Here is a 57,671-nt window from a genome sequence, read left to right as displayed (position 1 = left end):
CGCGATCGCGGCGCCGACCATAAAGAATGCCGCCGAGGATATGTCCGCCGGGATCTCGATGCGGGTCGGATTGAGTCTACCTCCCCCTTTCACACAGACCGTGTTGTGGTGGCGCGTGACCAGATAGCCGAAGGCGGTGAGCATGCGTTCGGTATGGTCGCGCGTCGGCGCGGGCTCGGTCACGCAGGTCTCCCCTTCGGCATAGAGTCCGGCAAGCAGCAGCGCTGACTTGACCTGGGCGCTCGCCACCGGCATGTCATAACGCACTCCGTGCAGCCTGGATCCGCCACGGATCCGCAGCGGTGGCGTACCCGAATCCCCGGTCTCGATGCGCGCCCCCATCGATGCCAGCGGCTGCGTCACACGGCGCATCGGCCGGCGTGACAGCGAGGCGTCGCCGGTCAGTTCCGTGTCGAAAGCTTGCGCGATGAGCAGGCCAGACATGAGACGCATCGATGTGCCGGAGTTGCCTAGATCGAGCGGGCCATCGGGCGCCCGCAGGCCGCGCAGGCCGACGCCGTGAATGGTGACCCTGCCCCGTTCGGGCCCGTCGATGACGACCCCCATGCGGCGAAACGCCGCCAGGGTCGCCAGGCTGTCCTCGCCCTCGAGGAATCCTTCCACTTCGGTCACGCCCTCCGCCAGCGAACCGAACATGATGGAGCGGTGCGAGATGGATTTGTCGCCGGGGACGCGGATGTCGCCGGTTAGACGGCCGCCGGGGCTGATATCGAAGATGTGTTCTTTCGTGGTCATCGCAGCATTGGTGAGGCGTTAGGCGTGAGGAGTGAGGCGACACAGGAAATATGCTCAATATCACTCACCATATTATGCGCCTCACACTTCACTCCTCACTCCTCACTGTTCCTTTCTTGGAAAACCGGTCCCGCACTTCCTTCGCGTGCGCGAACACCTTCATCAGTTGATCGCCGTCGGCGCGGCGCACGGCCTCGGCTATGCCGGCAAGGTCTGCGCTGAAGCGCTGGAGTATGCCGAGCATCGCCTCACGATTGGCCAGGCAGATGTCGCGCCACAGCACCGGGTCCGACGAGGCGATCCGCGTGAAGTCGCGGAAGCCGCCGGCGGCATAATCGAAGATCTCCTCGCTGTCGTCCATGCGCGCCAGGGTGTCGACCAGCGTATAGGCCAGCAGGTGCGGCAGATGGCTGGTGGCGGCCAGGACCTCGTCGTGATGCCGCACGTCCATCTCGGTCACGCGCGCACCGGCGCATTCCCATACGGCGCGCACGCGTTCGACCGCCGCGCGGCGCGTCTCGGAGAGCGGCGTCAGGATCACCCGGCAGCCGTGAAACAGCTCGGCGAACGAGGCCTCGACGCCGCTGCGCTCCGTGCCCGCGATCGGGTGCCCGGGAACGAAGTCGGCCAGGTGATCGCCGAGCCGTCGCCGCGCAGAGCTGACCACATTGCCTTTCGTACTGCCGACATCGGTGATGACCGCGTCCGCCGCGAGATGCCCGTCGATCGCGGCGAATACGGATTCGATCGCCCCGACCGGTACGGCAATCACGACCAGATCCGCTCCTTCTACCGCGCGCGCCGGATCGGTCTCGTGGCGGTCGATGACGCCGAGCTCCAGCGCACGCCGCAGGTTGGGCAACTGGCGCCCGGAGCCGATGATCTCGGTGCCGGGGAATGCGCGCCTGAGCGCCCGCGCCAGCGATCCGCCGATCAGGCCGACGCCGATGATGGTCAGCCGTCTGGTTGGCGCGTCAGGGGACATGTTCGGGGCGCAATGGTCGGTCGGCCTGGCAAGGCGCGTCAGAGCTCGCGTCCGAGCACACTTGCGATGCCGCGCAGCTCACCCATCAGGGCGGCGAGTTCCTGGGGATTGAGCGCCTGGTCGGCGTCCGACCACGCCGCGGGCGGATTGGGATGCATCTCCACCAGCAGGCCGTCCGCGCCGGCGGCGATCGCCGCGCGCGACAGCGCCGGCACCATCCAGGCCTTGCCGCCGGCGTGGCTGGGATCGATCAGCACCGGCAGGTGGGTCTCGCGCTTCAGCATCGGCACGGCGGTGACGTCGAGCATGTTGCGATAGGCGTCCTCGAAGGTGCGCACGCCGCGTTCGCAGAAGATGATGTTGTGGTTGCCGCCGGCGGCGATGTACTCGGCCGCCATCAGCCATTCGGAAATCGTCGCCGACAGGCCGCGCTTGAGGATCACCGGGGTGTGGGTGCTGCGTCCGACCTCCTTCAGCAGGTCGAAGTTCTGCATGTTGCGCGTGCCGATCTGGATCACGTCGACCTTGTGCTCCAGGAATACATCCAGCATGCGCACGTCCATCAGTTCGGTGACGATGGGCAGCCCGTGGCGCCCCGCGGCCTCCTTGAACATGCTCAACCCTTCGACGCCCTTGCCCTGGAAGGCATACGGGCTGGTGCGCGGCTTGAAGGCACCGCCGCGCATCAGGCGGCAGCCGGCCGCGGCAACGCCGGCGGCGGCGGCCTCCATCTGTTCCGGCGTCTCCACCGAGCAGGGTCCGCCGATGATCTGGATCGTCCTGCCGCCGATCGGGATGCCCTTCACGTCGATGACCGAATCGCGCTCGTGCGACTCGCGCGAGACGAACTTGTAGGGCTTCATCACGCGCACGACGCGCTCGACGCCGTCCAGCACCCCGACACGGTCAAGGTCGATCTCGCGTTCGTCGCCGATCGCTCCGACGACGGTGCGCTGCATGCCGCGCGAGGTGTGGGGCTGCAGTCCGAGCGAGCGCAGATGGCCCTCTACGGCTTCGATCTGCGCGTCGGTCGAATTGGCCTTCATGATGACGATCATTTGTTGCACCCGATTAATTAAGGTGTCTGGGACAGATTAAAATCTGTCCCAGACTCATTTATGGGGACGGATTTGAAATCCGTCCCCTACCGCACACGGATACGAACCGAGCACCTTGAGCATGGCGGCCTCATTTTCCAGGATCCCGATCACCGAGGCCACCTTCTCTTCCTGCGCGTGCCCCTCGATGTCGATGAAGAACACATATTCCCACATTTCCCGCCGCGACGGCCGTGATTCGATGCGCGTCATCGAAATACCATGCTCGGCCAGTGGTTTCAAAAGCCGGAAGAGCGCGCCGGGCCGGTTGGTGGTCGAGACGAGCAGTGACGTCTTGTCCCGTCCGCTCGGCGCGGGGATCTTGCGCCCGATCACCAGGAAGCGGGTGGTGTTGTCCGGTTTGTCCTCGATATTCGCCGCCAGGATATCCAGTCCGTAGATGGCGGCCGCATTGACGCCGGCGATGGCCGCGGCGCCCGGTTCGTCCTGCGCGCGCCGCGCGGCCCCGGCATTGCTGCTGACCGCCTCGCATTCGACGCCGGAGAGGTGCGCATTGAGCCACTCGCGGCATTGCGCCAGCGCCATCTGATGCGCGTAGACCCGGTTCACGGTACCCAGGTCCGCGGCCTTGCCCAGCAGGTTGTGGTGGATGCGCAGCTCGATCTCGCTGCAGATCTTGAGCGGCGAGCTCATGAACATGTCGAGCGTGTGGTCGACCGCCCCTTCAGAGGAATTCTCGATCGGGACCACGCCGTAGTCGACGGCGCCCGCCTCGACATCGCGGAAAACCTCGTCGATGGCGGCGAGAGGCCGTGCCGTCACCTCCTGGCCGAAATGCTTGAAGACCGAAGCCTCGGTGTACGTTCCTTCCGGCCCAAGGTAGGCGACGGCGATCGGACGCTGCAGCGCCAGGCAGGCCGACATGATCTCCCGGAACAGGCGCGCCACGACCTCGTCGTCGAGCGGACCCTGATTGCGACCGATCACGGTCTGCAGGACCTGTGCCTCGCGCTCCGGCCGATAGTAGTCGAGGTCGCCGGATGTCTGCTTCAGCCGCGCCACCTCGAGCGCGCAGCGGGCCCGCTCGCTGATCAGATCCTGCAGCTTCCCGTCGATCTGATCGATGCGCGCGCGGATGGACTTCAGTTTCGCGTCTTCGGACATTTCAGATCCAGTAAACGTGAGGCGTGAGGGGTGAGGTGCTAGGCGCGAAAAACCTGGAATCAGGGAAGCTCCCCTCGCCAGGATGATTACATCTTATTCTCTTACGCCTCACTCCTCACGCCTCTCTCCTCACTAATCAATCACCCGCACATTCAGCACGCCGTCGATCTTGCGTATGCCTTCCACAACCTCGGCCGGGATCTTGCGGTCCACATCGGCCAGGGTATAGGCGATCTCGCCGCGCGACTTGTTGAGCAGGTCGATGATGTTCAGCCCCGCCTTCGCCATTGCGGTCGAGATCTGGCCGACCATGTTGGGCACGTTGGCGTTGGCGATGGCGATGCGGAAGCCCTCGGTGCGCGGCATGTGCACCTCGGGGAAGTTGACCGCGTTGAAGATATTGCCGTTCTCGAGATAGTCACGCACCTGGTCCGCCACCATGACGGCACAGTTCTCCTCCGCCTCGTCGGTGGAGGCGCCGAGATGTGGCAGGGCGATCACGCGCTTGTGATTCTTGAGCTGTTTACCCGGAAAGTCGCACACATAGGCGTAGATCCTGCCGGCGTCGATCGCAGCACTCACCGCGGCGGTGTCGACAATGCCTTCGCGCGCGAAATTCAGGATTACCGCGCCGTTCTTCATGCGCTTGAGGCGGTCCGCATTGATCATGTTGCGGGTCTCGTCGGTGAGCGGCACATGGAAGGTGACGAAATCCACCTTGGACAGCATGTCGTCCAGGCTCACGGCCTGCTGCACCTCGGACGACAGGCGCCAGGCGCTCTGTACGGTAATCTTGGGGTCGTAGCCGATCACGCGCATGCCGAGGTCGATGGCGACGTTGGCAACCTTGATGCCGATCGCCCCCAGCCCGATCACGCCCAGGGTACGGCCCGGCAGTTCGAAGCCGACGAAATCCTTTTTGCCCGCCTCGGCCTGTTTTCCGATGGATTCGTCGTCGCCCTCAAGGTTGCGCGCGAAATCCCACGCCTGGCAGATGTTGCGGCAGGCGAGCAGCATGCCCGCGACCACCAGCTCTTTCACGGCGTTGGCGTTCGCACCCGGGGCGTTGAACACCGGGATGCCGAGCTTGCTCATGTCGGCCACCGGGATATTGTTCACCCCGGCGCCGGCGCGGCCGACCGCCTTCAGCGTGGGCGGGATCGCCATGCCGTGCATCTTGAACGAACGCAGCAGGATCGCGTCCGGATGCAGGATCTCGGACGCGATTTCATAGGTCTCGCGCGGGAAGCGCTCCAGGCCAACAACGGAGATGTTGTTCAGTGTCAGGATCTTGTACATGAATGTTCGCGCACCTTTTTAAATGGTGAGGTGTTTGGAGTTAGGAGTTAGGCGTGAGGCGGAAATTCAAAATCTTTTACTCCTGACACCTCACTCCTAACACCTCACCGATCCTATCCGCGCCGTTTGGCGAAATCCTTCATAAACGCGAGCAGCGCGTCGACGGCCGACTCGGGCACGGCATTGTAAATGCTGGCGCGCATGCCGCCGACGGAACGGTGTCCCTGCAGCGTGGTCAGGCCCTTCGCCTCGGCCTCCTTCAGGAAGGGTGCGTCGAGCGCCTCGTCCGTCAGCGTGAACGGCACGTTCATCCACGAACGGCAGGGTTTGTCGACCGGATTGCGGTAAAAGCCGGAGGCGTCAATGTAATCGTACAGCCTGGCGGCCTTGCGCTGGTTGATCTTCGCCATTCCGGCCAAGCCGCCGAGGCGCTTGAGCCAGTCGAATACCAGGCCCGCGATGTACCAGCTGTAGGTCGGCGGGGTGTTGTACATCGATTCGTTCTCGGCGTGGATCTTGTAATCGAGCATGACCGGCATGCCCGGCAGCGCCGCGCCGATGAGATCCTCGCGCACGATGACCAGGGTCAGTCCGGCGGGACCGATGTTCTTCTGCGCGCCGGCGTAGATCACGCCGAATTTCGTTACGTCGACCGGCCGCGACAGCAGCGTCGACGACATGTCGGCGACCAGCGGCACGGCGCCGGTGTCGGGGATGAACGGGAACTCCACGCCGCCGATGGTCTCGTTGGGCGTGTAGTGCACGTAGGCGGCGTCCGGGTTCAGCTTCCATTCTGCGCGCGGCGGCACGGTGGTGAATTTGCTGGCGGAGGAACTCGCCGCGACGTTCACCTCGCAGAAGCGCTGGGCCTCCTCGATCGCCTTCTTCGACCACGCGCCGGTGTTGATGTAATCCGCCGTGCGCTTTCCGCGCAGCAGGTTGACCGGCACCATGGAGAACTGCAGGCTCGCACCGCCCTGCAGGAACAGGACCTTGTAGCTGGACGGGATGGCGAGCAGTTCGCGCAGGTCGGCCTCGGCCTGGCGCGCGATCGACAGATAGGCCTTGCCGCGATGGCTCATCTCCATCACCGACATGCCGCTGCCATGCCAGTCGAGCATCTCCTCGCTGGCGCGTTTGAGTACTTCCTCCGGCAACATCGCCGGGCCTGCGCTGAAATTGTAGACGCGTGCCATTATCTGCCCCTTACTCGGAACCTTCTTCTTCCAGACTCTCGAACCGGTCGATACCGACCAGTCGCTCACCTTCATCCAGGCGCATCAGGCGCACGCCCTGGGTGTTGCGCCCCTGCACCGAGATCTCGTCCACGTGGGTGCGCACCAAGGTGCCGCCCGCAGTGATTACCATGACTTCATCGCCGTCGAACACCAGCTCCGCCCCCACCACCGGACCGTTGCGCTCCGTGGTCTGGATGGAGATGACGCCCTGGCCGCCGCGCCCGTGTACCGGGTATTCATCGATCCGGGTGCGCTTGCCGTAGCCGTGCTCGGTTGCGGTCAGCACATAACCTTTTTCATCCGCGATCAGCAGCGAGATGACCCGCTGGCCTTCCGCCAGCTTGATGCCGCGCACGCCGCGGGCGACCCGGCCCATCGGGCGTACGGTGTCCTCGCGGAAGCGCACCGCCTTGCCGCCGCTCGAGACCAGCAGAATATCCTTACTCCCGTCCGTGATATCCACCCCGATCAGGTGGTTCCCTTCCTCCAGTTCGATCGCGATGATGCCGTTCGAACGCGGCCGCGAATAATCGGTCAGCGGGGTCTTCTTCACGGTGCCGTTGCTGGTCGCCATGAAGACGAACTTGTCCTCCGCATACTCACGCACCGGCAGCACGGCATTGATGCGTTCATGCTCCCCCAGCGGCAGGATGTTCACGAACGGCTTGCCGCGTGCGTTACGGCTCGCCTGCGGCAGTTCGTAGACCTTGAGCCAATAGACCTTGCCGTGGCTGGAGAAGCACAGGATGGCGTCGTGCGTATTGGCAACGAAGAGTTTATCAATAAAGTCGGCCTCCTTCATCGAGGTGGCCGATTTGCCCCGCCCGCCGCGCCGCTGCGCCTGGTACATTTCGACGGGCTGGGATTTGACGTAACCGCCGTGGGACATCGTGACCACGACATCCTCCGGGGGGATCAGATCCTCCATCGACAGGTCGGTCTGGTCATGCTGGATCTCGGTGCGGCGCGCATCGCCGTACTGCTCGCGCACGGCGAGGAGCTCGTCCCGGATTACCTGCATGAGCCGCTCCGGATTCGACAATATCTCAATCAGTTCTTTAATTGTGTTTATTATTTCTTTGAATTCAGATCGGATTTTATCCTGCTCAAGTCCGGTCAGGCGGTGCAGGCGCAGATCCAGGATCGCCTGGGCCTGAGTCTCGGACAGGTGATAACCGGAGGGTTGCAGACCGAATACCTCGGCCAGTCCCTCGGGCCGCGCCAGACCGGCGCCGGCCCCCGCCAGCATCTCGGTCAGCACCCCCGGCGACCAGGCGCGCGCCATCAGGCCGGCCTTCGCCTCGGCCGGGCCGGGGGCCGCCTTGATCAGGGCGATCACCTCGTCGATGTTCGCCAGCGCGACGGTCAGACCCTCCAATATATGGGCCCGCTCGCGCGCCTTGCGCAGGTCGAAGATCGTGCGCCGCGTGACGACCTCGCGCCGGTGCTGCAGGAAGGCCTCCAGCGTCTGCTTGAGATTCAGCAGCCGCGGCTGTCCCTCCAGGAGCGCTACCATGTTGATGCCGAACACGTTCTGCATCTGGGTATGCAGATACAGGTTGTTGAGCACCACTTCGGCCATCTCGCCGCGCTTCAGCTCGACGACCATGCGCATGCCGTCCTTGTCGGATTCGTCGCGCAGTTCGGAGATACCCTCGAGGCGCTTTTCCCTCACCAGCTGCGCGATCTTCTCCAGCAGCAGCGCCTTGTTGACCTGATAGGGCAGCTCGGTGACGATGATGCGCTCGCGGCCGGAATCCTCGGTTTCAAAATGCGCACGGGCGCGCAGATAGATGCGCCCGCGACCGGTGCGATACGCCTCGTGAATGCCGCGCACCCCGTTGATGATCGCGCCGGTGGGGAAGTCGGGGCCGGGGACATGCTCCATCAGGCCCTGGATGTCGATCGCCGGGTCGTCGATCAGCGCAAGACAGGCGCCGACAATCTCGGTCAGGTTATGTGGCGGAACATTGGTGGCGAGCCCGACCGCAATACCGGCGGAACCGTTGATGAGAAGGTTCGGGATGCGCGCCGGCATGACCTTCGGCTCCCGTTCCGTCTCGTCGTAGTTGAGCCCGAAATCCACCGTCTCCTTGTCGAGATCGGCCAGCATCTCGTGGGCGATGCGCGACATGCGCACCTCGGTGTAACGCATCGCCGCCGGGGCGTCGCCGTCGACGGAACCGAAATTGCCCTGCCCGTCGACCAGCATGTAGCGCAGAGAGAAGGGCTGAGCCATGCGCACGATGGAGTCGTACACCGCGGTATCGCCGTGCGGGTGGTACTTACCGATCACGTCACCGACCACGCGGGCGGACTTCTTGTAAGGTTTGTTCCAGTCGTTGTTGAGGCCGTGCATCGCGAACAGCACGCGGCGATGCACCGGTTTGAGGCCGTCGCGCACGTCCGGCAGCGCACGCCCGACGATCACGCTCATGGCGTAGTCCATATAGGACTGCTTCATCTCCTCTTCGATGTTGGTGAGGAGAATCTCTTTGGCGGTATCTGTCATGAAACGGTTGAATGCGTCATGCGGCCGCGCCGGAGAGCGGGCGTGGCGGCAGACTCATGTTTTCCTGATTCCTTGTGGTTTATTTTTTTCCCTGTATCGGGGCGTATAAATTAAGAGAGGAATTCTAGCACAAGGCATACGGCCGCCGCATCTTCTCCTAACGGGCAAACCGCCATCCCGAGGCAGAGCTGCCGGGCCGCTCGGGCACCGCGCTCAGGACTTCATCAGCGCAGCCATCTTGGCGGCGTCCGGGGCCAACACCACGCCCTTTTCGGTGACGATCGCGTCGACCAGGGCCGCGGGCGTCACGTCGAACACCGGATTCCATGCCCGCGCGCCGGGGGCCGCCACGACATGGCCGCCAAGCGCGAGCAGTTCCTCCTCGCGGCGCATCTCGATCGGTATCGCCCCCCCGTCGGGCGTGCTCATGTCGATGGTCGAGGTCGGCGCGACGACCATGACCTTGACGCCGTGGTGGCGCGCGGCGATCGCGGCGCCGTAGGTGCCGATCTTGTTGGCGACGTCGCCATTGGCGGCGATGCGGTCCGAACCGACGATCAGCCAGCCGACCTCCCCCTGCTTCATCAGGTGGGCGCCGGCGCCCTCCGCCACCAGGGTCACCGGTATGCGATCCTCGAGGAGCTCCCAGGCGGTGAGCCGCGCACCCTGCAGCCAGGGACGGGTCTCATCGGCATAGACGCGCCGGATGCGGTCGCTTAAATAGCCCGCGCGGATCACGCCGAGCGCGGTGCCGAAGCCCCCCGTTGCGAGGGATCCTGCGTTGCAGTGCGTCAATACCGCGCAGGGGGTCTCGATCAGCGCCGCGCCGAGCTGTCCCATCCTGCGGTTGGCGGCGATATCCTCCTCGTGGATCGCGCGCGCCTCCTCCAGCAGGCGCACGCCGGGGCCGCCGGGGCAGTCCACGATCGCCGCGCGCATGCGTTCGATCGCCCAGAAAAGATTCACCGCGGTTGGACGCGTGCCGGCAAGCAGCTGCAGGTCTTCCCCGATATCCGCCTTCCATGTCGCCGGCGCGGCATCGAAGCGGTCGCGCGCCGCCAGCACCACGCCGTAGGCGGCCGCGATGCCGATGGCCGGCGCGCCGCGCACCGTCATGTTGCGGATCGATTCCGCCACTGTGCCCACGTCGCGGCAGGCGATCTGCTCGTTCCGCTGGGGCAGCAGGCGCTGATCGATCAGCCACAGGGCGCCGTCGCGCCAGAGTATGGGACGTACGCTGTCATGGGCATCGAGATTCATCGCTGGAGATTCCGTATCAGAATGGTCGTATGGGTGGATGGCCGGGGAGCGGAACCGTCCGTTCGCGCGGCTAAATCGACCCACATTCTACCATCACCGCCCCGTACGGCGCAGTTAAGACTCGACCGGCGCGGCCGATATTTTCCAGGATGAGATCCCGTTCGCATTCAATCCTGCACGCCGCCATCACAGCCGTCCTGCTGGCGCTGCCGCCGGCTGCGCAGATCCTGGCCGAAGACGCGGCCCCCGGGGAAGGCATGGCGGCGGAAACGTCACCGCGTGACACACCCGCCGCGTCCGGACCCGGTGCACAGTTCGAGTTCATCCCCTTGCGCCATGTCTTTTTCGAACACGACCGCGCGCAACTGGGCGACCAGGCACGCCGGATCCTCGATGACGCGGCACTCTACCTCAGGCACGCGACCGGGATCGACCGCGTGATCATCCAGGGACATGCCGATTACACGGCGGGTGAAATCTACAACGACAAGCTGTCCGACCAGCGGATGGGCGCCGTGCGCGATTACCTCGCCGGCCAGGGGGTGGAGGCGGATCTGCTCCGTGCCGGCGGACTGGGCGAACACGTCCCCATCGACGAAAACTGGACCCGTGATGGACGCGCGCGCAATCGCCGCGTCGAAATCTACATCGTGCGACACGCCGACCTACCCTGATCCCGCACCCGGGCGCGGGTGATTTCCGCAGCGCCTTCCCGCTATACTAGCGGGACCCGATTCCCGGCAGGCCTTCCCCATGACCACCGTCGACACCCTCATCCATGCGCGCTGGATCATCCCGGTCGAACCGGAAGGCCGGGTACACGAACATCACGCCCTCGCGATCCAGGGCGGACGCATCGCAGACATCCTGCCCTCCGCCGAGGCGGCGCGCCGCTACCGCACCGAACACGAACTGCGCCTGGACGAACACGCCCTGATACCCGGCCTGGTCAACGCGCACACCCACGCCGCGATGTGCCTGTTTCGCGGCCTGTCCGACGACCTCCCGCTGATGCAATGGCTGCGCGACCACATCTGGCCCGCGGAGGCGGCCTGGGTGGGGGCTGAATTCGTGTTTCAGGGTTCGCAGCACGCCATCGCCGAGATGCTGCGCGGCGGCACCACCTGTTTCAACGACATGTATTTCTTTCCGGACGAGACCGCGCGCGCAGCAAGTCACGCCGGCATGCGCGCGGCGATCGGCCTGATCATGATCGACTTCCCCACCGCCTGGGCGGCGGACGCGGATGAGTACCTGTCCAAGGGTCTGGAGCTGCACGACCGCTACCGCGGCGACCCGCTCATCAGCACCGTGTTCGCGCCGCACGCCCCGTACACCGTGTCGGATGAACCCCTGCAGCGGATCCGCACCCTGGCGGACGAGCTGGACATCCCCGTGCACATGCATGTGCACGAAACGGCTGACGAGATCAACGGCAGTCTCGAACACCACCGCCAGCGGCCCATCGCGCGCCTGGAGCAGCTCGGCCTGCTCTCGCCGCGCCTGCTCGCGGTACACATGACCCAGCTCGACGACGCCGAAATCGCCCGCCTTGCTCACACCGGCGCGCACGTGATCCACTGCCCGGAGTCCAATCTCAAGCTCGCAAGCGGTTTCTGTCCTGTGCACAGGCTGCTCCAGGCCGGTGTCAACGTCGCGCTCGGCACCGACGGCGCCGCCAGCAACAATGATCTCGACATGTTCGGCGAGATGCGCACGGCGGCGCTGCTCGCCAAGGCCGTAGCCGGCGATGCCAGCGCCCTGCCCGCCGCCGCCGCACTGCGGATGGCCACCCTGAACGGCGCGCGCGCCCTCGGCCTGGAGGAGGAGATCGGATCGCTGCGGCGCGGAAAATCCGCCGACGTCGTCGCCGTACACCTTGGCGACATCGAGTCGCGCCCCGTGTATCATCCGATCTCGCAGCTGGTCTACACCTGCGCCCGCCAGCAGGTAAGCGATGTATGGGTCGCCGGCCGCCACCTGCTCAAGGACCGCCGTCTCACCACCCTCGACGAAACCGCCATCCTCGCAAACGCGGAGGCGTGGCGGGACAAAATCGCCGAGAGTGATGAACATAGACGAGGGCGTGAGGCGTGAGGCGTGAGGCGTCAAAATCATATCCGCTGCATATTTCCTGTCATGCACTTTATTGATCCTGCGCCTGACTCCTCACGCCTAACGCCTCACCAGAATTAATTGCCAATCAACCAATACATGCGTATCAACATGGCCGCAACCACACTCAACGCAGACGCCGCCGAAGTCGCCAAGTTCGACGCCATGGCCGCGCGCTGGTGGGATCCGGAGGGGCCGTTCAAGACACTGCACGACATCAATCCGCTGCGGCTGGGATTCATCGACGCGCGCGCGCGGCTGGCGGGAAAGGACGTGATCGACGTCGGTTGCGGCGGCGGCCTGCTCGCCGAGGCGATGGCGGAACGCGGCGCGCGCGTTTCGGGCATCGACCTGGCCGAATCATCGCTGGCGGTCGCGCGCCTGCACCTGCTCGAAACCGGGCGGCAGGTCGATTACCGGCGCATCAGCGCCGAGGAGCTCGCCGCGGAATCCCCTGCGACGGCGGATGTCGTCACCTGCATGGAGCTGCTCGAGCATGTGCCCGATCCGGACACCCTGGTTACCGCCTGTGCCCGGCTGGTGCGGCCCGGCGGCAGCGTCTTCTTCTCCACGCTCAACCGCACTCCCAAGGCCTATCTGTTTGCGATCGTCGGCGCCGAATACCTGCTGCGCATGCTGCCGCAGGGCACGCATGACTACGCCCGCTTCATCCGTCCTTCCGAGCTCGGGCTCTGGCTGCGCACCGCCGGTCTCGAAGTACGCGAGCTCGTCGGGCTGGGCTACAACCCGCTCACGCGCCGTTATTCGCTGGGCCAGGATGTCGATGTCAATTACCTGGTGCATGCCGTAAAAACACAGGACTGAGGGCTTGGCTAAGGCCGGGACATATCAGGCGTATCTTCATTATCGAACTGGTTATGTTCAATTTAATTAGACCTTAGTCCTCGGCCTCCAGTCCTGCTCGATAATCTCATGCAAACGTCGCCCGTCCTACACCTTTATGACCAGTGGAACGTCCCCCGCGCTGCCTGCTGTTCGATCTCGACGGCACGCTGGTGGACACCGCCCCGGACCTGGCCGCGACGCTGAACGCGTTACGCGCCGAGCACGGACAGATGCCACTGCCGTTCGACACGATCCGTCCGCACGTCTCGCACGGCGCGCGCGCCATGGTGCGCGTCGGCTTCGCCATTGACGAGGGGGATGCGCGCTTCACCGCCCTGCGCGAGCGCTTCCTGGCGCTCTACCGCGAACGGCTCATGACGAATTCGCGCCTGTTCGACGGCATGGATACGGTCCTTGCCGCGCTGGAAAACCGCGGCGTAAAATGGGGCATCGTGACCAACAAACCGGCATGGCTGACCGAACCGCTGCTGGCGGGCCTCGGCCTCGCGTCGCGCGCGGCGTGCATCATTAGCGGCGACACCACGCGCAACCGCAAGCCCCATCCCGAACCCCTCCTGCACGCCAGCGCCCTGGTCGGCATTGCGCCCGAGCACTGCCTCTACATCGGTGACGCGCGGCGCGACATCGAGGCGGGCCGCGCCGCCGGCATGAAGACGCTGGTGGCGCTGTTCGGTTACCTGGGGGACGACGACAGCCCCCATGAATGGGATGCGGACGGGACGATTGACGATCCACTCGACATACTCGACTGGTTCAACGTCCATGCATGAACGCAGCGACCCATGACGGTGGACAGCCTGATCATCGCGGGCGTCGCGATCCTCGTCGCCTTCTTCGCCGGTTTCTCGCTGGCACGCCTGCATGCCCAGCGGCGCCATACTGTGCTGGAGCTTCGCCTTGTCGAACTGGGCACCACCCTGGAGATCGAACGCAGGTCCGCGCAGGAAAAGCTGCAGGCGCTGGAACAGGCGCGTACGCAACTGAGCGACACCTTCACGGCGCTCTCGAGCGAGGCGCTGAAGCACAACAACGCCGAATTCCTGCGCCTGGCGCAGGAAAAGCTCAAACAGTTCCACATCCAGGCCGAGGGCGAACTGTCGAAGAAGGAACAGGCGATCGAACACCTGGTCGCGCCCATCAAGGAGCTGCTGGAGAAGACGCGCAGCCAGATCCGCGAGATCGAGCACGAACGCAAGGAGGCCTACGGCTCGATCAGCAAGCATCTTGAGTCGCTCGCCCAGACCCAGCAGCTGCTGCACGGAGAGACGCGCAACCTGGTGCAGGCGCTGCGCCGCCCCGAGGTGCGCGGACAATGGGGCGAGCTGACGCTGCGCCGCCTGGTCGAGCTCGCCGGCATGGTGCAGCACTGTGATTTCTATGAGCAGGAGCACACCGCCACCGATACCGGCGCCATCCGACCCGACATGATCGTGCGCATGCCGGGCGGCCGCGAGATCGTGGTCGACGTGAAGACGCCGCTCGACGCCTACATCAGCGCGTTCGAGGCGCCGGACGACGCGACCCGCCGCCAGCACCTGGAGCGCCACAGCCGCAAGGTGCGCGAGCGTGTGCAGGAACTCGCCGGCAAGGCGTACTGGAGCCAGTTCAAGCGCAGCCCCGACTTTGTCGTGCTGTTCATCCCGGGCGAACAGTTCCTGGGCGCTGCGCTCGACCACGACCCCGGGCTGCTCGAGGAGGCGCTGAGCAAGAAGGTCATCCTTGCCACCCCGACCAGCCTGGTCGCGCTGCTGCGCGCGATCGCCTTCGGCTGGAACCAGCAGGCGATCACCGAGAACGCGGAACGCATCCGCGACCTCGGCGAGGACCTCTACAAACGGCTTGTCACCTTCGGCGAACACCTGGCGAAGCTCGGCCGCCACCTCGGCGGCGGTCTCGACGCCTACAACAAGGCAGTGGGCTCGTATGAGCGCCAGGTGCTGAGCGGCGCGCGCAAGTTCACCGAGCTCGGCATCAGCGCGACAAAGCCGCTCGACGTCCCGGAACAGATCGAACAGGGCGTACGGCGCATGGCCGAAGAGACCCCGGGCGAGTGATGTCCGCCTCTCCCGCCCCGGCGCGGGTGCGCGAAGCCTACAGCTATTGTCTCGACCTCGCCCGCCGCCATTATGAAAACTTCCCCGTCGCCTCGCGCATAGTACCTGCGCACCTGCGCGGTCCTGTCGCCGCCGTCTACGCCTTCGCGCGCACGGCGGATGACTTCGCGGACGAGGGCACGCGCACGCCGGAAGAACGTCTGGCCTTGCTGGAGGAATATGGCCGCCGGCTCGATGTCATGGCTGCCGGCGATCCGCAGGATGCACCCGGCGATGACCCTGTATTCATCGCGCTGGGCGCTGCCTGCCGGGAGTACCGGCTGCCTCTCACGCTGTTCCATGAGCTGCTCGATGCCTTCCGCCAGGACGTGACCAGGAAGCGCTACGCCGATTTCGCCGAGATGATGGATTACTGCCGCCGCTCGGCCAATCCCGTCGGACGACTGCTGCTGCACCTTTACGGCGAAGCCACCCCCGACCGGCTTGCCCGCTCCGATGCCGTGTGCAGCGCGCTGCAGCTGATCAACTTCCTGCAGGACATCGGACAGGACTACCATGAATGCGGCCGCATCTACCTGCCCCAGGACGACATGCGTGCCTGCGGCGTCGGCGAGGACGCCATCTCCGCGGGACGCACCGACGCCGCCATGCTGCGCCTCGTCGAACTTCAGGTCGTCCGTATCCGCGCCCTGTACGCCACTGGGGCGCCGCTCGGCCGGGAACTGCGCGGCCGCCTCGGCCTCGAGCTGCGCCTGATCCTGTCCGGTGCCCGGCGCGTGCTGGACAAGCTTGCCGAGGAACGGGTGGATGTGTTCAGCAGACCTCGTTTGACGCGAATGGACTGGGTGGGGGTGGTGTGTGACGCTCTGAAAAGACAGGACTGAGGACTAAGTAAATGATCAAATCGTAGCCCGGATGGAGCGCAGCGGAATCCGGGAGTCTTTATATTATCCCGGATTACGGCGCTCCACGCCTGCATCCGGGCTACAATACCAACACGTTTTATTGTTTTACTTAGTCCCAGGTCCACAGTCCTCAGTCCTGTGTTTTTTTGAAGTTTTCCTGTATCTTCCCCGCCATGACCCCGGACCAGTACTGCCAGCAGAAGGCCGCCCGCAGCGGCTCCAGTTTTTACTACGGTTTCCTGTTCCTGCCGCCGGACCAGCGGCGCGCGATCATCGCCCTGTATGCCTTCTGTCGCGAGGTCGATGACATCGTCGATTCACGCATCGATCCGCAGGTCGCGCGCGGCAAGCTGGCGTGGTGGCGCGAGGAGATCGGCCGCCTGTTCGCCGGTGGTCCCCAGCACCCCGTGACGCGCGCGCTCGCCGCTCCCATCCAGCGCTTCAACCTGCCGGCCGAGCACTTCCTCGAGATCATCGACGGCATGGAGATGGATCTCGATCACGACACCTACGAGAGCTTCAAGGACCTCTCGCTGTACTGCCACCGCGTGGCCAGCATGGTCGGCCTGATGTCGGCGGAGATCTTCGGCTATACCGACCGCGCGACGCTGAAATACGCCCACAATCTCGGCACCGCGTTCCAGCTCACCAACATCCTGCGCGACGTGCGCGAGGACAGCCAGCGCAGACGGCTCTACATCCCGCTCGACGAGCTGCGCCGCTTCGCCGTCGGCATCAACGAGATCATGGGCAGCCAGACCAACGAACGCATCCGCGCCCTGCTGCGTTTCCAGGCGGACCGCGCCAGGCTCTATTACCGCAAGGCCTTCGAGCTGCTTCCTGCGGCCGACCGTTTTTCCCAGCGCGGCGGCCTCGCCATGGCCGCGATCTACCTAGAAACCCTGAAGGAGATCGCCGCAGACGACTACAACGTGCTCGAGCACCGCGTCAGCCTGACGCCCGTACGCAAGCTGTGGCTGGCCTGGAAGACCGTGCAGCAGGAAAAGCGGCAGCACAGGAAGCGGATCACGGCGACGGCGGACTGACATGACGCACGTGATCATCGTGGGCGGCGGCTGGTCCGGCCTCGCCGCCGCCGTGGAGCTGTGCCGCAACGGCGCCGCGGTCACGCTGATCGAGGCCGCGGGACGCCTCGGTGGCCGCGCCGCCCGCGTCAGCTATCACGGACGCGAATATGACAGCGGGCAGCACCTGCTGATCGGCGCCTACCACGGCATCCTCGGCCTGCTTGCCGCGATGGGCGTGGCGGAGGATACCGTGTTCGAACGCCGCCCGTTCGAGCTCGTCTCGCTGTCCGTCCGCTCCTCCCCGCCGTTGCGACTCAGGCTCGCCGCGCTGCCCGCGCCGTTCCACCTGCTCGGCGGGCTGCTCGGCGCCGAGGGCATGAGCGGCGCCGACAAATGGAACGCGCTGAAATTCTGCCTCGCCGCGGCGCGATCCCGGAATCTGGACCTCGACTACTCGGTACAGGAACTGCTGTTTCGCCACCGCCAGTCACCTGAACTGATCGCTAGGTTGTGGGAGCCGGTCTGTCTTGCCGCGCTCAACACGCCGCTGCACGAGGCCTCGGCCGAGATCTTCCTGCGCGTGCTGCGCGACGCCTTTGCCTACGACCGCCGCGACAGCGACCTGCTGCTGCCGCGTGCCGGGCTGGCCGACGCGCTTCCCGAGCCGGCGCGGCGTTTCATCGAAGCGCGCGGAGGCCGCATCATGCTGGGTACGCGCGCCGCCGGTCTCGAGGTCGCGCGCGGCAGGATCGCGGCCGTCCTGCTCGCGGATGGCACCCGCCTGGCCGCCGACCACGTCATCCTCGCCCTGCCGCCGACGGCCTGCCTGCGCCTGATCGAGGATTGCGCCCCTCTCCACGCGCTGACGGATCGCCTGGCGCACTTCGAATTCTCGCCCGTCTGCACCCTGTACCTGCACTACCCACCCTCCGCCCGCCTCCCGCATCCGATGGTCGGGCTTCACGGCGCGCTCGCCCAGTGGGTGTTCGATCTCGGCAGCAGCCTTGAACCCGGGCTCATCGCCGCGGTCATCAGCGGGCCGGGCGAACATATGCAACTGGAGCGCGGGGAGCTGCAGCGGCGCGTCGCCGCCGAACTGGAGGTGTGTTTTCCGCACTGGCCGGCACCGGAACGGGTATTCACCCTGTGCGAGAAGCGCGCCACCTTCCTCAGCCGCTATGGCATCAACGCCCTGCGCCCGCAGGTGGAGACGCCCGTGGAGGCCTGCTGGCTGGCCGGGGACGCGGTCGCGACGGGTTACCCCTCGACACTCGAAGGCGCGGTGCGCAGCGGGCTGGAATGCGCGCGGGGGATTTTGGGGAATAATGCGGAGGGACGGACTGGGAGTCCGCCCCCTGCTGGTATGGGGACAGATTGAAAATCTGTCCCCTAGATCGCCGCCAGTATCGGGGCGGGATCCCGCGTGTTCGCCGGGGCGTCTTCCGCCGTCAGCAGCTTGCCCATGCGTATCGCGGTGCTGCCGTCGGGATAGAATCCCGGGATCTCCCTGATCACGCTATAGCCGTAGCGTGTATAGCGCTGGAACAGCTCCCTCTTGCCGCGGATCTCGAGGATCATGCAGGGACAATCGTTGGCAACGGCCTGTTGTTCCGCGCAGCGGAACAGGCGCGTACCGACGCCCATGCCGCGGAACTCCTCATCCACCGCATGTGAATAAAACCAGGACAGACGTTTCTGGCGAACGAAGAAGACGGCGGCATAACCGGCCAGCCTGCCGTCTATCTCGGCGACGATCAGGCTCGAGCGCGAACGCCCGACCATGCGCGTGAATTCAGCTTCACTCATCAGGAGATGGCCATAGACTGACGGATCGAAACAGCGCCGTTCGATCTGCGCCAGCGTGTGCGCATCCCGCGTCTCCGCCGGTCTGACCTCGATATGCGGACCCACACCGCGCCCGCCGTATGCCGCGACCATCTAGCCTCCCGTTCCTCCTGCAGCCATGGCAATCCCCGCTGCGAACCGCTAGTAAGAATGCTAGGGAAAGGAGAAGGGAGTCAAGGAGGCGGATAAAATATTCCCGCGCACCCCGCAGGACTGTGCGGCACCCGTCCTCCGCTGCCGGCGGCATCGTCGGGAATCCACGACAGCGTTGACCGTGGCCGGCGCTACAACCGGGGCACCGGAAATCCTCCAAGGAAACTCTGAATCATTACCTGGTTGTCACTCCCGCGAAAGCAGGAATCCAGTAATTCAAGGGCCTGGATGTCCGCCTGCGCGGGCATGACGAATTAATCGGAACTTCCCTAGTTGAGTCGGCAGCCGCTCCCGGTGATGGTGTTGCCCTGGGTATCGAATCCGTTCAACGTGCCGGCCGCCAGACCGACATCCGCCACGATGTCGAGCTGGTTCCCGGTTTCGGCGGTGATGCTCACATTCCCGTCCAGGGTGCCCGACAGGGTCGTCAGCACATCACCTTCCACGCTGTATGCCACACCGGTCACGTTACCGGCCGCGTTGATATCGAAAGTGTATATCCCGCTGTCCGCGCCTTCATAGGTCGCGGTGAAACGATAGACGGCGGCGTCGTCGCCGCCGATCCTTTCCCCCTGGAAGGTGCCGTCGATCTGCTGCGCCGCCGCAATCTGCCACGCGCCGGTCACGGAGTCCGCATCAAGCATGCGTCCCATGAAGGTGGTGTTCGGATTGGTATCACCGCTGATAAAAAAGGCCTGCTGATCCAGACTGACGGGCGAGGTCCCCTCCAGACCGATCAGGGTCTGGCTCAGGTTACGCGTGGCAAACCCCCGCAGTTCGCCCGTCGCCGCATCAATCATCACCCCGAAGTCGCCGCTATCATCGCCGACGAGCGTCCCGCGGAAGGCGCCCGAGCGCAGGCACTGCAATGTCGCGGTCATATGGTTCCTCGCCTCTGTCGCCGTAGGCAGGGAGCGCGGTCCTCGAAAAATGTTCATGTCGAAGAAGAGCAGGTCCAGTTCCGAATTGAAAACGCCCTCGCTGACATTGAAGCTGACCGGATTCCAGATCGACGGCGTCACTTCGGCGTGCTCGCGCAGTTCCTCGCTGATCTCAATCCCGTTCGCGGGAACGGCGTCCTCATCGAGCCACAGCAGGAATCTGACGATGTTGATGACCGCGGCCGAATTCACCCCGCCGGCCTGGACAAAATCGATGGGTGTGATCACGTCCTGTCCGGGGGCGGTGCCTACGATCAGCTCCCCGATGGAGAAGGTCACGTCCCGTCCCACCTCATAGGAAAAGCTGCCGTCAACGCCGGTCTCTCCCTCTTCCTCCCCGGAGCGATAACTCAGTCCGGAGACATTCGCATCCTTGAGCACTCCGGTGGCAGTGGCAGCTGAACCGCCACCGATGCCGCCTTCGCCGCTGCAGCCGGCACACAGCAATACAAGCGCCAGGATGAAAGGATGGCTGTAGATACTGGGATACCGCATGACGAAACTCCCGCTAGGAGGCCGGTCTGCCGCAACCGTCCGGGCATGATGGCACTCATTATATCCCTAACCCGGCAGTCCGGGCTGCGGGCGATCCGGGCATCCGGCATCTCATGCGCCGGCAACCGCCAGCGCCTCTTCGAGGGAGGTCCGACCCTCGCGGGCCAGCTGCAGCGCCTGCCCCAGCAGGGGCGTCATACCCTGTTCCCGCGCCAGCGCGGCCAGCGCCGCGGCCGGGGCGCCGGACCCGATGAGGGCGGCGATCTCCGGGGTGACGGGCAGCACCTCGCAGATGACGCAGCGCCCCGCATAGCCGGTGAAGTTGCAGGCGGCGCAGCCGGCGCCGCGCCGGAACTCACCACGTCCCCACCCCTGACCCCGCACCGGATGAGGCGGCAGGGCGCCCGCCTCCTCCGGGTGGCTGCACCGGGTGCAGTTCAGCCGGATCAGGCGCTGTGACATCACGCCAAGGAGGATCGACGCCAGAATGTACGGCTCCATCCCCATGTCGATCAGCCGGGTGACGGTGTCGGGCGCGCTGTTCGTGTGCAGCGTGCTCAACACCAGATGGCCGGTCAGCGCGGCCTGGCAGGCGATGGCGGCGGTCTTGCCGTCGCGGATCTCGCCGACCATGATCACATCCGGATCGTGGCGCAGGAACCGGCGCAGCACCTCGGCGAAACCCAGGCCGATCCTGTCCGCGATCTGCACCTGCTCGACGCCGTCCATGCCGTATTCGACCGGATCCTCCACGCTCAGGATATGGGCGCCCGTGGTGCGGATCTCGTTCAACAGTGCGTACAATGTGGTCGATTTTCCCGAGCCGGTCGGGCCGGCGACCAGCAGCAGGCCGTGCGGGCGCTGCAGGATGCGCAGCATATGGCCGGCCTCGCGCTCCGGCAGGCCGAGCTGCATGAACGGCTTGAGGCCGACCTCCTTGTCGAGGATGCGGATCACCACGCTCTCTCCGTTCACCGTGGGGATCACCGAGATGCGCAGGTCAATGTCGCGCCCGCCGCGATGCAGCCTCGCGTTACCCTCCTGCGGCAGGCGGCGTTCGGCAATGTTCATGTGGCCGATGATCTTGACCCGGCTCACCAGGGCCGGGAGCAGCGATTTGTGCAGAGCGCGCGCGTACTGCAGGCTGCCGTCGATCCGGTAATAGACGCCGACGCGATCGCGATCCGGGCGGATATTGATGTCGGAGGCGCGTCGCATGATGCCTTGCAGTATGACGGCGCTCAGCAGGCGGACGATGGGCTTGCGCGTCGCTTCGCGCGTGGACGGATCCGCGGACGCTTCGGCGTCCGCGTCGTCGGGCGGCGCATCCGGCCTGGCCACCTCCAGCGCCTCATCCTCGTCGGCCTGCGAATAATACCGGTTGTGGGCGAGCGCGATGTCCTCCGCCGCGGCCAGCACCGGGACCACGCTGGCGCCGGTGTTGAAGCGGATCAGCTCCAGCGTGGCGGCATCGAGCGGGTTCTCGAGCGCCACGATCAGCCGCTCGCCACTCTCGGCCAGCGGAAGCACCGAATGCTGCACGGCGAACTCGGCGGGCAACCGCGCCAGCACGGCGGCATCCAGTTGCAGGTATTCGAGCACGACACAGGGAATGCCGAATTTGCTGGCGAGCGCCTCGTTGATCTGCCCGACGCTGAGCTGCCCGCTTTCGATCAGTATGCGTCCGAGGTGTTTGCTGCGCTCCTGCCGCTGGCGGGCCAGGGCCTGGTCCAGCTGGGCCGGATTGATGAGTTTGGATTCGAGCAGGATGCTGCCGAGCGGCCGGTCGGGCGGCGGCCTGCGGCCGTCCACCAGTCGCAACAGCTCCTCCACCGAATGAAGCGGGATCCTTTGCATGTGCACCTTCCCTGGCGCCAATGGCGATGATGTTGTCCTGACCTGCCGCACTATCATGCGCAGGGGGGCGGCGGCGGGCAAGTCCGGTATACGGCCGGCTCTGTCTCAGCAGGGATGACCGGGAGAAAAGTCAGAATTCATTCAGTGGATTAATTGCATCTGCTGCATGAGGACGTCAGGAGAGGCTGCGCCCGCCGCCGGTTTGTTGGCGAGCCATGCCCGTCGCCGCCTATTTTCTTCATCGGAGGAGTGTGCTAAGAATATCAAACACATTCCCTAACTTTCTAAAATCCAAGAAAGATTCCGTTCCGATAGACGCTGGCACGGATGTTGCTATGTTACGCATTGGATACCTGCGATGAGAAGGGAGGGAGACTCATCGATGCCGCAACAAAGGAAAAAGGACAGCAGCGAACCGGTCTACGAGCTGGGTAACCTGGCCCTGATGTCCAGTGCCATCGAGACCGATGCGGGCCTGCCCGAAGGGACCGCCAAGGCGCTGCAGATCGCCGGCATGCTGCAGACGACGCTCGATATCGACCAGCTGATCGAAGTCTTTTCCCAGCAGATCCACGGTCTCGTTCCCCATAACAGCATCAGCTTCGAATACAAACCGCTGCAGATCGCGGTATCTCACGGCAAGTCCGAGAAGCATTCCTGTTCCTATCAGCTGGTGGTGGCGGCACAGTCGCTCGGCCAGCTGGTCCTGACGCGGCGCAAGAAGTTCACGGTCAACGAGACCCACCTGATCGAGCACCTGCTCTGCTGCCTGGTGTATCCCCTGCGCAACGCCATCATGTACCGGCACGCACTCACGGCGGCGCTCACAGATCCGCTCACCGGCGTCAACAACCGTGCCGCGATGAACAGCGCGCTCATCCGCGAGACCGAACTCGCGCGCCGGCACGGCAACTCGCTGTCGCTGATCGCGGCGGACATCGATCATTTCAAGCTGATCAACGACACCTACGGGCACCTCGCGGGTGATTACGTCCTCAAGGCCGTCGCCGAGACGCTCACCGACTGCACGCGCCGCACCGACGTCCTGTTCCGCTCCGGCGGCGAGGAATTCCTCATCCTGCTGAGCAATACCGGTAAACAGGGCGCGATGCTGCTCGCCGAACGCATCCGCGGCGCGATAGAGGCCAGTGAACTCCACTACTGTGACCACAGGATCGCCGTCACGATCAGCCTCGGCGTAGCCTGTTTCAGCAAGGGCGACAACAGCGAGGGCCTGTTCGAGAAGGCCGATACCGCGCTCTACGCCGCCAAGGCGGGTGGGCGCAACTGCGTGAAATTCTCGGATTCGCCCTGATCAGGGCGGGTTTTGTGACGGGCGTCTTTTCTCCGTCCCGTCGTCTTAAAGACTTTACTTCCGCCGCCGCTTCCCTACAGGCCCGTCACGAACCGGGAGTGTTGCGCATGAAATTATCACCCTATCTCACACGCCTGATCCCTGCCGCGGCACTGCTGCTCGCGACGGCTGCTGTACAGGGCGCACCGGCTGACACCACCGTCTCCGCGCTGCCCGACCGTGGCATGACCATGAGCGTGGTGGAACAGTCCTTTGGCAAGCCCGTCCAGATCCTGCCCGCGGTCGGCGACCCTCCGATCACGCGCTGGGTGTATCCGGCCGGCACCGTGTATTTCGAACGCCAGTACGTCATCCACAGCGTCGTCCCGCGTCCGCCCAAACCCTGAGTCCGCCCCACCCCCGCGCCCGCACTCCCCGGCTGGAGACAGGGCGGGCGTTTGATGGCATCATATGCGGCTTCTTCAGAAGCCGCGCCGCGGGCGTGACCCAGGATCATGACAATACCCTCCACCGCCAGTCCGCGCCGCCTGCCGGCCGAATGGGAACCGCAGGACGCGGTCATGCTGACCTGGCCGTACGCCGACAGTGACTGGCAATCGGAACTCACCGGCGTCGAGCCGGTGTTCGCCGCCATCGCCGCGTGCATCAGCCGCCACGAACAGGTGATCATCACCTGCCGCGACGATGCGCACCGCGACCATATCGCAACACAGCTCGAACATGTCCGCGCCCGCATGGAAGCGGTGCGCTTCTACACCGCCCCGTCGAACGACGTCTGGGTGCGCGACCACGGCCCGATCACCCTGCTCGAACACGCCCGGCCGGTGCTGTGCGACTTCACCTTCAACGGCTGGGGCGGCAAATACGAGGCGGCGGCGGACAACGAGATCACGCGCCGCCTGCACGCGCAGGGCGCCTTCGGCGCCACGCCGCTGCGCCGCTCGGACTTCGTGCTGGAGGGCGGCAGCCTCGAAAGTGACGGCAACGGCACACTGCTCACCACCACGCAATGCCTGCTCGCGCCGACGCGCAATCCCGGCTGGACACAGGAACGCATCGAAGGATTCATTAAAGAGGAGCTCGGCGTCACGCGACTGCTGTGGCTCAAACACGGCTGGCTCGCCGGCGACGACACCGACAGCCACATCGACCAGCTGGCGCGCTTCTGCGACGAGCGCACCATCGCCTATGCGGCCTGCGATAATCCGGCAGATGAACATTACCCGGAGCTGCGGGCGATGGCGGCGGAACTGGCCGCGCTGCGCGATGCCGCCGGCCAGCCTTATACGCTGGTACCGCTGCCGCTGCCACAGCCCAGGCGCGACCGCGACGGCCGGCGGCTGGCGGCGAGCTATGCCAACTTCCTCATCGTCAACGACGCGGTGCTCGTGCCGGTATACGGCGATCCCGCCGACCAGGTCGCCCTCGACCGCCTCGCCGACTGCTTTCCCGGCCGCGCGATCATCGACATCCCGTGCCTCCCCCTGATCTCGCAGAACGGCAGCCTGCACTGTGCTACGATGCAGATTCCCGCCGGCGTGCTCTCAGACGCGGCGGCAGGAATTCGATGATGAAGCCGCATCCATGACCTCTGCCTCGCTCAAACTCGGACTGGTCCAGCACGCCTGCGGCGCCGACCGCGCGGACAACCTCGCGCACAGCGCGGAGGGCATCCGTGCCGCCGCGGCGCGCGGCGCCGACCTCGTCCTGCTGCAGGAGCTCCATGCCGGCCCCTACTTCTGCCAGACCGAGGACCCCGCCGCCTTCGACCTGGCGGAGCCGATCCCGTCGGGGCCGAGCACGCGCGCCCTCGCCGCCCTCGCCGCCGAGCTCCGCGTGGTAATCGTCGGTTCGGTATTCGAGCGCCGCGCGAGCGGGCTCTATCACAACACCGCCGTCGTGCTCGAGCGCGACGGTACACTGGCCGGTACATACCGCAAGATGCACATCCCGGACGACCCGGGCTACTACGAAAAATTCTATTTCACGCCGGGCGACCTCGGCTTCATGCCGGTCAACACCTCGGTCGGGCGGCTGGGCGTGCTGGTATGCTGGGACCAGTGGTATCCGGAGGCGGCGCGCCTGATGGCGCTGGCTGGCGCCGATATCCTGCTCTACCCGACCGCCATCGGCTGGGACCCGCGCGACGGCGAGACAGAACGCTCGCGTCAGCGTGATGCGTGGCGCACCATACAGCGCGCGCATGCGATCGCCAACGGCCTTCCGGTCGCCGCCTGCAACCGCGTCGGCCGCGAGATGGATCCGTCCGGCCAGTCTGACGGCATTGAATTCTGGGGCGGCAGCTTCGTGTGCGGACCGCAGGGCGAGATCCTCGCCGAGGCGGCCGCCGCCGAACCGGCAGTGCTCGTCGTCGAGATCGACCGCGCACGCAGTGAGGCAGTGCGGAGGATGTGGCCCTACCTGCGCGACCGCCGCATCGATGCGTATGGAGATCTGACGCGGAGGTTCAGGGATTAGGCGTGAGGCGTGAGGCGTGAGGCGTGAGGCGTGAGGCGTGAGGCGTGAGGCGTGAGGCGTGAGGCGTAATGCTTCCCGGGCTTATTTTTCCCGTCAAGCACTTAGTAAATTAATAGTTTATATTCTTTCTCTTCACCTAACTCCTCACGCCTCACCGGAATGTACATTAAGCGTTATCCATAAGAAATTACCCAAACACATAATAGGTAACCACCACATGATCCTGATCCTTTCCTCCAACACCGACCGCAACGGCGCCGAGTTCCGCCAGCTGATGAACCACCTGGAGAACCTGCCGAACATCCAGTCGCGCATCCACCAGGAGGTCGGCACGAAGCAGACCCTGACCGAGATCTACCTGATCGGTGACACCCTCGCACTCAACGAGGCGGAGATGTCCGTGCTGCCGTGTGTCGAGCGCGTGGTGCGCGTGTCGGAGGAATACCGTGTGCTCGGCCGCCACAAGGGCGACAACCGCCCCACCTCGTTCGAATACAACGGTCTGCGCTTTGGCCAGGATACGCTGCACGTCTTCGCCGGGCTGTGCGCCGTCGATACGCCCGAGCATGTCGAGCGCATGCTGAAGGCACTGCAGGAGAACGGCCAGGTGTGCACGCGCATGGGCGCCTACAAGCCGCGCACCAATCCGTATTCCTTCCAGGGCCACGGCAAGAAGTGCCTGCCCTACGTGTTCGAGCTGGCGGGCAAGTACGGCATCAAGTGCATCGCGATGGAGGTGACGCACGAGGCCCATATCATGGAGATCAAGGCGGCACTCGAGCAGACTGGAAATCCGACCGGCATCATGCTGCAGATCGGCACGCGCAACACGCAGAACTTCGAGCTGCTCAAGTTCACCGGCCGTCAGCACGAGTTCCCGGTGCTGCTCAAGCGCGGTTTCGGCATCACGCTGGAGGAATCGCTCAACGCAGCGGAATACCTCGCCAGCGAGGGCAACCGCAAGGTGATCTTCGGCCTGCGCGGCATGAAGACCAACATGGGCGACCCGCACCGCAACTTCGTCGACTTCGCCCACGTGCCCGTGATCAAGCGCCTGACGCGCATGCCGGTGTGCATCGACCCGTCACACTCGGTCGGCGCGCGCACGCGCAACCCGGACGGCATCCTCGACCTCATGCACGTCACCGCCCAGGGGATCGTCGCCGGCGCCAACATGGTACTGGTCGACTTCCACCCCGAGCCGAGCAAGGCCCTGGTTGACGGCCCGCAGGCGCTGCTGATGAAGGAACTGCCCTATTTTCTCGAAGACATCCGCATCGCGCGCGAGGCGTATGAACAGCGGGTGAAGCTGGCGCAGGCCAACGCCTGAGATACCCCATCCGGGGATGGATTTCAAATCCGTCCCCTTCCGGTTCCGGAGTTGAGGGGACAGATTTTAAATCTGTCCCCGTTCTTCTCTTTCTTCCAATAAGACCACCGCATACGCCGCGACACCCTCCGCCCTTCCGGTAAACCCCATGCCCTCGGTCGTGGTGGCCTTGACGTTGACGCAGTCGATGGGAAGGCCGAGGTCGGCGGCGAGGATGGCGGTCATGGAGTCGATGTAGGGGGCGAACTTCGGTTTCTGCGCGATCAGCGTGGCATCGACGTTGACGATGCCGTAGCCGCGCTGGCGCAGCTGTTCCAGCACGCGCCGCAGCAGGATGCGGCTGTCGATGCCGGCGAATTCCGCCGAATTGTCCGGGAAGTGGCGGCCGATGTCGCCGAGTCCGGCGGCGCCGAGCAGCGCGTCACACAGGGCGTGGATCAGCACATCGCCGTCGGAATGCGCGAGCAGACCGAGCTCATACGGGATCTCGACCCCGCCGATGACGAGCGGCCGGTCCGGCACGAAGCGGTGCGCGTCGTAGCCGCAGCCGATGCGCGTCATTCTCCTTCTTCCTGTCTCCGGCGCAGGAATACCTCGGCGAGTGCGAGGTCTCCCGGCGCGGTGATCTTGATGTTGTCGGCGTGTCCTTCCACCATGCGCACGGCGTGGCCGGCATGCTCCATCGCGCCTGCCTCGTCGGTTACTGCGCGTCCGCCCGCGACGGCCGCCTCGAGTGCGGTCCGCAGCGCGCCGAGCCGGAACATCTGCGGCGTCAACGCGCGCCATACGCCCTCGCGCGCCAGCGTCTCGATCACGTCGCCGCGCGTGTCGACGCGCTTCAGGGTATCGGGTACCGGCACGCCGAGCAGGCCGCCGACCGGATGGTCCTGCAGCATGGCGATCAGGCGATCGAGATCGGCGCGGCGCAGGCACGGCCGCGCGGCGTCATGCACCAGCACCCAGTCGTTCGGCTGCCCCAGCACGCTCAGGCGGCGCAGGGCGTTGAGCACGGAGATATGGCGGTCCGCGCCGCCCGTCACCGTATCCAGCGGGCAGACTGTTGGCGGGGCCAGCCGCGTCCATTCCGTGTCGTTCGGCGGCAGCGCCACCACGATGCCGGCGACCAGCGGATGGCCGGAAAACAACGCGAGGGTATGTTCGATGACGGTGCGGCCGGCAAGTTCGAGGTATTGCTTGGGCACGCCGGCGCCCATGCGGTTGCCGCAACCCGCCGCGGGGATAACTACCCAGTAGGCCGGATCCTGGTCGGCGACGGTGGTGTTCTGTGCGTCCGTCATGCCGTTCCCTCAGGGTTCCACGGTCTGGAAGAAGGTTTCGTCCTTGCGGATCATGCCGAGCTCGGCGCGCGCGCGCTCTTCCACCGCCGCCTCACCCTGTTTCAGGTCAACCACCTCGGCCTCAAGCGCCTCGTTACGCTCGCGCAGGACCTCATTTTCCTGCTGCTGGCGCGCGATCTCGTAATTGAGGCGCCAGATGCCGGAGATGCCGTCAGCGTTCGACCACAGCCTCACCTGCAAAAGTACCAGCAGTAACAGCAGGACCGCCAGGGTGATGCGCGAGATCAGGCGACCGTGATCAGCCGCGAGCGGGCGCAGGTAAAACGGAATCCGGCGGCTGCCGCCTTTGTGCGCGGACCGGGGAGTCGCTCCGCCGCGTCTCCTGATCAGGGCTCCGCTCGCCAAGACGCGCGTCTCATGCCTTGCGGAACGCCCGCAGGGCGCCGCGCCCGGCGTAGGTCCCGCCGCCGGCGAGCGCCTCTTCGATGCGCACCAGCCGGTTGTACTTCGCCACGCGGTCGGAGCGCGACAGCGAGCCGGTCTTGATCTGGCCGGCGCTGGTCGCGACCGCGAGGTCGGCGATGAAGGTGTCCTCGGTCTCGCCGGAGCGGTGCGAAATCACCACGCTGTAGCCGGCGTCCTTGGCCATGCGGATCGCGGCCAGCGATTCGGTCAGCGTGCCGATCTGGTTGACCTTGATCAGGATCGAGTTCGCGATGCTGCGCTCGATGCCTTCCTTGAGGATCTGGGTGTTGGTGACGAACAGGTCGTCGCCGACGAGCTGGACACGGTCGCCGATCTTGCGCGTCAGCAGATCCCAGCCGTCCCAGTCGTTTTCCGCCATGCCGTCCTCGATCGAGACGATCGGGTAGCGGTTCGCCCAATCGGTCAGGTAGTCGGCGAACTGCGCCGAGCTGAGCTTCCGGCCTTCGGCCTCGAGCTGATAGGCGCCGTCCCTGTAGAACTCCGAGCTGGCCGGGTCGAGCGCGATGTAGACGTCCTTGCCGGCCTGGTAGCCGGCGCGGCCGACGGCCTCGAGGATCACCTCGATCGCCTGCTGGTTGGATTCGAGGTCGGGCGCGAAGCCGCCCTCGTCGCCCACGCCGGTATTGAGACCGCGCTCGTGCAGCACCTTCTTCAGGGTGTGGAACACCTCGGCGCCGATGCGCAGCGCCTCGCGGAAGTTCGGCGCGCCGACCGGCATGATCATGAACTCCTGCATGTCGAGCCGGTTGTCGGCGTGCACGCCGCCGTTGACGACGTTCATCATCGGCACCGGCAGCGTGAACGGGCCGTCACCGCCGAGATGGCGGTAGAGCGGCAGGCCGCGCGCCTCGGCCGCGGCGCGCGCCGCCGCCAGCGATACCGCCAGGATGGCATTGGCGCCGAGGCGCGATTTGTTCGGCGTGCCGTCGAGATTGATCATGACGCGGTCGAGCGCCGTCTGGTCCGCCGCGTCCTTGCCGAGCAGCGCGCCGCGGATCTCCTTATGGATGTGCGCGACCGCCCTGGTGACTCCCTTGCCGCCGTAGCGGCGCGCATCGCCGTCACGCAGCTCGATCGCCTCGCGAGACCCGGTGGATGCGCCGGAGGGCACCGCGGCGGTGCCGCGCGCGCCGGAATCCAGTATCACGTCCGCTTCGACCGTCGGATTGCCGCGCGAATCGAGGATCTCGCGCCCGACCACATCAACTATCTTCGCCATCGTATTCCTTAATCAAATCAAGTTGGATAAAAAATGGGGACAGATTTTATTTTTGCGGGATGATCTCCGTTAAATGAAGAGCAACCGGTCAAAAATTAAATCTGTCCCCATTTTTTGATTTTCAATCTGCCGGTTTCCCGGCGCACAGTTTACGCTCTTCGCGGGGAAATTCAAAAATCGGACTCGATGAAACCGTCGCGCTTGACCACCGCGTCCAGCGCACACAGGGTCCGCAGCAGCTCCTCCATCCGGCCCAGCGGCCAGGCGTTGGGACCGTCGCTGAGCGCGCGCTCGGGGTCCGGGTGGGTCTCCATGAACAGGCCGCTGACGCCGGCCGCCACCGCAGCGCGGGCCAGCACCGGCACGAACTCGCGCTGACCGCCCGAGGAGGCGCCGCGCCCGCCCGGCTGCTGTACCGAATGGGTGGCGTCGAACACCACCGGGCAGCCGGTCTCGCGCATGACGGCCAGTCCGCGCATGTCGGACACCAGGGTGTTGTAGCCGAAGGACACGCCGCGCTCGCATACCATGATGTGGTCGTTGCCGGTCTCGCGCGCCTTATCCACCACGTTCTTCATGTCCCAGGGGGAAAGGAACTGGCCTTTCTTGATGTTGACCGGCCGGCCCTGGCGGGCGACGTTCTGGATGAAATTGGTCTGGCGGCACAGGAAGGCCGGCGTCTGCAGCACGTCGACCACCGCCGCGACTTCCGCCAGCGGGGTATCCTCGTGCACGTCGGTCAGCACCGGCACGCCGATGCGGTTCTTCACCTCTTCCAGGATGTGCAGGCCCTCCTCCAGGCCGGGGCCGCGGTAGCTCTTGCTCGAGGTCCGGTTGGCCTTGTCGAAGGAGGATTTGTAGATGAACGGGACGCCGACCCGCCCGGCCAGTTCCTTCAGGGCCTGGGCGGTCTCCAGCGCCAGCGCACGGCTCTCGATCACGCAGGGTCCGGCGATGAGGAAGATCGGCCGGTCGATCCCGGCCTCGAAACCGCACAGTTTCATGGCGTCACGCACCCACCAGCGCGCGCTTCACTCCCTGTTCGGCCACGACGCGCGCCTGGCGTATGAATCCGCTGAACAACGGGTGGCCGTCGCGCGGATTGGAGGTGAACTCCGGATGGAACTGGCTGGCAACAAACCACGGGTGGTCGCGCAGCTCGATCATCTCCACCAGCTGGCCGTCGAGCGAGCGGCCGGACACGACCAGGCCGGCCTGCTGCAGCGCGTCGAGGAAACGGTTGTTGACCTCGTAGCGGTGGCGGTGGCGTTCGGAAATTACGTCCTGCCCGTACAGCTCGCGCGCCCGGGTGCCCGGCTCCAACCGGCACTGCTGCGCGCCGAGGCGCATGGTGCCGCCGAGGTCGGAATCCTGCGTACGGCGCTCGACCTGTCCCTCCGCCGTTGTCCACTCCGTCACCATGGCGATGACCGGGTATGGCGTGGCGGGATTGAATTCGGTGCTGTGCGCGCCGGCGAGCCCGGCCTTGCTGCGCGCGTATTCGATGACGGCGACCTGCATGCCGAGGCAGATGCCGAGATAGGGGATCTTCTGTTCGCGCGCGTGCCCGGCGGCCCTGATCTTGCCATCGATGCCACGCTCGCCGAAGCCGCCGGCGACGAGGATCGCGTCCATCCCGCGCAGGACGCCGACCCCGCTGCGCTGGATCTCCTCGGCGTCGATGTAGCGGATGCGCACCCGCGTGCGTGTGTGGATGCCGGCGTGGATCAGCGCCTCGGACAGCGACTTGTAGGCGTCGGTCAGGTCGGTGTACTTGCCGACCAGTGCGACGGTCACCTCGCCGGTCGGGTGCTCCAGCGCCTCGACGATGCGCTGCCAGGAGGACAGGTCGGCCTTGGGCACGTCGAGGCGGAATTTTTCCGCCACCAGGTCGTCCAGTCCCTGCTCGTGCAGCAGCACCGGAATCTTGTAGATGCAGTCGACATCGATCGCCGAAATCACGGCGCGTTCCTGCACGTTGGTGAACAGCGCGATCTTGCGCCGCTCGTCGCGCGGCAGCGGACGGTCACCGCGGCACATCAGGATGTCGGGCTGGATGCCGATCGACAGCAGTTCCTTCACCGAGTGCTGGGTCGGCTTGGTCTTGATCTCGCCCGCCGCCGGGATGTACGGCACCAGCGTCAGGTGCATGTAAAGCGCATTGTCGTGGCCGAGTTCGACGCCGAGCTGGCGGATCGCCTCCAGGAACGGCAGCGATTCGATGTCACCTACCGTGCCGCCGATCTCGACCAGCGCGATGTCGGCGTCGCCGGCGCCGTCGCGGATGCAGCGCTTGATCTCGTCGGTGATGTGCGGGATCACCTGCACGGTGGCGCCGAGGTAGTCGCCGCGGCGCTCCTTGGCGATCACGCTCGCGTAGATGCGCCCGGTGGTGTAGTTGTTGCGGCGCGACATGCGCGCGTGGACGAAGCGTTCATAGTGCCCGAGATCCAGGTCCGTCTCGGCACCGTCGTCGGTGACGAACACCTCGCCGTGCTGGAACGGGCTCATGGTGCCCGGATCGACGTTGATGTACGGATCGAGCTTGATCAGGGTGACTTTGAGGCCGCGCGCTTCGAGGATGGTGCCGAGGGAGGCCGACGCGATCCCCTTGCCCAGGGAAGACACCACGCCGCCGGTAACAAAGATGAATTTGGTCATGCAGGTCTGCTGAATTCCGCTCCGTTCAAGAATGGTGACACGTTACCAGAATGCCCCCGATTCCTCAATCGCAAGGCCGGGGACAATCGTACAGCCGGGGACAGATTTCAAATCTGTCCCCGCTCAAAGCCGCGGGTTGGGCGGATAGCCGCCACCGCTTGGACGGATAATGTGAAGCCCAGCCGCCGCAGATCGATCAGCGTGCACCAACACGTCCATCCCGCGCAGGCCGTGATCCTGGATTAGATCTTTGCACGCTTCTGATAACACCAGATCCCCGCCTGCGCGGGGAGGATGGACCAGAGCCAACGCGGGCCGCCGCAACGGGCGCGCCCCTGCCACAATCACGAGGTCGAGGTGATGCAATACTCAGAAGGTTTCGCGATTCCTCTCGCACCCCCATGTCCCTGCTCGTAATAATTAATGGGAACTTCGCATCTGGGCGCGTGCGGCGAACCAGCCGGCGAGCAGGATCAGCGCGCCGCCCGCCCATTCCTGCGGCTTGACGACCTCGTCGGTCAGCCACTGCGCGGAGGCGGCCCCCACCACGAGCTCGAACAGCAGCACCACCGCGGCGCGGTGCGCCGGCATGTGCGTCATGCCGTAGACCACCGCGATCGTCATCACCGCCATGCCGAACGCGCCGAGGGCGACCGCGCCGGTGATCACCCCCGCGCCGACCGGCGGGAACGCAAGGCCTTCCAGCGCGATCCAGGCGACGGCGACCAGCACCACGCCGGCCCAGGCCGCCACGGTCTTGCCCCACACCGACACATGCTGCATGCGGCGGATGGTCACATTGCTGAGTGCGAAGGCGAAGCCGGAGGTGAGGGCCAGCCAGTCGGCGGTGCCACGCGGCCAGGGCGCGCCGGTCGTCGTGTCCCACAGCATGATCAGGGCGCCCGCCATCGCCACCGCCATGGTGATGCGCGCGGCCAGCGACAGTTGCTCCTGCAGCAGCAGGCGCGCCAGTATCACCGTCCACAGCGGCGACAGGTAGAACAGCAGCAGCACGCGCACCACGTTGCCCTCGAGCACGGCGAGGATGAAGGCGACGTTGCACCAGCCGCTCGCGGCCAGCAGCAGAACCACCCATCCGTCCCAGCGCAGGCGCTCGCGGCGCAAGGCCAGGGCGGCGAGGCCGATGGCGAGCGCGGTGCCGTAGATGATCAGCGTGGACCACAGGCCGACGAGTCCGCGCGCCTCGAGCACGCGCAAGGGAAACCACGACACCCCCCAGAAGGCGGCGCCGAACAGCAGGGCGGCAAGCGGCAGGACAGTGGTGGCGGCGAGTTTGGATGGCATGACCGCTTGTCTTATACTGTGCGACTTCGAATCGGGGACAGGGGTATTTTCGTTTTCGGGACGGTTGCCCGATGACCCGGAAAACCGCCGGGCCATGATACAGGACGGCGAAGATCCCGACCCGATTTTCCCGCGCACCGCCGCCGGCCGGGGTTCAGATGAGATAGTTTAATAAATTATAGTTAGTTACACCGCTTTATTGATAATTCAGATGAATCCTGACCTGACCCGACTGCAGCCCTACCCGTTCGAACGCCTGGCCCGCCTCAAGCACGGCGTCCCGCCCCCGGCGGGCAGGTCCGCGCTCAGCCTGGCCATGGGTGAACCGAAACACCAGCCGCCCGGCTTCATCGCCGAGGAGATCATCACCCACCTGCACGGACTGGCGCAGTACCCGCTGACGCGCGGCAACCCGGAGCTGCGCGCGGCGATCTCGACCTGGCTGCAGCGGCGCTACAGACTGTCCGGTGCAAGCCTCGACCCCGAGCGCCACATCCTGCCGGTGAACGGCACGCGTGAGGCCCTGTTCGCGATCGCGCAGACGGTGATCGACCGCACGCGCCGCCCTCTCGTCATGATGCCGAATCCGTTCTACCAGATCTACGAAGGCGCCGCCCTGCTCGCCGGCGCCGAGCCCTGGTACATCAACACCACCGCCGGTACGCACTGGCTGCCGGATTTCGCCGCCGTCCCGGCCGAAGCCTGGCAGCGCTGCCAGTTGCTCTATCTGTGCTCGCCAGGCAATCCCACCGGCACGGTAATCGGCCTGGACACGATGCGCGAACTGCTGGAACTCGCCGAGCGTTTCGATTTCATCATCGCCGCCGACGAATGCTACTCGGAACTCTACGACGACGAGGAGTCGCCGCCGCCCGGTCTGCTCCAGGCAGCGCATGCGCTCGGCAACACCGAATATAAACACTGCATCATCTTCCAGAGCCTGTCGAAACGTTCGAACGTCCCCGGCCTGCGCTCCGGCTTCGTCGCCGGCGACGCCGCGATCATCGAGCAGTTCCACCGTTACCGTACGTACCACGGCAGTGCGATGCCGCCGCACACCCAGGCCGCCAGCCGGCTGGCCTGGGGCGACGAGGAGCACGTGATCCGGAACCGCGCGCTGTACCGCGAGAAATTCACCGCCGTGCTGGACATACTCAAGCCCGTGCTCGCGGTCGACCGTCCCGCGGCGAGCTTCTATCTGTGGCCGCAGACTCCGGGTGACGACGCCGGGTTTGCGCGCGGCCTGTTCGCGGCGGAGAATGTCACCGTGCTGCCGGGCAGCTACCTGTCGCGCCCCGCCCATGGCCTCGACCCGGGCCGCGGCCGCGTGCGCATGGCCCTGGTGCCGCCGCTGGAGGAGTGCGTGGAGGCGGCGTGGCGGATACGAAACTTCATCGAGCGAAACTAACTGCCGGGGACGGATTTGAGTGGAAAGGCGGGGACAGATTTATAAATCTGTCCCCTCTTGATAGGAAGCTGGGGACAGATTTATAAATCTGTCCCCTATTTGAAATGGAGAACTGCATGAACGACCTGCAACGCATCATCGATGAAGCCTTCGAGCGCCGCGCCGACATCACCCCGCGCACCGTGGAGACCCACGTCAAGGAGGCGGTCAACACGGTGATCGACCAGCTCGACCAGGGCAAGCTGCGCGTCGCCGAGAAGAAGGGCGGCGAATGGGTCGTCAACCAGTGGCTGAAGAAGGCGGTGCTGCTGTCGTTCCGCATCGAGGACAATACTTTCATGAAGGGCGGCTTCACCAACTACTATGACAAGGTGCAGCCCAAGTACGCGGCCTACAACCCGCGCGAATTCCGCGACGCCGGCGTGCGCGTGGTGCCGCCGGCCAGCGCGCGCAAGGGCGCCTACATCGCCTCCGGCGTGGTGCTGATGCCCTCCTACGTCAATATCGGCGCCTACGTCGACAGCGGCACCATGGTCGATACCTGGGCGACCGTCGGCTCCTGCGCGCAGATCGGCAAGAACGTCCACCTGTCCGGCGGCGTCGGCATCGGCGGCGTGCTGGAACCGGTGCAGGCCAGCCCGACCATCATCGAGGACAACTGCTTCATCGGCGCGCGCTCCGAGGTCGTCGAGGGCGTCATCGTCGGCGAGGGCGCGGTGATCTCGATGGGCGTCTACATCGGGCAGAGTACCAAGATCTACAATCGCATGACCGGCGAGGTCACCTATGGCCGCATCCCGCCCGGCGCCGTCGTCGTCTCCGGCAATCTGCCCGCCAAGGACGGCAGCCACAGCCTGTACTGCGCGGTCATCATCAAACAGGTGGACGAGAAGACCCGGTCGAAGGTGGGTATCAACGAATTATTGCGGGATAAATAGACGTGAGGCGTAAGGAGTGAGGTGTGAGGAGTGAGGAGTGAGGTGTGAGGAGTAAGATAATTAATAATTCCTCACGCCTGACACCTCACTCCTCACTAGACTTTCAGATACTGATCAATCAACCCCTCGCTGAGCTGTCCGATATCCCCGGTTGCCACCATCCTCCCCCGGTCCATCAGGCAGAATTCCTTCGCCACGCGTCGCGCGAACGGAAGCTTCTGCTCGACCAGCAGGATGGTGAGGTTCTGCTCGGCGTTGAGGCGGCGGATGATGTCGCCGATCTCCTGCACGATGTTGGGCTGGATACCCTCGGTGGGTTCGTCGAGGATCAGCAGGGTCGGCTCCAGCACCAGCGCGCGGCCGATGGCGAGCTGTTGCTGCTGCCCGCCGGAGAGGTCGCCGCCGCGCCGGCGCAGCATCTGTTTCAGCACCGGGAACAGCTCGAAGATACGCTCCGGGATCTCGCGGCTGCGGTCGCGCCGCGCCGGCAGGCCGATGCGCAGGTTCTCCTCCACCGTCAGCAGCGGAAAGATCTCGCGCCCCTGCGGCACGTAGCCGATGCCGAGCGGCGCGCGCGCCTCGGCGGTGCGCGCGTGCAGGTCCTGGCCGTCGAAGCGGATCGTGCCGGAGGCGACGGGCTGCAGGCCCATGATCGAGCGCAGCAGCGTCGTCTTGCCCACGCCGTTGCGCCCCATCAGGCACAGGCAGCCTCCGCGCGGCAGGGTCAGGTCGACGTCCCACAGGGTGTGGCTCTCGCCGTAGAACTGGTTGAGCGCGCGGATCTCCAGCATGTCAGTGTCCCAGGTAGACCTCGATCACACGCGGGTCGTTCTGCACCTGGTCCATGCCGCCCTCGGCGAGCACGCTGCCCTCGTGCAGCACGGTGACCGTGCGCGCGATGGATCGCACGAAATCCATGTCATGCTCCACCACCACCACCGAATGGCGGCCGGCCAGGGACGTGAGCAACTCGGCGGTGCGGTCCATCTCCTGGTGCGTCATGCCCGCCACCGGCTCGTCGACCAGCAGCAGGCGGGGATTCTGCATCAGCAGCATGCCGATCTCCAGCCACTGCTTCTGGCCGTGCGACAGCGACTGCGCGCGCTGACCGCGCTGGCCGGTCAGGCCGATCAGTGTCAGTATCTCGTCGATACGGTCGCGCTGCTCGCCGGACAGGCGCGCCCACAGCGAGACCCACACGCGCTTGTCGGCCTGCATGGCCAGCTCGAGGTTCTCGAACACGGTATGGGCGGGAAAGATGGTCGGCTTCTGGAACTTGCGGCCGATGCCGGCGCTCGCGATCTCGTGTTCGGACAGGCGGGTCAGGTCCAGCGTCTGGCCGAAGAACACGGTGCCCGAATCCGGCCGCGTCTTGCCGGTGATGACGTCCATCATGGTCGTCTTGCCGGCGCCGTTCGGGCCAATGATGCAGCGCAGCTCGCCGTCATCGACGTACAACGTCAGGTTGTTCAGCGCCTTGAAACCGTCGAAGCTGACCGAGATGTTCTCGAGATACAGGATTGGTCCATGGCTGGTATCGACCTCGCCCTCCATGGAGGCATGGGCCAGGCCTTCGGAGTCCAGCGGGACCCGTCCGTCGCTCACGTCGCCTCCCCCGCCTTGCGCACCACGGCCTTCCTGCCGCGCAGCTTCGCGAGCAGTCCGACGATCCCCTGCGGCATCAGGATGGTCACCAGCACGAACAGGCCGCCGAGCGCGAACAGCCAGATGTCGGGCAGCTCGGTCGTGAACCAGGTCTTGGCATAGTTGACCAGAACGGCGCCGAGCACCGCGCCGTAGAGCGTGCCGCGCCCGCCGACCGCGACCCACACCACCAGCTCGATGGAATTGAGCGGCGAGAACTCGCTCGGGTTGATGATGCCGACCTGCGGCACGTAGAGCGCGCCGGCGATGCCCGCCAGCACCGCCGAGAAGACGAACACCCACAGCTTGTAGTGCTCGACCCGGTAGCCGATGAAGCGCGCGCGGCTCTCGGCGTCGCGCACCGCCACCACGACGCGGCCGAGCTTGGAGTTGACGATGTAGCGGCAGGCCAGGTAGCCGAGCGCCAGCGCCAGCGCCGAGATCAGGAACAGGGCGACGCGCGTCGCGTCGGACTGCAGATTGAAGCCGAGGAGGTCCTTGAAATCGGTCAGGCCGTTGTTGCCGCCGAAGCCCATGTCGTTGCGGAAGAAGGCGAGCATCAGCGCGAAGGTCAGCGCCTGGGTGATGATGGAGAGATACACCCCGGTGACGCGCGAGCGGAAGGCGAACCAGCCGAACACGAAGGCGAGCAGGCCGGGCACCAGCACGATCATCAGCAGGGCGAACCAGAACTGGTCGAAGCCGAACCAGTACCAGGGCAGCTCCTGCCAGTTCAGGAACACCATGAAGTCCGGCAGCACCGGGTTGCCGTAGACCCCGCGGTCGCCGATCTGGCGCATCAGGTACATGCCCATGGCGTAGCCGCCCAGCGCGAAGAATGCGCCATGGCCCAGGCTCAGGATGCCGCAATAGCCCCAGATCAGGTCGAGCGCCAGCGCCAGCAGTGCGTAGCACAGATACTTGCCCAGCAGCGTGACCGTATAGGCCGACAGGTGCAGCGGCGAGCCTTCGGGGATCACGAGGTTCGCGACCGGGATCGCGAGCGCGACCGTGGCGAGCATCAGCAGGAAGATTCGACCGCCGCGATCGTTTTCGAGCAGGCTGCGTACGAGGCCGCGCGACAGCATGGCTCAGTCCTCCGCCGCCCGGCCCTTCTGCGGAAACAGTCCGCGCGGGCGCTTCTGGATGAACAGGATGATCGCCACCAGTACGAAGATCTTGGCGAGCACCGCCCCGGACCACGGCTCGAGGAACTTGTTCACCACGCCGAGCGAGAGCGCGCCGACCAGCGTACCCCACAGGTTGCCCACGCCGCCGAACACCACCACCATGAAGGAATCGATGATGTACGCCTGGCCGAGGTTGGGGCCGACGTTGGTGAGCTGGCTGAGCGCCACACCGGCTACGCCGGCGATGCCGGAGCCGAGGCCGAAGGTCAGCGCGTCGACCCAGTCCGAGCGCACGCCCATGGCGCGCGCCATGGCGCGGTTCTGCGCCACCGCGCGCACCTGCAGGCCGAGCCGGCTCTTCTTCAGGATCAGCAGCAGCGCGGCGAACACCAGCAGGCTGAACAGGACGATGTACAGGCGGTTGTAGGTCAGCGACAGCACGCTGTTGATCTCCAGCGAGCCGCTCATCCAGGACGGCGTCGCCACCGAGCGGTTGAGCGGCGAGAAGATCGAGCGCACCATCTGCTGCAGCACCAGGCTGATGCCGAAGGTGGCGAGCAGCGTTTCCAGCGGGCGGCCGTACAGGAAGCGAATCACGCCGCGCTCGATCAGTATGCCGAACAGGCCCGCGACCACGAACGCGAGCGGCACCGCGACGAACAGCGACAGATCGATGTGCGCCGGCATCATGAGCTGCACGACATAGGTGGTATAGGCGCCGATCATCATCAGCTCGCCGTGCGCCATGTTGATGACCCCCATGACGCCGAAGGTGATCGCCAGACCGATCGCCGCCAGCAGCAGCACGGAACCCAGGCTGATGCCGAAGAATACCGTCTCCATCAGCCCGAAGATCTTCACCCGGTTGTCGATGCGCGCCAGCGCGACCACGGCGGCCTGGCGGATATCGGGATCGGCCTCGACGAAGGCGCCGTTGCCGTCCTGTTCGATCAGGGCCGCCAGACGGTTGCGCACCTCCGGCTCCAGGCTGCCGCCCAGGCGTTCCAGCGCGCCGAGTCGTACGGACTTGTCCGGGCTCCCCATGTCGACGAGCGCAAGCGCGTTCTGCATCTGCTCGAGAACCCGGCTGTCTTTTTCGCGCGCCAGCGCCGCGCGCAGCAATTCAATCGATGTCGGCGACATGTCCTTGATCGTCTCGCGCACCGCCGCCAGGCGGTCGGCCGGATCGCCGCTCGACAGGTTCAGCTGACCTATCGCATTGCGCAACACGCCGCGCAGCTGATTGTTCACCGTGATCTTCTTGAGGCCGGATTTTTCGGCGCTGCCGAGATCCTCGCCCGTGACCGGATCGGTCAGACGGTAATCCGCCTCGCCCGCCTGTGCGATGACGACGCGCCCGTCGTCCTTGCGATAATTCAGATCGCCGTTCAGCATCGCCGTCAGGATGGCGGCGCTGCGCCGGTGCGGCATCTGCATCAGTTGTTCAATCACCGCCTGTTTGGCGGCGAAATCGGGATTGGTGAGGCCGGCGACAGTATCCCGCAAGGCCTGGTCCGTGACGGTGTCCTGCGCCATGCCAGGGAGGGGCAGCAGCCAGACCAGCAGCCACAGCGCGCGCAGGTGCAGCTTCCATGCGGGAACGATCGATCGTGGCATCGGGTGTACTCTTTAATTTGGTGGTTCCGGTTTCCCGGATTCGTCATTCCCGCGCATGCGGGAATCCAGACTCAATGAGTAGCCAGCACACATGGATCCCCTAAATTCACGGGGATGACCGCCAGAACGATGATCGCCAATTAAGGCGGGCGCCGGCGCCGGTTATGCCCGGCGCCGGTGTCCGGGCCGGCTCAGAAATTCTGGCCGGAGCACTTCTTGGTCTTGGTATTGTAGTTACCGCACTTCAGCGTGACCCAGTCGGCCTCGATGTCCTTGCTGCCGGGCAGGAAGTCGGACCAGGCGTCGCCGGGCACCAGGCCGTCGGTCTCCCATACGACCTCGAACTGGCCGTCATCCTGGATTTCGCCGATCAGCACCGGCTTGGTGATGTGGTGGTTGGGCAGCATCTTCGAGATGCCGCCGGTCATGTTCGGCGTCTCGATGCCGATGATGGCCTTCTCTACCGCGTCGGTGTCGGTCGTGCCGGCCTTCTCCACCGCCTTGACCCACATGTTGAAGCCGATCACGTGCGCCTCCATCGGGTCGTTGGTCACGCGCTTCGGATTCTTGATGAAGGTCTGCCACTGCTTGATGAAGGCGTCGTTCGCGGGCGCGTCCACGCTCATGAAGTAGTTCCAGGCGGCCAGGTGGCCGACCAGCGGCTTGGTATCGAGGCCGGCAGCTCCTCCTCGCCGACCGAGAAGGCCACCACCGGGATGGCGTCCGCGCTGATGCCCTGGTTGCCCAGTTCCTTGTAGAACGGCACGTTGGCGTCGCCGTTGATGGTCGAGACCACCGCCGTCTTCTTGCCCTCGGAGCCGAACTTCTTGATGTCGGATACGATGCTCTGCCAGTCCGAATGGCCGAACGGCGTGTAGTTGATCATGATGTCCTCGGCCTTGACGCCCTTCGCCTTCAGGTAGGCCTCGAGGATCTTGTTGGTGGTGCGCGGGTAGACATAGTCGGTGCCGGCGAGCACCCAGCGCTTCACACTGAGATCCTTCATCAGGTAGTCCACCGCCGGGATCGCCTGCTGGTTGGGCGCGGCGCCGGTGTAGAACACATTCTTGGAGGATTCCTCGCCCTCATACTGCACCGGATAGAACAGCAGGCTGTTCAGTTCCTCGAACACCGGCAGCACGGACTTGCGCGATACCGAGGTCCAGCAGCCGAAGACGACCGCGACCTTGTCCTTCTGGATCAACTCGCGCGCCTTCTCGGCGAACAGCGGCCAGTTCGAGGCCGGATCGACCACCACCGCCTCGAGCTGCTTGCCGAGCAGGCCGCCCTTCTTGTTCTGCGCGTCAACCAGCATCAGCACGGTGTCCTTCAGCGTCGTCTCGCTGATCGCCATGGTGCCGGACAGCGAGTGCAGCACGCCGACCTTGATCGTATCCGCCGCCTGCGCGGTCAGCGCGCCCGCTGCGAGGGTGGCGGCGGCCAGCGGACCGTACCAACTTCTCCAACTCAGCAATTTGTGGTTGTTCATGGTTCCCTTTCCTTATATTTGTGATGAGTGATGAAACGGATCGAGGGGCGGCGCCCCTGCGGCGCCGCCCCTCCTGGTCAAGACTGCGTACTCCAGCAACATCATTACTTACAGATCGAAGCCCCAGGTGTAGGAAACCTGGACCAGCGGGTCTTCTTCCGTGGAACCATCATCCGAGCTGGCCATGCTCGCCTTGAAGGTCAGCGTCTCGATCGGGTTGTAGCTCAGGGTGATATGGCTGTATTCATCACCCGTCGTTTCGCCCACATCGTCGCCGTCATCGCGCGTCCAGAAGCCAAACGTCACGCCGAATTTGCCCATCGCGGCGCCCAGCGTGTAATAGATGTCGTCGTCGATGTCGCTGTCCATGTTGATATAGGCCGCGGCGGAGAACATGTCGTAACCCAGGCTGAGCACGAGGTCCGACGCATCGGTATCGCCGAGTCCGACGTCATCGTTGGCGACGAATCCCGCCTCGGGATACAGGTACTCCCAATAAGAGATGTCGTACTTGAAATCGCCCGCGGAACCGGCGTAGCCGCCGTACAGGTCGAGTTCGTAGCCGGCTCCGGCCCAGGTGCTGGAGGCCCAGCCGCCGACGTAGAAGCCACTATCTGCGTTGTACTGCAGGGTGCCGCTCACCTGGGCATCGGACGCACTGACGTCCAGACCACGCCACAGATACATATTGGCGACGCTGATGTTAGCTATGGTGCCGGCCTGGGCACTGACCGGCGCCAGGAACAGCGCGGGCGTCGCCAGACTGGCCGCAAGAACCAGACGACTGAAATTTTTCGTATACATTTCCTTTGTCTCCCTCTACCTATTTAGCAAGTTGATGAAACGATCCTGAGTCTTTCCTGTGCTTTGTTCGAACAAAGTACGCAGGACACATAGCAGCCTTTGTGCCACAAATAATATTTCGTTATTTATTAACGAAATATGTTTCATCGACGTTTTTATGCAACGAAAACGCGAATATATTTGCACCACGACGCGGCGCGCTTTCACAATAATGTCATCGAATGGCGCAGCGGATTCACGTGAAATACTCCGAATACTCCGGGACAGATTTATTTTTCGCGCGATCGGGGACAGATTAAATAAATCTGTCCCCGTCTCATGATTGGGAAGGGCGGCCGGCATATCCGGATCATCGGCCCCGGATGATATGCCGGTGCGCGCCCATCTTGCCGTGCGCGACCAGAGTGCCGAGCACGTCGACGATGCCGCGCATGGCCATCAGCGAGGTGATATCGGAGACATCGTAGGGCGGCGATACCTCCACCACCTCCATGCCGCAGATGCCCTCGCGCGCGACCGCCCCCAGCAGATACAGGATCTCGCGCGGCAGGAAGCCGCCCGGCTCCGGCCAGCCGGTGCCGGGCACGAAGCCGGCGTCGACGCTGTCGATGTCGAAGCTCAGATAGACCGCGTCCGCATCCTTCCAGGCCGTCTCGAGCGCGATCTCGGCCACCTTGTCCAGCCCGAGGCGCTCGACATCGTGCATGGTGATGATGGTGGTGTCGCGCTTGCGCGCCTCCTTCACCGCCTGGCGCGGCACCTGCCAGCCGCCGATGCCGATCTGCACCAGATTGGACGCCGGCACGTTGGGCAGATTGGTGGCATGGAACCACGGCGTGGTGTGCATGCGCTCGTCGAGGTCCTTCTCCTGGATGTCGGCGTGACGGTCGAAATGGATGATCCCGATCCGTTTGTCCGTCTGCTGCGCGATACCGCGCACGGTGGCAAAGCCGATCGAATGGTCACCGCCCAGGATGATCGGCAGCGCCCCGCTCGCGAACACGTAACCGACCGCGCGGCTGATCTGGTCGAAGGTCTTCTCGATATTGGCCGGGATGGTGAACACGTCACCGGTGTCGCACAGGGTCATCTGTTCGCGCAGGTCGACGCCGAGTTCGTAGTTATAGGGTGTGTAGAGCGCCGAGATGCGGCGGATGCCCTGCGGCCCGAAGCGTGTCCCCGGCCGGTAGGTGGTGCCGCCGTCGAACGGCACGCCGATGATCGCCGCGTCGAACTTGCCCACATCCTTGATGTCCTCGCAGTACGGCGCCTTCATGAAGGTGTTGATGCCGGCGTAGTGCGGCAGCTCGCCGCGGGCAAAGGTCGGTATGGACTTGTCCTGGATGCTGTCCGCGCCCTGCAGGCCCAGTTCCAGGCAGCGCTTCTCCTCGGCGTCCCAGCCGGTGTGCGGCAGTTCCGCCTCCTTGTGCGCGGCCTTCCAGCCGTGCAACTGCGTCTTGTCGAACGAAGGATGGTGCCGGTGCGAAGGGTTGCCGCTGGACGGCTTGAGGGTGCGGGAACGAAAACGGGAAAAATCAGACATGTCTTCCTCCAAATATAATCGGTTACCGTCGAACAAAAGTCGTGAGAGGCCGTGCTCTCCCGGGCTTTTATCCCGCCGTGTAACCTCCGCATCGGAGGTCGACAACTCTCGGACCAGACATCTATCGGGATCGGGGACAGATTTAAAATCTGTCCCCAACGCAACAGACCGGAACCCTAGTCGTCCTTATAGCCTTGAATGACGGAGCAAGCGATCGGGGACAGATTCAATATATATGTCCCCGCTGGTCTGCACCGTTCACTGCCAGTTATTGCAATAGACATACCAGCCTGCCGCTCACGGTGATGCTTGTCCCGGGCGATCTGGCTAACTGCTCGAATTGCAAACACTTCGCACTGATTGTCGATGTTGCGCACCAGTCGCGGCGCCCCGGCTGACCGGATCCCGGCGAATAAATCGGCACCAATAGCGAGCAAAACATCGCGATCACACACCATCGTGGGGCACGCAGATGCGCCTGAACTCAGGGCATGAATCGACGCGCGTGTGGATCGTCGCAGGCATTTTTGTCGAAACCGATATCAGACAGTCAGTTAGAAAACGCGCCGGACAGTTGTGCGCCGCGCCCGGGCGCGCGGCATGTTAATTGCTAAATCCCCTGCAGAGCATCTAGGGTTCCGGTCTTCGCGCACACTGAAGGTGTCTGGTCCGAGGGATGCAGTCCGGGAACGCAGGGATAAAGGGAGAAATGGGGACAGATTTATTTTTTCGTTAAACGTTTCGGGGACAGATTTTAAATCTGTCCCCTAACCGCGGCTTTGAGAAAAAATAAATCTGTCCCCATTTTTCACCACCTTCCCCTGTTTTTTCCGGATACACGGCGGGATAAAAGCCCGGGAGGCACAGGCCGCGGATGAGCGTTGTCCAGACGGTGCCTGCCGGCTTCCCCCGGTCCGTCTTGGTGCGCACCTCCCCGGCGTTCGGTCTGATGCAACAGAACCCAAGGGGAATATCATGAAAATGTTTCGAATCTCTGCCTTATCGCCGCTGCTGGTCGCCCTCGCCCTCCTGCTGTGCAGCGTCGCACCCGGCGCGCTGGCCGCCGAAAAGACCAAGTTCCGCGTCGCCTGGAGCATCTACGTCGGCTGGATGCCGTGGGAATACGCCGCCAGCCAGGGTATCGTGAAGAAGTGGGCCGACAAGTACGGCATCGAGATCGAGGTGGTGCAGATCAACGACTACATCGAATCGATCAACCAGTACACCGCCGGCGCCTTCGACGGCTGCGTGATGACCAATATGGACGCGCTGACGATCCCGGCCGCGGGCGGCGTCGATTCGACGGCCCTGATCATCGGTGACTTCTCCAATGGCAACGACGGCATCGTCCTGAAGAAGGCCGCCGCGCTGAAGGACATCAAAGGCCAGAAGGTCAACCTCGTCGAGCTCTCCGTCTCGCACTACCTGCTCGCGCGCGCGCTCGACACGGTCGGCCTGAAGGAGAAGGACATCACCGTCGTCAACACCTCGGACGCCGACATCGTTGCCGCGTTCTCCTCGCCCGACGTCACCGCGCTGGTCACCTGGAACCCGCAGCTGAGCGAAGTCGCCGCCATGCCCGGTGCCACACCCGTGTTCGATTCGAGCCGGATCCCCGGTGAGATCATCGACATGATGGTGGTCAACAGCGCCACCCTGAAGACCAATCCTGCCCTGGGCAAGGCGCTCACCGGCGCCTGGTACGAGACCCTGGCCGCCATGTCGCGCAACGATGCGGCGGGCGCCGCGGCGCGCACCCACATGGGCCAGGCCTCAGGCACCGATCTCGCCGGCTTCGAGAGCCAGCTCAAGACCACCAGGATGTTCTATACGGCCGCCGAGGCGGTGAAATTCACCGACAGCGCGGACCTGGTCAAGACCATGGACCATGTGCGCAGGTTCTCCTTCGACCACGGCATCCTCGGCGAGGGCGCGCGCAGCGTCGATGCGGTCGGCATCGGCTTCCCCGGCGACAAGCTGCTCGGCGACAAGGGCAACGTCAAGCTGCGCTTCACCTCGTCCTACATGAAGATGGCCGCGGACGGCAAACTCTGAGCCATGCCGCGCCTGCTCAATCAGCATCCCGGAAGGTCCGGCGCGCTCGCCCTGGGCTCGCTGCCCTTCCTGCTGATTGTCGCGGCCTATATCGTCGGCTCGGACCTGCGCCTCGCGGAAAACCCGAACGACAAGCTGCTGCCTTCCCTCGCCGCCCTCGGCGCGGCGATCCAGCAGCTCGCCATCGAACCGGACGCGCGCAGCGGGGATATCCTGCTGTGGAAGGACACCGCGAGCAGCCTGTTGCGGCTGCTCAGCGGCATCTTCATCAGCGCGGCGCTGGCGCTGGCGGCCGGCATCCTGATCGGAATCATCCCGCGTGTGCGCGCGGCGTTCGCACCGCTGGTCGCGGTGCTCTCGCTGATCCCGCCGCTCGCAATCCTGCCCATCCTGTTCATCGTGTTCGGGCTGGGCGAGGTGTCGAAGGTCGTGCTCATCGTCATCGGCATCACGCCCTTCCTGATCCGCGACCTCGCGCTGCGCACGAGCGAGATCCCGCCGGAGCAGCTCATCAAGGCGCAGACGCTCGGCGCCTCCACCTGGCTCGTCATCCTGCGCGTGGTGCTGCCGCAGATCCTGCCGCGCCTGATCGACGCGGTACGGCTGTCGCTCGGCGCCGCCTGGCTGTTCCTGATCGCCGCCGAGGCTATCGCGGCGACCGACGGCCTCGGCTACCGCATCTTCCTGGTGCGGCGCTACCTGGCGATGGACATCATCCTGCCCTACGTCGCCTGGATCACCCTGCTCGCCTTCAGTTTCGATCTGCTGCTCAGGCGCCTGTCGCGGCGGTTGTTCCCCTGGCACCATGCGGACGAGCCGCGCACATGAGCCGGCTCGCGATCCGCAACGTCTGGAAGCAGTACGGGGCGCAGGTCGTGCTCGAACGCATCAACCTGGCCGTGCCGCCGCGCGAGTTCTGCACCATCGTCGGCGCCTCCGGCTGTGGCAAGACCACCTTTCTGCGCATGGTGCTCGGCCAGGAGTCCCCCAGCCGCGGCGCGATCGAGCTGGACGGGCAGCCGCTGCGCGGCGAACCCGGCCCCGAGCGCGGCATCGTGTTCCAGCGCTATTCAGTGTTCCCGCACCTGACGGTGCGCGACAACGTCCTGCTCGGTCTTGAACTCGGCGCCTCACGCCTGACCGGACGCCTGTTCGGCGCGGCGCGCCGGCAGGCCCTTGCCCGTGTTGACGAGGCCCTGCAGGCAGTCGGCCTGGAGACCGCGGCCGCCAAATACCCGAGCGCACTGTCCGGCGGCATGCAGCAGCGCCTCGCCATCGCGCAGGCCCTGATCAAGCAACCGAAGATCCTGCTGCTGGACGAACCCTTCGGCGCCCTCGATCCGGGCATCCGCGCCGATATGCACAAGCTGCTGCTCGGGCTGTGGCGCACGACCGGTATGACGGTGTTCATGATCACGCACGACCTCAGGGAGGCGTTCGCGCTCGGCACCCGCCTGCTGGTGTTCGACAAGGTGCGGCGCGACCCGCAGGCGCCCGAGCGCTTCGGCGCCACGATCACCTTCGACATCCCGCTCGCGCGCCGGAACGCCGCAGACGACGACGCGCTGCGCACCCTGCAGGCGCGGTCGGACTATTACACCGGCGCGGCGCCGGTAGCGTATCCATCAGCGCAGACCGGCGCCGCCCTGGAGCTGCCGTGACCGTCTGCACCGGGTTCGCCAACGGGGTACGCATCCTGAGCCGTCCCCTGCCCGGCCGGCGCAGCGCAGCGCTCGGCTTCTGGCTGCGCAACGGGTCGCGCCACGAACGCCCTGGCCAGTCCGGCTTCGCGCACCTTCTCGAGCACCTCCTGTTCCGCGGCGGCGGACGTTACGCCAGGCATTTCGAGGGCATGGGAGGGCAAATCAACGCCCGCACCATGCGCGAACTCACCGCCTTTCACGGCCTGGTCACCGGCGACCGCCTGCGGCTGCTCGCGTGCCTGTTCACCACCCTCCTGACCGAACCGCGCCTCACGGCCGTGGATCTCGCCGCGGAACTGCCGGCGGTGCGGCGCGAGCGGCAGCTGGCCGCGGATTCTCCGTGGGAGGGACAGGAAGCGACCGCGCTCGGGCTCGTCCTGGGCGCGCATCCGCTCGGCCGGCCCATCCTTGGTGATGAAACCGCTCTTCACAGTGTCTCCATCGCGGCACTGCAGGACTATTTCAGTGAACGCCTGCGCGGCGCCGCGCTGTGTGTCGTCGCGGCGGGCGCGGTCGATCACGACGAACTGGTGGAGGCCTGCCGGGCGCTGGAGCGGCTGCCCGCCGGCACGCGCGATGTCGCAGACCCGCCCGACTTTACTCCGTGCGCGGCGCGCGGGCCGTCCGCCGGGGCCGGCGCGGATCTGCTCTGGGTGATGCCGGTGCCGACCCTCACCGACCCGGCGCACTGGGCGTTCCTGCTCGGCGAACGGATCGCCGCCGGCGCACCGCTCACCGCACGCCTGCAGTACGATCTGCGCGAGCGCCGCGGACTCGCCTACGCCGTCGAGTCGCGCGTCGAACTCTATTCCGACTGCGGCCTGTGGTGGATCCGCCTGCAGTGCGAAGCCGGCCAGGCCGAGGCCTGCCGCACCGCGGTCGAATCGGTGATGGCGAGCCTGATCGAACGCGGCCCGACACGCGAGGAGATCATCCTCAATCTGGCGCAACAGCAGGCGCGCTGGACTCTGGAAGAAGACGATCCGGAATGTGTGATGGAGCGTATCGCGCACGAGATCGCCTATCTGGACCGCGTCACCGCCCTCAACGAGCGGCTGGCCCGGCTTGCCGCGCCGGGCGCGGAGGATGTCCGGGACGCGCTCGCCGGCGCCTGGCGACAGCGCGCGTCATTCTCCTGGGGTCCGGACATGGCGCGCCCGGATCTCGCTGCGGTCGTGCGGCGCGCGATCTGAGGCGAAGCAGCGGATTAAGCAGGGGACAGATTTGAAATCTGTCCCCAATGAGGATCTCTATCGCTAGCGCGCGTCGAGGATCAGTTTCGCCCTTGTACCCTCGCCCTCTGTGGCGAGTTCACCGCGACGGACAAAGATACGCTCCGCCGCGATGCCGCCCTCCTGCACGAGCAGGTCCATCACCTGCTGCCCGCGCGTATAGGCGAGCGCGGCCAGTTCCTCCTCGGCAACCGGCTGTGCGGCGAGCAGGCGGGCGCGCAGCCCGGCCTCGAATGCTGCCATATCGGCTGCGGGATCGGCGGTCCCGGCAGCCGCATTCGGGGATGGGGACAGATCTGTAAATCTGTCCCCGGTTCCCGGATCAGATGTTGGGGACGGATTTTCCGATCCGTCCCCATTACCACCCGCTGCCGCCGCCAGCTCGACACGCAGCGCCTCCGCGGCGCCGGCGCCGAAGAAGGCATCGTAGGCGCTTGCGAGCACCGCCGCGGATGGGGACAGAGGTACAACCCTGTCCTCGCTGCTCTCTTGCTGCGCCGCATCCGGCGCGGCCGCCGCCAGCAGGGCATCGAGCCTGGCCTGCCGCATGGCGTCGCCGTCGCCCCCGGGATCGGCCCAGCCCTGGATCTCGACGACGAGGCGCGGCCGCGCGGCGAGCGCCTTGGACAGGGGCAGGATCTTGTCGCGCTCGGCGGCGGACAGCACGCCACTGCCCGCGTCATACAGCGCGTACTCCATGTCCGGTCCGCCGCCGAACATGTCCGCGATGAAACTGAACGGCGCGGTGACGATGCGGGTGACCAGGTTGACCAGGGCCTTGACGATGAGCGGGCCCAGGCGGAAGCCTGGATCATCGACATCGCCTTCGACCGGAAGATCGATCTCGATGCGTCCCTCGCGATCGCGCAGCAGGGACAGCGCGAACCTGACCGGCAGGCTGGTGGCATCCTCGCTCTCTACCCTGGTGCCGAGCTCGAACTGGTCGAACACGGCGTGATTTCCGCCCTTGATGCGGCCATCGGCCAGGGTGTAGCGCAGGTCGAGGAACAGTTTGCCCTTGTCGATGGTGTAGCCGGCAAACTTGCCGGCGTAGGGCGAGAACGAGGTCAGCTCGATGTTGTTGAAGGCGACCTTCGCCTCGAGATCCTGTTTCGGCGCCGCAAGGCGGGCCGCACCGCCTATCTCTGCCTTGCCGTACTCACCGACGCGGCCGGTGAGCGCGATGGTCGTGCTGGTGGCGGTATCGGACCCGATGTCGCGTATCTCGCCGGCGAGATCCTCGATGCGCACCCGTACGTTCGGCCGGATCTGTTCATCGCTGAACAGCAGGCCCGACGCGCTGACGGCGACGCGGCCGATCGCGTACGGAAACGCGGCTCCATCCGGCGCTACTGGCTCCGCGGGATCGGGGTGCGCCGGCGGTTCCGCCTCCTCCGGCGGTCCGCCGTGCGCCTGGCGCACGGCCTCGCCGATATTGGTGCGCCCGTCCGCGTAGATCCTGAACGCGGTGTCCAGCCCCGCGACGGCGACCTCGTCCACGGCGAGGCGGTCGGGCGCGAGGTCGAGCCTGATGCCGGTCGCCTTCACCTCGTCCCAGGCGAGCACCACGTCGTCACGGTCCTTGAGCCGGACCGCGAGGCTGGCGATCACGGCCGATCCCGTGACCGCCAGCCTGGAGTCCTGCCCGGCCTGGCCGTGGCTGAGCGACAGCTCGAAGGACAGCTTGCCGTCGCCGATCTCCGCCGGGAGGCGCCCGGCCAGGTAGGGCTGGAAGGTGGCCAGCGGAATGTCCTGCGCGGCGAGCTTCACATCGAAGCGGGTCGGGATGGCGGAGAGGTCTCCGGCGACCGTCAGGCGCCCGTGCTCGCCGATGGCGATGCCGAGCCCGACGAGGTCGGTGCGGTCCTCCGGCCGCGTCGACAGGTGTTGCACGCGCAGCTCGAGCGGCGTGAAGTGCTCATCGAAGGCGCGGCCCTGCGAGTCGTCGGTGAAATGGAGGTCGCCGCCGGTCAGCGCGAGGTCGCCAATGAGCACTGCCGGCGGTGCTGCGCCCGGCTCCTCGCCGGCGGCTTCCTGTCCGGCCGCACCGGCGAAGGCATCGATGAGGTTCACCGTGCCGTCCGCACGCAGGTGGATGTGCACATAGGGCCGCGTCAGCGCGAAGGATTTGAAGACCAGGGCGCGCTCGAGCAGCGAACGCAGTTCGAAGTCCGCGCTGAAGGCGTCGAAGGCCAGCAGCCGGCTGCCGTCCGGCGCGCTCAGGCTGACCCGCTCAAGGCGCGCGGTGAAGGTGAAGGGATTGAAGCGGAGCTTCCCGATCTCAAGGCCGAGGCGATAGTTTTCCTGCAGGATGTCCGTCGCCTGTGACCGCGCAACTGCAGGCACGAGTAGGAATCCGGCCGCGGCGTACAGCAGGATCAGGCCGGCGGCAATCAGGGCCGGGAGTTTCAGCTTGCGGATCATGCGGGGCTTCTGCGATGTGTCTGTATTCTTGACGCCGGCATAGGGTACACCGGGGCGCCTCAGCGGGGACAGATTTATTTATTCACGCCGGGACGATGCCGCGGCGGCTTGCAGGGGTGTGTATAAATAAATCTGTCCCGGGGATTACTCGATCATCCCCAGGCGCCCGTTGTGCGAGCCCATGTACCACAGGCGGCCCGCGCCGTCGACGACCATCTTGCGGATGCCGACCCCCGAGGATGGCAGGTCGATGACGCGCATCTCCTCGCGGCGCGGATCGAAACGCACCACAGTGTCGGTCCTGATCTCATTGGCCCACACGATGCCGGCGCCGTCGATCGTGACCGCGTACGGGCCCGCATCGCCCGCCGGCAACGGGTACTCGCCGACGACCTTCATCGCGGCGGGATCGACCCTGGCGAGCCTGCCGTTCCCGTAGAGCGTCACCCACAGCGTGCCGTCCGGCGCCGCGGCGATCCGGCGCGGACGCGACCCTTCCCCCATGTCGAGCGCGTCGATCCTGCCGCTCCTGACGTCGAGCCGGCCCAGCGTGTCGTCGCCCATGCGGCACCACCATACATTGCCCGCGCGATCGAGCGTGATGCCGTAAGGCCCGCCGGAAGAGGCGTATTCCGTGATGTTCCCGGTTGCCGTGTCGAGCCGGCCGATCGCGTCCCCTTTCTGCATCGTGAACCACAGGTTCGTACCGTCCCGGGAGAGCGCCATGGTATGCGGCCCGGTGCCGGCGCCCGAGGTGGTGAATTCAGTGACCCTGCCGGTGGCGGGATCGAGCCGCCCGATAGTGCCATTGCGGTTGCCGGTCGTCCACGCGATGCCGGTGCGATCGACCAGCACGCCATGGGGATGGTGCCCCGGCGGCATGTCCCATTCCCGGAAGGTCCCGGTCGCCGGGTCGAAGCGCGCGACCTTGTTGCCGTTCATGACCGCGATGAAGATGCTGCCGTCGGGAGCGGGCGCCGGATCGCGGGCGAACTCGGGGGTCGGCACCGGCCACTCGCTGACCTTCCCCTCAAAGCTGTCCGGTGCGCCAGGCGCGACGCCGTAGTGGGAGCCGCCCGCATGGACGCTCAGCGCGAGACACAGCATGAACGCGGCGCCGGATCGCACAAGCAGCGGAGACGGCGACAGATTCACCCCCGTCTCATCCCCCGCGTCTGTCAAACGCAGATGCGCGGGAGGGGGCGCCGTGCCGGGTCGCGCGCCCGAATTCGGGGCTGCGCACGCTGCCGCGCGGCACCTCGTAACGATCCGACCCTTTAGCGTTTCCACGCTGCACACCCTGCGCGCGCGGCGAACGCGCAGCATCGTCGCGGTCCGCACCGCGCCGGCCGCCGGAATCCATGTCGCGCGGGCCCTCGGCGTGCCGCGAACGGTTGACATCCCGCCTGCGATCCGTGAAACGATCCGGCTGCGAACGCCGCTCCTTGTCCAGTCCCGCGCGGCGCTTGTCGAGGCTGGCGCTGTATTTCCCCTTCCCGTCACGCCGGTCGCCCGCTGTGGATCGCCCGGCATGCATTCCTGGACGATACTGTCCGTCATGCGCCCGCCCGGCCTGGCGATCGGCGCTGTCGCGCGTTCGCTCGGAGGCGCGGAGTCGCGCGTAGGGATGCTCGTAGCCGCGGTCGCGATACACCGCTCCGCGGCGGTGGCGCGGGTCGTGCTTCCATTGACGGGAGTCGCCCTTCGCACCGTGGTCACGCCAATGGGCATAACCGGGTTTGTGCGGATATGACCGCGGCTTTACGATCACCACATGGCGGTGCGGCCAGTTGAAGTAGCCGGGATGGATCCCTGCAGACCACAGCACGCCGCCGCCCCAGTAGAATCCCGCCCGGGCGTAATATCCCGGCGGCGGGGCCCAGTAATAAGGCGGATACGCCGGCCACCACCAGCGGCCGTAGACCGCGCGCGCATCATAATAGGGGATATAGACGACGCGCGGATCCGCCGGCTCGATCACGATCATGTCGCCGTCGCGGAACACGCGCGCGTACTCGAGGGAATCCAGGTTGCCGGCCTCGTAGGCGCGCCGCCGCAGGTCCTGGATCGTGTCCATGACCTGGCCCTGCTGAAACAGGAAGGCGTCGCCAAGCTGTTTGGTCCACTCCAGCTCCTCGTCCATGCGCGCCAGCAGGCGTGGAAACGCGGCCAGTGCCTGGACGCTCGCGTCCCAGTCCTCGGCGGCAACGGCATCCACCGCCTCGGCGCCGTCGAGTCCGGGATTGTCCCGGCTCCAGCGTGCCGCCTCCACGACCTCGAGCGGATAGGTCGCGGCCATCAGGACCTGCGTCAGCACGACATCGGGATACAGCGCGACCGGCGCCAGCATGCGGTCGAGCTCGCGCTGGCTGAAGGCCGGATCCTCCTCCGCACGCAGCGCATCGGGCAGGGAAAACAACAGCACGAACAACTGGATCGACAACAACCGGACAAGTATCCTCATGATCGACTCCCGCAGCCTGCCGGGCTGCTCTGCGTGATCGGGAGGCGGGTTTCAACCTCCGTGCGGTCAGATTACTCCTGTCTATTGAGACAAGACAGCGACGGGTCCGTTCCGGCGCGATTTACAAATGCGAATGAACCGGAGGAAGTGATCGTATCTACATGAATGTTAATATTATAAAATCACGCGGCAGGCAGGCGGCGCGGGTTGCGCAACGCCGTAATCCGGAGATTGTCGCACAGCACCCCCGGATTCCGCTGCGCTGCATCCGGGTTGCGGATGCAGCCGGGATTCAGGCGACGTCGAGCAGCCCTGCCTCGCGGATGAAATTCTCGACGACGTCGAGGCCGTGGCCGGTCTTGATGTTGGTGAACACGAACGGGCGCGCACCGCGCATCTTGCGGGCGTCGCCGTCCATCACCTCGAGCGAGGCGCCGACGTGGGGCGCGAGGTCGATCTTGTTGATCACCAGCAGGTCGGACTTGATGATGCCGGGCCCGCCCTTGCGCGGGATCTTGTCACCGGCGGCAACGTCGATCACGTAGATCGTCAGGTCGGACAGCTCAGGACTGAAGGTCGCGCTCAGATTGTCGCCGCCGCTCTCGACCAGCACCAGGTCCAGGCCGGGGAAGCGCTGGCACAGCCGGTCCACCGCCACCAGGTTGATCGAGGCATCCTCGCGGATCGCCGTGTGCGGGCAGCCGCCCGTCTCCACGCCGATGATGCGTTCCGGCGCCAGCGCCTGGCTGCGCACGAGGAACTGCGCATCCTCCTGCGTGTAGATGTCGTTGGTCACCACGGCGATGTTGTAGCGATCGCGCATGCGCTTGCACAGGGCGTCGACCAGCGCCGTCTTCCCGGATCCGACCGGGCCGCCGATGCCGACCCGTAAGGTTTGCTTGGTCATGTCAATCTCCATCAAGAACGGTAAGGTGTGAGGCGTGAGGTGTCAGGCGTCAAACCCTCGGCTTTGATATTTCTCCTCACACCTCACGCCTGACTCCACACCTGTATCACAGTCTTCAAATGCCCGTTTCTCCCAAGTTCTATGAGAGGAACAACCGCGTATACTGCCCCTCGTGCCGCGCACTCGCGAGGCCGAGCCCCGGAGCGGTGAAGCCGATGTCATCGTCCTCGATCGCGAGGGCCTGATCCACGACGGCGGGGATCAGCGCGATCAGCGCCTGCAGGATGCGCTGGCCCGCGGTATGGCCCAGCGGCACCAGCTTGATCGCGGCGGCGACCTGGTTCTGGCACCAGGACCACAGAAAGCCGCAGGCCGCGTCCCGGAGCGGGATGCGCCATTCGACGCAGGCCAGGGCGAACATCGCGGTATATCCCGGCGGCGGATCGATCTCCCCCGCCTCCTCCGCGGGCCGTTGCGGAAAGACCGCGCCCTTCCTCGCCCTGTCGATACCGAGATCGGCGAGCAGGCGCGCCAGCGCGGCGCCGACGTTGATCTCCTCGGCATGCAGTTCGCGGGATTCGCGCGCCGCCAGCAGGCGGGCATTCCAGCGGCTGGCGCCCGCCGCGTCGCCCGCCGACCAGGCGCGGTACAGGCGCGCGAACAGCGGCATGTCCTGATGACGCTGGCTATGCTGCAGCAGGCCTGCGACCCAGCCGCGCGTGGTCACCTCGTCGCCGATCCAGCCTTGTTCCACCGCGTATTCCATGCCCTGCGAATAGGCGAACGAGCCGACCGGCAGCGAGGAGCTGCTCAGGCGCAGCAGCGCCAGCAGCGCGGGACCGAGCATCCTGCTGATAGCGCAGCCAGCCGGCGCCGACCTGCAGCGGGATATGACGGTTACCGAGGTGGTAACAGGCGCGCGCGAGCAGGTGCGGATCCGGACAGGACACCGTGGAGACCGGTTCCGGCGCGGCCACGACGCCGACGACGGTGCCGTCATCCGCGCGCACGCGGTCTCCGCCGCGCAGCACCGTGCCGCGCACCAGCATCAGCGCCGCCGCGCGCCCGTCATCCAGCGTCACGCGCTGCCGGCTGCGCTGGCGCAGCTCGAAGGTGAGCGTCAGGCTTGTGGCCGAAGCCTCGGACGGGTGGACGATTTCATTCAGTTTCATCATGTGCCGGTGAGGGGTGAGGTGTCAGGTGTGAGGCGTTAAATTTCGAAAGCATGGCTGAAACCCGTGAGCGGATCCGAGCCACGGAAGTCCGCGTCCTGGATGCGTACCTCCTCACCCCTCACGCCTGACACCTCACCCCTCACCCTTCATGCCTCAGAACAGGAAATACCGCTGCGCCAGCGGCAGCACGGCCAGCGGTTCGCATACCAGCAGTTCGCCGTCGGCGCGCACCTGGTAGGTCTGCGGGTCGACCTCCATCCGCGGCAGATAATCGTTATGGACCATGTCCGCCTTGCCTATGCGGCGGGTGCCGGACACGGCCACCGTGCGCTTCCTCAGGCCGAGGCGGCCGGCGACAGCCGCCTGCTGGGCGGCCTGTGACACGAAGGTCACACTGGTCGCGGCGCAGGCGCCGCCCAGGGCCGCGAACATGTACCGGTAGTGAACCGGTTGCGGCGTCGGGATCGAGGCATTGGGATCGCCCATCGGCGCGGCAGCGATCAGCCCGCCCTTG

General features: G+C 65.4%; 49 protein-coding genes and 1 pseudogene (2 of these 50 only partly in view). 19 read left to right on the top strand and 31 right to left on the bottom strand.

What is annotated here, in order from left to right:
• The 8 genes from aroA to mtnA all read right to left on the bottom strand — a co-directional run.
• Positions 1-756, bottom strand: the 5' portion of a protein-coding gene (gene aroA, locus IPK65_09305) for a 3-phosphoshikimate 1-carboxyvinyltransferase (GenBank protein MBK8163324.1). The gene continues 621 nt to the left of window position 1, outside the view; the window shows 756 of its 1,377 coding nt (coding positions 1-756); it begins with the start codon at positions 754-756; its stop codon lies off the left edge, out of view.
• A gap of 88 nt (positions 757-844) precedes the next feature.
• Entirely contained in the window at positions 845-1,741 is an 897-nt protein-coding gene (locus tag IPK65_09300; GenBank protein ID MBK8163323.1) for a prephenate dehydrogenase/arogenate dehydrogenase family protein, read from the bottom strand.
• Positions 1,742-1,779: 38 nt separating this feature from the next.
• Positions 1,780-2,799 carry a 3-deoxy-7-phosphoheptulonate synthase gene (aroF, locus tag IPK65_09295; protein ID MBK8163322.1) on the bottom strand — a complete coding sequence of 340 codons (1,020 nt, stop codon included), beginning with the start codon at positions 2,797-2,799 and terminating at the stop codon, positions 1,780-1,782.
• Between the two features lie 54 nt (positions 2,800-2,853).
• Positions 2,854-3,963: a prephenate dehydratase gene (pheA, locus tag IPK65_09290; protein ID MBK8163321.1), complete on the bottom strand. Its 1,110-nt coding sequence runs from the start codon at positions 3,961-3,963 to the stop codon at positions 2,854-2,856.
• A gap of 132 nt (positions 3,964-4,095) precedes the next feature.
• On the bottom strand, positions 4,096-5,262 hold the full coding sequence (locus tag IPK65_09285; protein ID MBK8163320.1) for a phosphoglycerate dehydrogenase: 1,167 nt from the start codon (positions 5,260-5,262) through the stop codon (positions 4,096-4,098).
• 113 nt (positions 5,263-5,375) lie between these two features.
• A complete protein-coding gene (gene serC / locus IPK65_09280; GenBank protein ID MBK8163319.1) occupies positions 5,376-6,458 on the bottom strand; it encodes a 3-phosphoserine/phosphohydroxythreonine transaminase in 1,083 nt (360 codons plus the stop codon).
• A gap of 10 nt (positions 6,459-6,468) precedes the next feature.
• Positions 6,469-9,012, bottom strand: a complete 2,544-nt coding sequence (gyrA, locus tag IPK65_09275) for a DNA gyrase subunit A (GenBank protein ID MBK8163318.1) — start codon at positions 9,010-9,012, stop codon at positions 6,469-6,471.
• 213 nt (positions 9,013-9,225) lie between these two features.
• Positions 9,226-10,272, bottom strand: coding sequence for an S-methyl-5-thioribose-1-phosphate isomerase (mtnA, locus tag IPK65_09270; protein ID MBK8163317.1), 1,047 nt, complete (start codon positions 10,270-10,272; stop codon positions 9,226-9,228).
• 149 nt (positions 10,273-10,421) lie between these two features.
• Here mtnA and IPK65_09265 point away from each other — a divergent pair, with 149 nt between their 5' ends.
• From IPK65_09265 to IPK65_09230, 8 genes are all read left to right on the top strand, one after another.
• Positions 10,422-10,946, top strand: coding sequence for an OmpA family protein (locus IPK65_09265; protein MBK8163316.1), 525 nt, complete (start codon positions 10,422-10,424; stop codon positions 10,944-10,946).
• 79 nt (positions 10,947-11,025) lie between these two features.
• Positions 11,026-12,369, top strand: coding sequence for a TRZ/ATZ family hydrolase (locus IPK65_09260; protein ID MBK8163315.1), 1,344 nt, complete (start codon positions 11,026-11,028; stop codon positions 12,367-12,369).
• A 129-nt stretch (positions 12,370-12,498) separates the two neighbouring features.
• A complete protein-coding gene (gene ubiG, locus IPK65_09255) occupies positions 12,499-13,212 on the top strand; it encodes a bifunctional 2-polyprenyl-6-hydroxyphenol methylase/3-demethylubiquinol 3-O-methyltransferase UbiG (GenBank protein ID MBK8163314.1) in 714 nt (237 codons plus the stop codon).
• A gap of 164 nt (positions 13,213-13,376) precedes the next feature.
• Positions 13,377-14,024: a phosphoglycolate phosphatase gene (gene gph / locus IPK65_09250; GenBank protein MBK8163313.1), complete on the top strand. Its 648-nt coding sequence runs from the start codon at positions 13,377-13,379 to the stop codon at positions 14,022-14,024.
• A gap of 12 nt (positions 14,025-14,036) precedes the next feature.
• Positions 14,037-15,308: a DNA recombination protein RmuC gene (gene rmuC, locus IPK65_09245; GenBank protein ID MBK8163312.1), complete on the top strand. Its 1,272-nt coding sequence runs from the start codon at positions 14,037-14,039 to the stop codon at positions 15,306-15,308.
• The gene (gene hpnC, locus IPK65_09240) at positions 15,308-16,192 is read left to right on the top strand and encodes a squalene synthase HpnC (GenBank protein MBK8163311.1); all 885 of its coding nucleotides are present in this window, start codon (positions 15,308-15,310) and stop codon (positions 16,190-16,192) included. Before rmuC ends, hpnC begins: the two co-directional genes overlap by 1 nt.
• 194 nt (positions 16,193-16,386) lie before the next feature.
• A complete protein-coding gene (hpnD, locus tag IPK65_09235; protein MBK8163310.1) occupies positions 16,387-17,259 on the top strand; it encodes a presqualene diphosphate synthase HpnD in 873 nt (290 codons plus the stop codon).
• Between the two features lies 1 nt (position 17,260).
• Complete coding sequence (locus tag IPK65_09230) at positions 17,261-18,619, top strand: FAD-dependent oxidoreductase (GenBank protein MBK8163309.1); 1,359 nt, start codon at positions 17,261-17,263, stop codon at positions 18,617-18,619.
• 11 nt (positions 18,620-18,630) lie between these two features.
• Here the strand turns inward: IPK65_09230 and IPK65_09225 are convergent, their stop codons facing one another.
• From IPK65_09225 to tadA, 3 genes are all read right to left on the bottom strand, one after another.
• On the bottom strand, positions 18,631-19,179 hold the full coding sequence (locus tag IPK65_09225; GenBank protein ID MBK8163308.1) for a GNAT family N-acetyltransferase: 549 nt from the start codon (positions 19,177-19,179) through the stop codon (positions 18,631-18,633).
• Between the two features lie 329 nt (positions 19,180-19,508).
• Positions 19,509-20,675 carry a hypothetical protein gene (locus IPK65_09220; GenBank protein ID MBK8163307.1) on the bottom strand — a complete coding sequence of 389 codons (1,167 nt, stop codon included), beginning with the start codon at positions 20,673-20,675 and terminating at the stop codon, positions 19,509-19,511.
• 111 nt (positions 20,676-20,786) lie between these two features.
• Entirely contained in the window at positions 20,787-22,532 is a 1,746-nt protein-coding gene (tadA, locus tag IPK65_09215) for a Flp pilus assembly complex ATPase component TadA (GenBank protein ID MBK8163306.1), read from the bottom strand.
• Positions 22,533-22,914: 382 nt separating this feature from the next.
• Between tadA and IPK65_09210 the strand changes: the two genes are divergently transcribed.
• The 5 genes from IPK65_09210 to IPK65_09190 all read left to right on the top strand — a co-directional run bounded on the left by IPK65_09210 (position 22,915) and on the right by IPK65_09190 (position 27,655).
• Positions 22,915-23,847, top strand: a complete 933-nt coding sequence (locus IPK65_09210) for a GGDEF domain-containing protein (GenBank protein MBK8163305.1) — start codon at positions 22,915-22,917, stop codon at positions 23,845-23,847.
• 107 nt (positions 23,848-23,954) lie between these two features.
• On the top strand, positions 23,955-24,233 hold the full coding sequence (locus IPK65_09205; protein ID MBK8163304.1) for a hypothetical protein: 279 nt from the start codon (positions 23,955-23,957) through the stop codon (positions 24,231-24,233).
• Between the two features lie 108 nt (positions 24,234-24,341).
• Positions 24,342-25,418: an agmatine deiminase family protein gene (locus IPK65_09200; protein ID MBK8163303.1), complete on the top strand. Its 1,077-nt coding sequence runs from the start codon at positions 24,342-24,344 to the stop codon at positions 25,416-25,418.
• Positions 25,419-25,431: 13 nt separating this feature from the next.
• Positions 25,432-26,325, top strand: coding sequence for a carbon-nitrogen hydrolase (locus IPK65_09195; protein MBK8163302.1), 894 nt, complete (start codon positions 25,432-25,434; stop codon positions 26,323-26,325).
• Positions 26,326-26,542: 217 nt separating this feature from the next.
• On the top strand, positions 26,543-27,655 hold the full coding sequence (locus tag IPK65_09190) for a 3-deoxy-7-phosphoheptulonate synthase (GenBank protein ID MBK8163301.1): 1,113 nt from the start codon (positions 26,543-26,545) through the stop codon (positions 27,653-27,655).
• Positions 27,656-27,721: 66 nt separating this feature from the next.
• Here the strand turns inward: IPK65_09190 and ispF are convergent, their stop codons facing one another.
• From ispF to IPK65_09155, 7 genes are all read right to left on the bottom strand, one after another.
• Positions 27,722-28,216, bottom strand: coding sequence for a 2-C-methyl-D-erythritol 2,4-cyclodiphosphate synthase (gene ispF / locus IPK65_09185; GenBank protein ID MBK8163300.1), 495 nt, complete (start codon positions 28,214-28,216; stop codon positions 27,722-27,724).
• Entirely contained in the window at positions 28,213-28,953 is a 741-nt protein-coding gene (gene ispD / locus IPK65_09180; protein ID MBK8163299.1) for a 2-C-methyl-D-erythritol 4-phosphate cytidylyltransferase, read from the bottom strand. Before ispD ends, ispF begins: the two co-directional genes overlap by 4 nt.
• A 9-nt stretch (positions 28,954-28,962) precedes the next feature.
• Positions 28,963-29,238, bottom strand: coding sequence for a cell division protein FtsB (gene ftsB / locus IPK65_09175; GenBank protein ID MBK8163298.1), 276 nt, complete (start codon positions 29,236-29,238; stop codon positions 28,963-28,965).
• 130 nt (positions 29,239-29,368) lie between these two features.
• Positions 29,369-30,658, bottom strand: coding sequence for a phosphopyruvate hydratase (gene eno, locus IPK65_09170; protein ID MBK8163297.1), 1,290 nt, complete (start codon positions 30,656-30,658; stop codon positions 29,369-29,371).
• Between the two features lie 170 nt (positions 30,659-30,828).
• Positions 30,829-31,662, bottom strand: a complete 834-nt coding sequence (gene kdsA / locus IPK65_09165) for a 3-deoxy-8-phosphooctulonate synthase (protein MBK8163296.1) — start codon at positions 31,660-31,662, stop codon at positions 30,829-30,831.
• 4 nt (positions 31,663-31,666) lie between these two features.
• Positions 31,667-33,319: a CTP synthase gene (locus tag IPK65_09160; protein MBK8163295.1), complete on the bottom strand. Its 1,653-nt coding sequence runs from the start codon at positions 33,317-33,319 to the stop codon at positions 31,667-31,669.
• Between the two features lie 420 nt (positions 33,320-33,739).
• A complete protein-coding gene (locus IPK65_09155) occupies positions 33,740-34,624 on the bottom strand; it encodes a DMT family transporter (GenBank protein MBK8163294.1) in 885 nt (294 codons plus the stop codon).
• Positions 34,625-34,835: 211 nt separating this feature from the next.
• On the opposite strand from IPK65_09155, the gene dapC reads away from it, so the two are divergent.
• Both dapC and dapD read left to right on the top strand, forming a co-directional pair.
• On the top strand, positions 34,836-36,032 hold the full coding sequence (gene dapC, locus IPK65_09150; GenBank protein MBK8163293.1) for a succinyldiaminopimelate transaminase: 1,197 nt from the start codon (positions 34,836-34,838) through the stop codon (positions 36,030-36,032).
• A gap of 116 nt (positions 36,033-36,148) precedes the next feature.
• Positions 36,149-36,970, top strand: coding sequence for a 2,3,4,5-tetrahydropyridine-2,6-dicarboxylate N-succinyltransferase (gene dapD / locus IPK65_09145; protein ID MBK8163292.1), 822 nt, complete (start codon positions 36,149-36,151; stop codon positions 36,968-36,970).
• A gap of 95 nt (positions 36,971-37,065) precedes the next feature.
• Here dapD and urtE read toward each other — a convergent pair whose 3' ends face one another.
• From urtE to IPK65_09110, 7 genes and pseudogenes are all read right to left on the bottom strand, one after another.
• Positions 37,066-37,761, bottom strand: a complete 696-nt coding sequence (urtE, locus tag IPK65_09140; protein MBK8163291.1) for an urea ABC transporter ATP-binding subunit UrtE — start codon at positions 37,759-37,761, stop codon at positions 37,066-37,068.
• A gap of 1 nt (position 37,762) precedes the next feature.
• Positions 37,763-38,524 (bottom strand): urea ABC transporter ATP-binding protein UrtD, encoded by a 762-nt coding sequence (gene urtD, locus IPK65_09135; GenBank protein MBK8163290.1) that lies wholly within the window; start codon positions 38,522-38,524, stop codon positions 37,763-37,765.
• A gap of 47 nt (positions 38,525-38,571) precedes the next feature.
• Positions 38,572-39,702: an urea ABC transporter permease subunit UrtC gene (urtC, locus tag IPK65_09130; protein MBK8163289.1), complete on the bottom strand. Its 1,131-nt coding sequence runs from the start codon at positions 39,700-39,702 to the stop codon at positions 38,572-38,574.
• 3 nt (positions 39,703-39,705) lie between these two features.
• Positions 39,706-41,361 (bottom strand): urea ABC transporter permease subunit UrtB, encoded by a 1,656-nt coding sequence (gene urtB / locus IPK65_09125; GenBank protein MBK8163288.1) that lies wholly within the window; start codon positions 41,359-41,361, stop codon positions 39,706-39,708.
• A gap of 191 nt (positions 41,362-41,552) precedes the next feature.
• Positions 41,553-42,850: pseudogene (gene urtA / locus IPK65_09120) on the bottom strand (urea ABC transporter substrate-binding protein).
• Between the two features lie 108 nt (positions 42,851-42,958).
• Complete coding sequence (locus tag IPK65_09115; GenBank protein MBK8163287.1) at positions 42,959-43,654, bottom strand: hypothetical protein; 696 nt, start codon at positions 43,652-43,654, stop codon at positions 42,959-42,961.
• A 349-nt stretch (positions 43,655-44,003) separates the two neighbouring features.
• Positions 44,004-45,197: an agmatinase family protein gene (locus IPK65_09110; protein MBK8163286.1), complete on the bottom strand. Its 1,194-nt coding sequence runs from the start codon at positions 45,195-45,197 to the stop codon at positions 44,004-44,006.
• A gap of 981 nt (positions 45,198-46,178) precedes the next feature.
• Between IPK65_09110 and IPK65_09105 the strand changes: the two genes are divergently transcribed.
• The 4 genes from IPK65_09105 to IPK65_09090 are packed head-to-tail and all read left to right on the top strand — an operon-like array spanning position 46,179 to position 50,148.
• Positions 46,179-47,252, top strand: coding sequence for an ABC transporter substrate-binding protein (locus tag IPK65_09105; GenBank protein ID MBK8163285.1), 1,074 nt, complete (start codon positions 46,179-46,181; stop codon positions 47,250-47,252).
• A gap of 3 nt (positions 47,253-47,255) precedes the next feature.
• Positions 47,256-48,080, top strand: a complete 825-nt coding sequence (locus tag IPK65_09100; protein MBK8163284.1) for an ABC transporter permease subunit — start codon at positions 47,256-47,258, stop codon at positions 48,078-48,080.
• Entirely contained in the window at positions 48,077-48,913 is an 837-nt protein-coding gene (locus IPK65_09095) for an ABC transporter ATP-binding protein (GenBank protein MBK8163283.1), read from the top strand. Before IPK65_09100 ends, IPK65_09095 begins: the two co-directional genes overlap by 4 nt.
• Complete coding sequence (locus IPK65_09090; GenBank protein MBK8163282.1) at positions 48,910-50,148, top strand: insulinase family protein; 1,239 nt, start codon at positions 48,910-48,912, stop codon at positions 50,146-50,148. Before IPK65_09095 ends, IPK65_09090 begins: the two co-directional genes overlap by 4 nt.
• Before the next feature lie 63 nt (positions 50,149-50,211).
• Here IPK65_09090 and IPK65_09085 read toward each other — a convergent pair whose 3' ends face one another.
• From IPK65_09085 to ureC, 6 genes are all read right to left on the bottom strand, one after another.
• Positions 50,212-52,611, bottom strand: a complete 2,400-nt coding sequence (locus tag IPK65_09085; protein MBK8163281.1) for a DUF748 domain-containing protein — start codon at positions 52,609-52,611, stop codon at positions 50,212-50,214.
• Positions 52,612-52,755: 144 nt separating this feature from the next.
• Complete coding sequence (locus IPK65_09080) at positions 52,756-53,766, bottom strand: hypothetical protein (protein MBK8163280.1); 1,011 nt, start codon at positions 53,764-53,766, stop codon at positions 52,756-52,758.
• A 7-nt stretch (positions 53,767-53,773) separates the two neighbouring features.
• The gene (locus tag IPK65_09075; GenBank protein ID MBK8163279.1) at positions 53,774-55,075 is read right to left on the bottom strand and encodes a DUF3300 domain-containing protein; all 1,302 of its coding nucleotides are present in this window, start codon (positions 55,073-55,075) and stop codon (positions 53,774-53,776) included.
• A gap of 292 nt (positions 55,076-55,367) precedes the next feature.
• Complete coding sequence (gene ureG / locus IPK65_09070) at positions 55,368-55,982, bottom strand: urease accessory protein UreG (protein MBK8163278.1); 615 nt, start codon at positions 55,980-55,982, stop codon at positions 55,368-55,370.
• A gap of 686 nt (positions 55,983-56,668) precedes the next feature.
• A complete protein-coding gene (locus IPK65_09065) occupies positions 56,669-57,157 on the bottom strand; it encodes a hypothetical protein (protein MBK8163277.1) in 489 nt (162 codons plus the stop codon).
• Between the two features lie 153 nt (positions 57,158-57,310).
• A protein-coding gene (gene ureC, locus IPK65_09060) for an urease subunit alpha (protein MBK8163276.1) crosses the window boundary here: on the bottom strand, positions 57,311-57,671 show its final stretch. 1,343 nt of this gene lie beyond the right edge of the window; only the last 361 of its 1,704 coding nucleotides appear in the window; its start codon lies off the right edge, out of view; the stop codon is at positions 57,311-57,313.

The sequence above is a fragment of the Gammaproteobacteria bacterium genome (assembly GCA_016712635.1).
GTDB lineage: Bacteria > Pseudomonadota > Gammaproteobacteria > SZUA-140 > SZUA-140 > JADJWH01.
The sequence above is the reverse complement of the archived record's forward strand: the minus strand, read 5'-3'. Positions and strand labels throughout refer to the sequence as shown.

Bases quoted from the DNA above. Each gene is read 5' to 3' on its own strand.
- IPK65_09075 (MBK8163279.1), bottom strand. From the start codon at position 55,075: ATGAGGATACTTGTCCGGTTGTTGTCGATCCAGTTGTTCGTGCTGTTG.
- ispF (MBK8163300.1), bottom strand. From the start codon at position 28,216: ATGACGCGCATCGGCTGCGGCTACGACGCGCACCGCTTCGTGCCGGAC.
- IPK65_09225 (MBK8163308.1), bottom strand. From the start codon at position 19,179: ATGGTCGCGGCATACGGCGGGCGCGGTGTGGGTCCGCATATCGAGGTC.
- IPK65_09265 (MBK8163316.1), top strand. From the start codon at position 10,422: ATGAGATCCCGTTCGCATTCAATCCTGCACGCCGCCATCACAGCCGTC.
- serC (MBK8163319.1), bottom strand. From the start codon at position 6,458: ATGGCACGCGTCTACAATTTCAGCGCAGGCCCGGCGATGTTGCCGGAG.
- IPK65_09115 (MBK8163287.1), bottom strand. From the start codon at position 43,654: ATGTATACGAAAAATTTCAGTCGTCTGGTTCTTGCGGCCAGTCTGGCG.
- mtnA (MBK8163317.1), bottom strand. From the start codon at position 10,272: ATGAATCTCGATGCCCATGACAGCGTACGTCCCATACTCTGGCGCGAC.
- IPK65_09300 (MBK8163323.1), bottom strand. From the start codon at position 1,741: ATGTCCCCTGACGCGCCAACCAGACGGCTGACCATCATCGGCGTCGGC.
- hpnD (MBK8163310.1), top strand. From the start codon at position 16,387: ATGACCCCGGACCAGTACTGCCAGCAGAAGGCCGCCCGCAGCGGCTCC.
- ubiG (MBK8163314.1), top strand. From the start codon at position 12,499: ATGGCCGCAACCACACTCAACGCAGACGCCGCCGAAGTCGCCAAGTTC.
- urtD (MBK8163290.1), bottom strand. From the start codon at position 38,524: ATGGAGGGCGAGGTCGATACCAGCCATGGACCAATCCTGTATCTCGAG.
- IPK65_09085 (MBK8163281.1), bottom strand. From the start codon at position 52,611: ATGATCCGCAAGCTGAAACTCCCGGCCCTGATTGCCGCCGGCCTGATC.
- IPK65_09100 (MBK8163284.1), top strand. From the start codon at position 47,256: ATGCCGCGCCTGCTCAATCAGCATCCCGGAAGGTCCGGCGCGCTCGCC.
- urtB (MBK8163288.1), bottom strand. From the start codon at position 41,361: ATGCCACGATCGATCGTTCCCGCATGGAAGCTGCACCTGCGCGCGCTG.
- IPK65_09205 (MBK8163304.1), top strand. From the start codon at position 23,955: ATGAAATTATCACCCTATCTCACACGCCTGATCCCTGCCGCGGCACTG.
- IPK65_09230 (MBK8163309.1), top strand. From the start codon at position 17,261: ATGACGCACGTGATCATCGTGGGCGGCGGCTGGTCCGGCCTCGCCGCC.
- IPK65_09260 (MBK8163315.1), top strand. From the start codon at position 11,026: ATGACCACCGTCGACACCCTCATCCATGCGCGCTGGATCATCCCGGTC.
- IPK65_09210 (MBK8163305.1), top strand. From the start codon at position 22,915: ATGCCGCAACAAAGGAAAAAGGACAGCAGCGAACCGGTCTACGAGCTG.
- IPK65_09285 (MBK8163320.1), bottom strand. From the start codon at position 5,262: ATGTACAAGATCCTGACACTGAACAACATCTCCGTTGTTGGCCTGGAG.
- dapD (MBK8163292.1), top strand. From the start codon at position 36,149: ATGAACGACCTGCAACGCATCATCGATGAAGCCTTCGAGCGCCGCGCC.
- IPK65_09190 (MBK8163301.1), top strand. From the start codon at position 26,543: ATGATCCTGATCCTTTCCTCCAACACCGACCGCAACGGCGCCGAGTTC.
- urtC (MBK8163289.1), bottom strand. From the start codon at position 39,702: ATGCTGTCGCGCGGCCTCGTACGCAGCCTGCTCGAAAACGATCGCGGC.
- eno (MBK8163297.1), bottom strand. From the start codon at position 30,658: ATGGCGAAGATAGTTGATGTGGTCGGGCGCGAGATCCTCGATTCGCGC.
- IPK65_09195 (MBK8163302.1), top strand. From the start codon at position 25,432: ATGACCTCTGCCTCGCTCAAACTCGGACTGGTCCAGCACGCCTGCGGC.
- IPK65_09105 (MBK8163285.1), top strand. From the start codon at position 46,179: ATGTTTCGAATCTCTGCCTTATCGCCGCTGCTGGTCGCCCTCGCCCTC.
- hpnC (MBK8163311.1), top strand. From the start codon at position 15,308: ATGTCCGCCTCTCCCGCCCCGGCGCGGGTGCGCGAAGCCTACAGCTAT.
- dapC (MBK8163293.1), top strand. From the start codon at position 34,836: ATGAATCCTGACCTGACCCGACTGCAGCCCTACCCGTTCGAACGCCTG.
- IPK65_09110 (MBK8163286.1), bottom strand. From the start codon at position 45,197: ATGTCTGATTTTTCCCGTTTTCGTTCCCGCACCCTCAAGCCGTCCAGC.
- IPK65_09155 (MBK8163294.1), bottom strand. From the start codon at position 34,624: ATGCCATCCAAACTCGCCGCCACCACTGTCCTGCCGCTTGCCGCCCTG.
- urtE (MBK8163291.1), bottom strand. From the start codon at position 37,761: ATGCTGGAGATCCGCGCGCTCAACCAGTTCTACGGCGAGAGCCACACC.
- ispD (MBK8163299.1), bottom strand. From the start codon at position 28,953: ATGACGGACGCACAGAACACCACCGTCGCCGACCAGGATCCGGCCTAC.
- IPK65_09160 (MBK8163295.1), bottom strand. From the start codon at position 33,319: ATGACCAAATTCATCTTTGTTACCGGCGGCGTGGTGTCTTCCCTGGGC.
- rmuC (MBK8163312.1), top strand. From the start codon at position 14,037: ATGACGGTGGACAGCCTGATCATCGCGGGCGTCGCGATCCTCGTCGCC.
- aroF (MBK8163322.1), bottom strand. From the start codon at position 2,799: ATGATCGTCATCATGAAGGCCAATTCGACCGACGCGCAGATCGAAGCC.
- tadA (MBK8163306.1), bottom strand. From the start codon at position 22,532: ATGCAAAGGATCCCGCTTCATTCGGTGGAGGAGCTGTTGCGACTGGTG.
- gyrA (MBK8163318.1), bottom strand. From the start codon at position 9,012: ATGACAGATACCGCCAAAGAGATTCTCCTCACCAACATCGAAGAGGAG.
- pheA (MBK8163321.1), bottom strand. From the start codon at position 3,963: ATGTCCGAAGACGCGAAACTGAAGTCCATCCGCGCGCGCATCGATCAG.
- kdsA (MBK8163296.1), bottom strand. From the start codon at position 31,662: ATGAAACTGTGCGGTTTCGAGGCCGGGATCGACCGGCCGATCTTCCTC.
- ureG (MBK8163278.1), bottom strand. From the start codon at position 55,982: ATGACCAAGCAAACCTTACGGGTCGGCATCGGCGGCCCGGTCGGATCC.
- IPK65_09095 (MBK8163283.1), top strand. From the start codon at position 48,077: ATGAGCCGGCTCGCGATCCGCAACGTCTGGAAGCAGTACGGGGCGCAG.
- IPK65_09220 (MBK8163307.1), bottom strand. From the start codon at position 20,675: ATGCGGTATCCCAGTATCTACAGCCATCCTTTCATCCTGGCGCTTGTA.
- IPK65_09200 (MBK8163303.1), top strand. From the start codon at position 24,342: ATGACAATACCCTCCACCGCCAGTCCGCGCCGCCTGCCGGCCGAATGG.
- IPK65_09065 (MBK8163277.1), bottom strand. From the start codon at position 57,157: ATGATGAAACTGAATGAAATCGTCCACCCGTCCGAGGCTTCGGCCACA.